This window comes from Rhodothermales bacterium, from assembly GCA_017643395.1.
In the GTDB taxonomy this organism is placed as follows: Bacteria; Bacteroidota; Rhodothermia; order Rhodothermales; family UBA10348; genus JABDJZ01.
This window is the reverse complement of sequence record JAEPNP010000001.1, coordinates 922743-980413: the sequence shown is the minus strand read 5'-3', so window position 1 is coordinate 980413 and position 57671 is coordinate 922743. Positions and strand designations below refer to the sequence as shown.

Annotated in this window: 49 protein-coding genes (2 of these 49 cut by a window edge); 19 read left to right on the top strand and 30 right to left on the bottom strand. The window is 63.5% G+C overall.

Features of this window, described 5'->3' with window-relative positions:
- Nucleotides 1-1212, bottom strand: the 5' portion of a protein-coding gene (accC, locus tag JJ896_03830; GenBank protein MBO6778765.1) for an acetyl-CoA carboxylase biotin carboxylase subunit. 279 nt of this gene lie to the left of the window's left edge; the window shows 1212 of its 1491 coding nt (coding positions 1-1212); the start codon lies at nucleotides 1210-1212; its stop codon lies off the left edge, out of view.
- Nucleotides 1213-1350: 138 nt separating this feature from the next.
- Here accC and JJ896_03825 point away from each other — a divergent pair, with 138 nt between their 5' ends.
- Together JJ896_03825 and JJ896_03820 are read left to right on the top strand one after the other, a co-directional pair.
- The gene (locus tag JJ896_03825) at nucleotides 1351-2256 is read left to right on the top strand and encodes a J domain-containing protein (protein ID MBO6778764.1); all 906 of its coding nucleotides are present in this window, start codon (nucleotides 1351-1353) and stop codon (nucleotides 2254-2256) included.
- A gap of 375 nt (nucleotides 2257-2631) precedes the next feature.
- Nucleotides 2632-4725: a T9SS type A sorting domain-containing protein gene (locus tag JJ896_03820; protein MBO6778763.1), complete on the top strand. Its 2094-nt coding sequence runs from the start codon at nucleotides 2632-2634 to the stop codon at nucleotides 4723-4725.
- Nucleotides 4726-4741: 16 nt separating this feature from the next.
- Here the strand turns inward: JJ896_03820 and typA are convergent, their stop codons facing one another.
- The 4 genes from typA to JJ896_03800 all read right to left on the bottom strand — a co-directional run bounded on the left by typA (nucleotide 4742) and on the right by JJ896_03800 (nucleotide 10697).
- Nucleotides 4742-6565, bottom strand: coding sequence for a translational GTPase TypA (typA, locus tag JJ896_03815; protein MBO6778762.1), 1824 nt, complete (start codon nucleotides 6563-6565; stop codon nucleotides 4742-4744).
- 97 nt (nucleotides 6566-6662) lie between these two features.
- Nucleotides 6663-8303, bottom strand: a complete 1641-nt coding sequence (locus tag JJ896_03810; GenBank protein MBO6778761.1) for a hypothetical protein — start codon at nucleotides 8301-8303, stop codon at nucleotides 6663-6665.
- A 140-nt stretch (nucleotides 8304-8443) separates the two neighbouring features.
- Nucleotides 8444-9034, bottom strand: a complete 591-nt coding sequence (gene ruvA, locus JJ896_03805) for a Holliday junction branch migration protein RuvA (GenBank protein MBO6778760.1) — start codon at nucleotides 9032-9034, stop codon at nucleotides 8444-8446.
- On the bottom strand, nucleotides 9027-10697 hold the full coding sequence (locus JJ896_03800) for an NAD+ synthase (GenBank protein ID MBO6778759.1): 1671 nt from the start codon (nucleotides 10695-10697) through the stop codon (nucleotides 9027-9029). The genes ruvA and JJ896_03800 overlap by 8 nt, the downstream gene beginning before the upstream one ends.
- Nucleotides 10698-10751: 54 nt before the next feature.
- Between JJ896_03800 and JJ896_03795 the strand changes: the two genes are divergently transcribed.
- Nucleotides 10752-12857, top strand: coding sequence for an acylase (locus JJ896_03795; protein ID MBO6778758.1), 2106 nt, complete (start codon nucleotides 10752-10754; stop codon nucleotides 12855-12857).
- A gap of 52 nt (nucleotides 12858-12909) precedes the next feature.
- On the opposite strand, the gene JJ896_03790 is transcribed toward JJ896_03795, so the two are convergent.
- Together JJ896_03790 and JJ896_03785 are read right to left on the bottom strand one after the other, a co-directional pair.
- On the bottom strand, nucleotides 12910-14022 hold the full coding sequence (locus tag JJ896_03790; protein ID MBO6778757.1) for a Rieske 2Fe-2S domain-containing protein: 1113 nt from the start codon (nucleotides 14020-14022) through the stop codon (nucleotides 12910-12912).
- Nucleotides 14019-14852 carry a shikimate dehydrogenase gene (locus JJ896_03785; GenBank protein MBO6778756.1) on the bottom strand — a complete coding sequence of 278 codons (834 nt, stop codon included), beginning with the start codon at nucleotides 14850-14852 and terminating at the stop codon, nucleotides 14019-14021. The genes JJ896_03790 and JJ896_03785 overlap by 4 nt, the downstream gene beginning before the upstream one ends.
- 90 nt (nucleotides 14853-14942) lie before the next feature.
- On the opposite strand from JJ896_03785, the gene JJ896_03780 reads away from it, so the two are divergent.
- Nucleotides 14943-16349, top strand: a complete 1407-nt coding sequence (locus tag JJ896_03780) for a Glu/Leu/Phe/Val dehydrogenase (GenBank protein MBO6778755.1) — start codon at nucleotides 14943-14945, stop codon at nucleotides 16347-16349.
- A 3-nt stretch (nucleotides 16350-16352) separates the two neighbouring features.
- Here the strand turns inward: JJ896_03780 and JJ896_03775 are convergent, their stop codons facing one another.
- Together JJ896_03775 and JJ896_03770 are read right to left on the bottom strand one after the other, a co-directional pair.
- Entirely contained in the window at nucleotides 16353-17327 is a 975-nt protein-coding gene (locus tag JJ896_03775; protein ID MBO6778754.1) for a hypothetical protein, read from the bottom strand.
- A 213-nt stretch (nucleotides 17328-17540) separates the two neighbouring features.
- Nucleotides 17541-20585: a vitamin B12-dependent ribonucleotide reductase gene (locus tag JJ896_03770; protein MBO6778753.1), complete on the bottom strand. Its 3045-nt coding sequence runs from the start codon at nucleotides 20583-20585 to the stop codon at nucleotides 17541-17543.
- Nucleotides 20586-21121: 536 nt separating this feature from the next.
- Between JJ896_03770 and JJ896_03765 the strand changes: the two genes are divergently transcribed.
- Nucleotides 21122-21520 carry a hypothetical protein gene (locus JJ896_03765; GenBank protein MBO6778752.1) on the top strand — a complete coding sequence of 133 codons (399 nt, stop codon included), beginning with the start codon at nucleotides 21122-21124 and terminating at the stop codon, nucleotides 21518-21520.
- A 10-nt stretch (nucleotides 21521-21530) separates the two neighbouring features.
- Here JJ896_03765 and JJ896_03760 read toward each other — a convergent pair whose 3' ends face one another.
- The 5 genes from JJ896_03760 to JJ896_03740 are packed head-to-tail and all read right to left on the bottom strand — an operon-like array spanning nucleotide 21531 to nucleotide 27099.
- Nucleotides 21531-22091 (bottom strand): hypothetical protein, encoded by a 561-nt coding sequence (locus JJ896_03760; GenBank protein ID MBO6778751.1) that lies wholly within the window; start codon nucleotides 22089-22091, stop codon nucleotides 21531-21533.
- Nucleotides 22043-23653 (bottom strand): HD domain-containing protein, encoded by a 1611-nt coding sequence (locus JJ896_03755; GenBank protein MBO6778750.1) that lies wholly within the window; start codon nucleotides 23651-23653, stop codon nucleotides 22043-22045. Before JJ896_03755 ends, JJ896_03760 begins: the two co-directional genes overlap by 49 nt.
- Before the next feature lie 6 nt (nucleotides 23654-23659).
- Nucleotides 23660-24283, bottom strand: coding sequence for a hypothetical protein (locus tag JJ896_03750; GenBank protein ID MBO6778749.1), 624 nt, complete (start codon nucleotides 24281-24283; stop codon nucleotides 23660-23662).
- Nucleotides 24270-26006, bottom strand: coding sequence for a gamma-glutamyltransferase (ggt, locus tag JJ896_03745; protein ID MBO6778748.1), 1737 nt, complete (start codon nucleotides 26004-26006; stop codon nucleotides 24270-24272). The genes JJ896_03750 and ggt overlap by 14 nt, the downstream gene beginning before the upstream one ends.
- Before the next feature lie 13 nt (nucleotides 26007-26019).
- Complete coding sequence (locus tag JJ896_03740) at nucleotides 26020-27099, bottom strand: hypothetical protein (protein MBO6778747.1); 1080 nt, start codon at nucleotides 27097-27099, stop codon at nucleotides 26020-26022.
- Between the two features lie 77 nt (nucleotides 27100-27176).
- On the opposite strand from JJ896_03740, the gene JJ896_03735 reads away from it, so the two are divergent.
- A complete protein-coding gene (locus JJ896_03735) occupies nucleotides 27177-27665 on the top strand; it encodes a DUF411 domain-containing protein (protein MBO6778746.1) in 489 nt (162 codons plus the stop codon).
- Here the strand turns inward: JJ896_03735 and JJ896_03730 are convergent, their stop codons facing one another.
- Nucleotides 27666-28238: a gluconate 2-dehydrogenase subunit 3 family protein gene (locus tag JJ896_03730; GenBank protein MBO6778745.1), complete on the bottom strand. Its 573-nt coding sequence runs from the start codon at nucleotides 28236-28238 to the stop codon at nucleotides 27666-27668.
- A complete protein-coding gene (locus tag JJ896_03725) occupies nucleotides 28238-29950 on the bottom strand; it encodes a GMC family oxidoreductase (GenBank protein MBO6778744.1) in 1713 nt (570 codons plus the stop codon). Before JJ896_03725 ends, JJ896_03730 begins: the two co-directional genes overlap by 1 nt.
- 75 nt (nucleotides 29951-30025) lie before the next feature.
- Between JJ896_03725 and JJ896_03720 the strand changes: the two genes are divergently transcribed.
- Complete coding sequence (locus JJ896_03720; GenBank protein ID MBO6778743.1) at nucleotides 30026-31039, top strand: SMP-30/gluconolactonase/LRE family protein; 1014 nt, start codon at nucleotides 30026-30028, stop codon at nucleotides 31037-31039.
- A gap of 2 nt (nucleotides 31040-31041) precedes the next feature.
- Nucleotides 31042-31590 (top strand): gluconokinase, encoded by a 549-nt coding sequence (locus JJ896_03715; GenBank protein MBO6778742.1) that lies wholly within the window; start codon nucleotides 31042-31044, stop codon nucleotides 31588-31590.
- A gap of 728 nt (nucleotides 31591-32318) precedes the next feature.
- Here the strand turns inward: JJ896_03715 and JJ896_03710 are convergent.
- The 5 genes from JJ896_03710 to JJ896_03690 are packed head-to-tail and all read right to left on the bottom strand — an operon-like array spanning nucleotide 32319 to nucleotide 37490.
- Nucleotides 32319-33641, bottom strand: coding sequence for a hypothetical protein (locus tag JJ896_03710; GenBank protein MBO6778741.1), 1323 nt, complete (start codon nucleotides 33639-33641; stop codon nucleotides 32319-32321).
- Nucleotides 33638-34516 carry a decarboxylating 6-phosphogluconate dehydrogenase gene (gene gnd, locus JJ896_03705; protein ID MBO6778740.1) on the bottom strand — a complete coding sequence of 293 codons (879 nt, stop codon included), beginning with the start codon at nucleotides 34514-34516 and terminating at the stop codon, nucleotides 33638-33640. The genes JJ896_03710 and gnd overlap by 4 nt, the downstream gene beginning before the upstream one ends.
- A 3-nt stretch (nucleotides 34517-34519) precedes the next feature.
- A complete protein-coding gene (locus JJ896_03700) occupies nucleotides 34520-35266 on the bottom strand; it encodes a DUF1080 domain-containing protein (GenBank protein ID MBO6778739.1) in 747 nt (248 codons plus the stop codon).
- On the bottom strand, nucleotides 35263-36264 hold the full coding sequence (locus tag JJ896_03695) for a sugar phosphate isomerase/epimerase (protein ID MBO6778738.1): 1002 nt from the start codon (nucleotides 36262-36264) through the stop codon (nucleotides 35263-35265). Before JJ896_03695 ends, JJ896_03700 begins: the two co-directional genes overlap by 4 nt.
- Entirely contained in the window at nucleotides 36261-37490 is a 1230-nt protein-coding gene (locus JJ896_03690; protein MBO6778737.1) for an MFS transporter, read from the bottom strand. Before JJ896_03690 ends, JJ896_03695 begins: the two co-directional genes overlap by 4 nt.
- A 213-nt stretch (nucleotides 37491-37703) precedes the next feature.
- On the opposite strand from JJ896_03690, the gene JJ896_03685 reads away from it, so the two are divergent.
- Both JJ896_03685 and JJ896_03680 read left to right on the top strand, forming a co-directional pair.
- Nucleotides 37704-38483 carry an energy transducer TonB gene (locus JJ896_03685; GenBank protein MBO6778736.1) on the top strand — a complete coding sequence of 260 codons (780 nt, stop codon included), beginning with the start codon at nucleotides 37704-37706 and terminating at the stop codon, nucleotides 38481-38483.
- 184 nt (nucleotides 38484-38667) lie between these two features.
- Nucleotides 38668-39129 (top strand): hypothetical protein, encoded by a 462-nt coding sequence (locus tag JJ896_03680; GenBank protein ID MBO6778735.1) that lies wholly within the window; start codon nucleotides 38668-38670, stop codon nucleotides 39127-39129.
- A gap of 140 nt (nucleotides 39130-39269) precedes the next feature.
- On the opposite strand, the gene JJ896_03675 is transcribed toward JJ896_03680, so the two are convergent.
- From JJ896_03675 to JJ896_03660, 4 genes are all read right to left on the bottom strand, one after another.
- Nucleotides 39270-40562 carry an amidohydrolase gene (locus JJ896_03675; protein MBO6778734.1) on the bottom strand — a complete coding sequence of 431 codons (1293 nt, stop codon included), beginning with the start codon at nucleotides 40560-40562 and terminating at the stop codon, nucleotides 39270-39272.
- Nucleotides 40563-40606: 44 nt separating this feature from the next.
- Nucleotides 40607-41806 carry an alginate export family protein gene (locus tag JJ896_03670; protein MBO6778733.1) on the bottom strand — a complete coding sequence of 400 codons (1200 nt, stop codon included), beginning with the start codon at nucleotides 41804-41806 and terminating at the stop codon, nucleotides 40607-40609.
- A gap of 243 nt (nucleotides 41807-42049) precedes the next feature.
- Entirely contained in the window at nucleotides 42050-42844 is a 795-nt protein-coding gene (locus tag JJ896_03665) for an SRPBCC domain-containing protein (protein ID MBO6778732.1), read from the bottom strand.
- 60 nt (nucleotides 42845-42904) lie between these two features.
- Nucleotides 42905-43393, bottom strand: coding sequence for a hypothetical protein (locus JJ896_03660; GenBank protein ID MBO6778731.1), 489 nt, complete (start codon nucleotides 43391-43393; stop codon nucleotides 42905-42907).
- A gap of 137 nt (nucleotides 43394-43530) precedes the next feature.
- Between JJ896_03660 and JJ896_03655 the strand changes: the two genes are divergently transcribed.
- Nucleotides 43531-45471 (top strand): tetratricopeptide repeat protein, encoded by a 1941-nt coding sequence (locus JJ896_03655; protein ID MBO6778730.1) that lies wholly within the window; start codon nucleotides 43531-43533, stop codon nucleotides 45469-45471.
- 18 nt (nucleotides 45472-45489) lie between these two features.
- Here JJ896_03655 and JJ896_03650 read toward each other — a convergent pair whose 3' ends face one another.
- Nucleotides 45490-46860: a tryptophanase gene (locus JJ896_03650; protein MBO6778729.1), complete on the bottom strand. Its 1371-nt coding sequence runs from the start codon at nucleotides 46858-46860 to the stop codon at nucleotides 45490-45492.
- Between the two features lie 89 nt (nucleotides 46861-46949).
- Here JJ896_03650 and JJ896_03645 point away from each other — a divergent pair, with 89 nt between their 5' ends.
- The 8 genes from JJ896_03645 to JJ896_03610 all read left to right on the top strand — a co-directional run bounded on the left by JJ896_03645 (nucleotide 46950) and on the right by JJ896_03610 (nucleotide 53485).
- Complete coding sequence (locus JJ896_03645) at nucleotides 46950-48011, top strand: bifunctional transcriptional activator/DNA repair protein Ada (GenBank protein ID MBO6778728.1); 1062 nt, start codon at nucleotides 46950-46952, stop codon at nucleotides 48009-48011.
- 46 nt (nucleotides 48012-48057) lie between these two features.
- Nucleotides 48058-48927 carry a hypothetical protein gene (locus JJ896_03640; GenBank protein MBO6778727.1) on the top strand — a complete coding sequence of 290 codons (870 nt, stop codon included), beginning with the start codon at nucleotides 48058-48060 and terminating at the stop codon, nucleotides 48925-48927.
- A gap of 92 nt (nucleotides 48928-49019) precedes the next feature.
- The gene (locus JJ896_03635; GenBank protein MBO6778726.1) at nucleotides 49020-50180 is read left to right on the top strand and encodes a HAMP domain-containing histidine kinase; all 1161 of its coding nucleotides are present in this window, start codon (nucleotides 49020-49022) and stop codon (nucleotides 50178-50180) included.
- Nucleotides 50181-50251: 71 nt separating this feature from the next.
- Nucleotides 50252-51007 (top strand): TIGR02206 family membrane protein, encoded by a 756-nt coding sequence (locus tag JJ896_03630; GenBank protein ID MBO6778725.1) that lies wholly within the window; start codon nucleotides 50252-50254, stop codon nucleotides 51005-51007.
- 66 nt (nucleotides 51008-51073) lie between these two features.
- Entirely contained in the window at nucleotides 51074-51475 is a 402-nt protein-coding gene (locus tag JJ896_03625; GenBank protein MBO6778724.1) for a hypothetical protein, read from the top strand.
- Nucleotides 51476-52015 carry a YceI family protein gene (locus tag JJ896_03620; GenBank protein MBO6778723.1) on the top strand — a complete coding sequence of 180 codons (540 nt, stop codon included), beginning with the start codon at nucleotides 51476-51478 and terminating at the stop codon, nucleotides 52013-52015.
- A 1-nt stretch (nucleotide 52016) separates the two neighbouring features.
- Entirely contained in the window at nucleotides 52017-52874 is an 858-nt protein-coding gene (locus tag JJ896_03615) for a hypothetical protein (GenBank protein ID MBO6778722.1), read from the top strand.
- Between the two features lie 17 nt (nucleotides 52875-52891).
- Nucleotides 52892-53485: a DUF2911 domain-containing protein gene (locus JJ896_03610; protein MBO6778721.1), complete on the top strand. Its 594-nt coding sequence runs from the start codon at nucleotides 52892-52894 to the stop codon at nucleotides 53483-53485.
- 26 nt (nucleotides 53486-53511) lie between these two features.
- Here the strand turns inward: JJ896_03610 and JJ896_03605 are convergent, their stop codons facing one another.
- The 4 genes in view from JJ896_03605 to hemG are tightly spaced (at most 2 nt apart) and all read right to left on the bottom strand, a layout consistent with a single transcriptional unit that may run on beyond the window.
- Nucleotides 53512-54207 (bottom strand): uroporphyrinogen-III synthase, encoded by a 696-nt coding sequence (locus JJ896_03605; GenBank protein MBO6778720.1) that lies wholly within the window; start codon nucleotides 54205-54207, stop codon nucleotides 53512-53514.
- Complete coding sequence (gene hemH, locus JJ896_03600) at nucleotides 54204-55268, bottom strand: ferrochelatase (protein ID MBO6778719.1); 1065 nt, start codon at nucleotides 55266-55268, stop codon at nucleotides 54204-54206. Before hemH ends, JJ896_03605 begins: the two co-directional genes overlap by 4 nt.
- Nucleotides 55269-55270: 2 nt before the next feature.
- Nucleotides 55271-56557 (bottom strand): glutamate-1-semialdehyde 2,1-aminomutase, encoded by a 1287-nt coding sequence (gene hemL / locus JJ896_03595; GenBank protein ID MBO6778718.1) that lies wholly within the window; start codon nucleotides 56555-56557, stop codon nucleotides 55271-55273.
- Nucleotides 56554-57671, bottom strand: partial view of a protoporphyrinogen oxidase gene (gene hemG, locus JJ896_03590; GenBank protein MBO6778717.1) — the 3' portion only. The gene runs 214 nt beyond the window's last position; only the last 1118 of its 1332 coding nucleotides appear in the window; the start codon falls outside the window, past its right edge — the gene reads right to left on this strand; its stop codon occupies nucleotides 56554-56556. The genes hemL and hemG overlap by 4 nt, the downstream gene beginning before the upstream one ends.

Below are 57671 nucleotides of genomic sequence, written 5' to 3'. Positions count from 1 at the left end.
TCGGGCGATCGCTTCGCGTCGGGTCGGCGCCCACGCGGTGAGCTTGGAGATCATGGGGTCATAGTGGATCTGGACCTCATCGCCCTCTTCTACGCCTGCATCTACGCGCACGCCGGGTCCCGAGGCGGGCCGGTGCACCTTGAGACGGCCAGGGTCCGGTAGAAAGCCCGTCGCCGGGTTCTCGGCGTACACCCTGCACTCGACCGCGTGCCCGTGAATCTGCAGGTCCTCCTGTTTCAGCGAGAGCGCACGTCCTTCCGCGATCCGGATTTGCTCGGCCACCAGGTCCGTGCCGGTGATCCACTCCGTAACCGGATGCTCCACCTGTAGCCGCGTGTTCATTTCCATGAAGTAGAACGAACCGTCCGTGTCCAGGAGAAACTCCACCGTTCCGGCGCCGACGTATCCGCAGCTTCGGGCCGCGCTGACCGCAGCCTGCGCCATCGCCTCCCGGAGCTCTGGCCGCATGCCGGCCGCCGGTGCCTCCTCCACCACTTTCTGGTGGCGCCTCTGGATGGTGCATTCCCGCTCGAACAGGTGCAGGCAGGTGCCGTGCATGTCGGCAAGCACCTGAAACTCGATGTGTTTTGGCTCCTGGATAAACTTCTCGATGAACACCCGGCCGTCACCAAAGGCGGAAGTCGCCTCGCGGGCTGCGGCGTCCATGGACCGCACGAAATCACCCTCCTCATGCACGATGCGCATGCCCTTGCCACCGCCACCGGCGGCGGCCTTGATGAGCACGGGGAAGCCGATATCGCGCGCAATCTCCAGGGCCTGTTCCGAGTCGGAGACCGCATCGACCGTACCCGGAGCCATGGGTACGCCGGCTTTCTCCATCAGGGCTCGTGCCGCGGTCTTGTCTCCCATCGCCCTGATGGCAGCGGGAGGCGGACCGATGAAGCGTACCCCTGCCTCCTGACAGGCCTCGGCGAATTCGGCATTCTCGCTCAGAAATCCGTACCCCGGGTGGATGGCATCGGTGCCCGTCATGAGTGCAACATCCAGAATGCGCTGCATGCGCAGGTAGGACTGCGCAGAGGGCGCGGGTCCCACGCAATACGCCTCGTCGGCAAAGCGCACGTGCATGGCCGCCTGATCCGGCTCGCTATAGACGGCAACGGTCCTGATGCCCAGTTCGCGACAGGTGCGCATCACACGCACGGCAATCTCTCCGCGATTGGCGACGAGAACCTTCTGGATGGGGGTCACGGATGGCACGCTTTATGCCCGGTCTTGGATGGAGACTTCCGACTGACAGGAATGCAGGGATTGACAGGATTCCTGGACGCGCAACGCGTGCTGGTCGGCAGTTTTGTCAGATAATACCACAGGCGACGCGCGCATCGAATGCCGGCACTGAAAGACTACTACAAGATTCTCGGAGTGGGGGAGACCGCTTCCGCCGATGAGATCAAGAAGGCTTTTCGCTCGCTGGCGCGGAAGTACCACCCGGATCGCAACCAGAGCGACTCCTCCTCCGAGGAGCGGTTCAAGGAGGTCCAGGAGGCGTACGAAACCCTGTCGGATTCGGCCAAGCGGGCCCAGTATGATCGAGCCCGCAAGCATCCGTTTGGATCCGCGTTCGGCGACGCGTTCACCACCGGGAACGGCGGGCGATTCTACCGCTCGCCGGACGGTACGTACGTGCGCATGGAGCGCGAGGGACCTGGTTCCGGCAGCGGCGAGCAGGATCCGCTTGGTGGATTCGGCGATCTCTTCGGACGGTTCTTTGGTGGCGATGGCGCAGCTGGTGCCCGCCGTGTGGAGCCTGAGACAGAGGTGGTTCTGACGTTCGATGAGTCGCTGGAAGGCGGCAAGGTCGAGCTGACGCTTCCGGACGGCTCCAAGGTGCGTGTGCCGTTTCCGAAAGGGGTGGCAGACGGCTATAAGGTGCGGCTGAAGCGCAAGGTGGCCGGCCAGCAGCGGGAGCTCTATGTGCGGTTCAAGGTCCGCCCGGACGGCAACTTTCGGCGAGACGGCAACGACCTGCACACCAAGGTCGAAGTGACTGTGTTCGAGGCGATGCTGGGAGGATCGCGCGCGTTGAGCACGCCGTATGGGCGAAAGCTGAAGCTCAACATCCCCAAGGGCACGCAGCCCGGGGAGCGACTGCGACTGCGCGAGCAAGGGGTGGAGACCGAGTCAGCTACAGGTGACCTGTTTGTGGAGATCGTCGTCAAGATCCCCAGCGGGCTTACCCGTTTTGAGGAAGAGGAGCTGCGAAAGGCTGCGGAGAAGGCCAATCTGATTTAGGCGGTGGGCCGGGCTGGCGAGGCTGGCGGGCTGGCGAGTGCGGCGGGCTCCTTTTCGGCCGTCAAACCCTCGAAGTGGACTATCGGGGCCCGATTCCACAAGCGCCAGCCGCGCGCGGCCGTCGGAGTGGAGAATCGGGGCTTATTCCATATCTCCCCGGATCTTGCTGAGACGCACATGGAAACGGGCGGGTTGATTCCACCTTGGCTGCCGCAGCCCACCGCGCGCCCACAGCGCGCCCGCCGGCGCCCGCCCGCCCCCGCAGCCGCGGCGCCCGCCGGAGTCCACTGCCGCCCGCCCGCCCCCCCGGGATTTAATCCGCGCTTCGACGGTCGATACTGAATGCGGCTAGTCACGCCCTTTCGGAGCGAATCCATGCGCAAAACCCTGCTTTTTCTATCAGTTCTGCTCGCCGGCACGGCGACGGCGCAGGACTACTGGCGGCCGGCGACAGGTCCGTTCGGCGGCACGATCGTGCATGGCATCGCGGCGACGCCCGAAGGGTTCTATGCGGCGACGGTAAGCGGCCTTTTCTACTCGGATGACGCCGGCGCGACCTGGGCGCTGGAAAACGACGGGATCACCGCCTCAGGCATCGATTCCCGCGAGGTTCTTCGCCTCGCCGACGGGTCCGCTTTGCTCGCCACCTACGGCGGCGGTGTGTTCAAACGCTGGCAAGGCGCGAACGGTTGGCAGCAGATGAGCACGCCGGACCCATGGGTGCAGGCCATTACGCAGGCGGAGGACGGCACCGTGTATGCGGGCACGATTCGGGGCGTGCTTCGCTCGGAAAACTCCGGATCGTCCTGGCAGATATTCAGCGTCGACGATCGCACACTCAACATCCGGGACGTCGCCGTTGACCACAACGGGGTCCTGTATGCCGCAACCTCCGAAGGCGTCTACAAGTCGCCCGACCGGGGTGTCAGTTGGGACTGGGCATCGGGCGGTATGACTACCTGGGATACGGACGTGCTGTTCGTCACCTCGACCGGAGATGTGTACGCCGGCACCAGCCCCATCCGTGGAGGCTGCACGCTGTTCCGCACGCGGAATGCCGGCAGGATATGGACGTGTGTGCAGCCTCAGACAGATCCGATCCGCGCGGGCGGCATGGCCGAGGATGAGCAAGGCCGCCTGTACTTCGGCGGGTTTCGGTACGTCTACCGCTCTGACGACGAAGGCTCCACCTGGAGTCCCATCGCCCAAACAAGCACCACCGTGCACGGCATCGCCGCATCCGGTTCCACGGTTATCGCCGGCACGTACGGCCGAGGCGTATTGCGCACGGGAAATCGCGGCACGACGTGGGAAGCATCCAATACGGGCCTGCAGAGCGCCATCCGGGATATCGCAATCGGCCCGAACGATGGGCTCTTCGCCGCGACACTCGGCGGCGTCTTCCTGTCACGGGACCAGGGTTCTACCTGGACATTGCTGGATGACCTGGCGGAGTCGGTCAAGCCGGCCCAGAGTCTGGCGTTCGATACGGATGGTCGGCTCCTCGACGGCACCTTGAACGGGCTGTTCCGGTACGATCTGGTGGAGGAGACCTGGGAAGCACTGGGCCCCCCCGGGTCCCCGCCCGTTCGCGACGTGCTGCCGGGCCCCAATGGTGAGCTCTTTGTAGGCTACCACGAAGGGGTGTACCACCTGCGCGGTCAGAACTGGACGTCGTATCCGCTGATCGGACCCGATCAGGCCGCACGTGACGTGATTGCGATTGGTGTGGATCAGGCGGGCACCATTTTCGCAGGAGGCACCTACGACTCGTTCATGCGGCCAGGTGGCCAAACCGGGTGGGTTCGTCTCACCAGCCCGGCTACGCCCTATTTCGAGGCGCAGGTCTTCGCCCGTTCCCCGGATGATCGGCTGTACGCGGGCACCCGCTACTTCGGCGTCATGCGGTCTTCAGACGGCGGCCAGACGTGGAGCCCGATGACGAATGGTCTCTCGGGCAGCGAGGACATCCGCGCGATCGCCTTCGATCCGGACGGCACCATGTTCATGGGCTCATTCGGAAACGGTGTGTACCGACTTGGTCGCAACGGTGCGTGGCAGCCTGTGACGGGCGGTATGGAGAACGCCCGACGGGTCACGTCGCTGGCCTTCGACGCCAGCGGCAACGCCTATGCGGGCACGTACGGCTCAGGAATATGGGTGCACGACGCCGGCGTCACCAACACGGAATCGCCGGACGTCCCAGTTGCCTCGGTGACGCTGGACGTCTATCCCAATCCCTCTTCCGGGGTGGCACGTGCCCGGGTCGAGCTTGCCCATCCGGGCGATGTGCTCGTGGAAGTCTTTGACGTGATGGGCCGCCAGGTGGCAATGCAGCGGGAATACCTCGCCACGGGAAGCCATCCCGGACTGGGTCTTCCGGTCGATGGACTCGCGGCCGGCCTGTATGCGGTGCGCATCACCACGGCCGAACATTCGGCCACGCGCACTCTGGTGCTGGCCGACTAGGCTCTGCGCGGAACACTCAGGACAGCGCGGCCTGGGTGCGGAGCTGATCCGCCTTCTTGCGCTCGTGCGGATCCAGATAGCGCTTGCGCAGACGCACGCTTTCCGGCGTGATCTCCAGCAGTTCGTCATCACGGATGAACTCGATGCTGGCCTCCAGGGACATTTTGCGGGCCGGGATCAGCTTCTCGAAGGCATCGGCCGAGGCCGCCCGCATGTTCGTCAGCTTCTTCTCCTTGGTGATGTTCACCTCGAGGTCCACGTCGCGCGCATTCTCGCCGACAATCAGCCCCGCATATACCGGATCGCCGGGACTGACAAACAGCTCACCACGCTCCTGCAGGTTCAGGGCAGCGTAGCCGGTGACCTTGCCGTTGCGGTCCGAAATCAGGGCACCTGTCGCGCGATGGGCTATTTCGCCCGCCCACGGCCGGAATTTGTCAAACAGGTGGGTCAGAATGCCCGTGCCCTTGGTGTCCGTCATGAATTCGGTTCGGTAACCAATCAGTCCGCGACTTGGAATCTCGAACTCGAGCCGCACGCGTCCCGAGCCGTGATTGACCATCTTCGTCATGACGCCGCGCCGCGTGCCCAGCTTCTGCACGACCGTGCCCATGTAGTCCTCGGCCACATCGATCAGGGCGAGTTCGTAGGGCTCGCAGCGCTTGCCGTCGATCTCCTTGGTGATCACCCGAGGCATGCCGACCGAGAACTCAAAACCCTCACGCCGCATCTGCTCGATGAGAATCGCCATCTGCAGCTCACCGCGACCGTAGACCAGGTAGCTGTCCGGCGTGTCGGTCTCCTCGATGCGCATCGCCAGGTTGGTTTCCGCCTCCTTGAACAGGCGGTCGCGCAGGTTGCGGCTGGTGACGTACTTGCCCTCGCGGCCGGAGAACGGCGAGTCGTTGATGCGAAACTCCATGGACATCGTCGGCTCGTCCACGTGCAGCGGCGGCAGCGGCTGCGGCTCTTCGGCGTCGGCGATGCTCTCGCCCAGACCGATGCCCGACATGCCGGCGATCGCTACGATGTCGCCCGGTCCGGCGCTGTCGATCTCGACGCGCTGCAGCCCCTGGTAGCCGAACAGCGCGGTCACCGACGCCTGGGTGAACGTGCCGTCTCGATGACACATGCTGACGCGCTGCCGATTCTTGAGCGTGCCCTGCATGACGCGGGCAATCGCCACCGGACCGCGGTAGTTGTCCGGCTGCACGTTGGTGACCAGCACCTGGAGTGACCCTTCAGCATCTCCGACCGGTGCGGGCACGGCGTCGATGATGGTATCGAAGAGCGGGCGCAGGTCAGTCAGTTCCTCGCCAAGATTGACGGTGCACTTTCCGTCGCGTGCCACGGCAAAGACCACCGGAAACTCGATCTGCGAGTCGTCCGCGTCCAGGTCGATAAACAGGTCATAGACCTCGTTCAGTACCTCTTCGGGCCGGGCGTCCCCGCGATCAATCTTGTTGATCACCACGATGGCGGGCAGACCCAACTCCAGCGCCTTGGAGAGCACGAACCGCGTCTGCGGCAGGGGACCCTCAGCCGCATCGACCAGGAGCATGATGCCGTCCACCATGCGCAGGGTGCGCTCGACCTCACCACCAAAGTCCGCGTGACCAGGCGTGTCCACAATATTGATGTGCGTGCCCTCATACACCACGGCCGTGTTCTTGGCCATGATGGTGATGCCCTTCTCCCGCTCCAGATCCATGGAGTCCATGACGCGCTCCTGCACATCCTGGCCCTGCCGGAACGTGCCGCTCTGCCAGAGCATGGCATCCACGAGCGTGGTCTTGCCGTGGTCCACATGGGCCACAATGGCGATGTTTCGGAGGTTCATTCGGACGATGGGCTGGGAGTTGGTCGCCGCCCAAACGCCTGTGCCTCAAGCGGTTCCCCGAGTGCCCGCGGTCGCCTCGGGATTCACCGCACCACCATCAACGAGCCACCACAAACGTCCCTGAGGTGCTAAATCGGCCGGCGCGAAGCTGCCAGGCCCACACACCGTTGGTCAGTTCCGACGCATCGACACGTAGCCGATGTTCGCCGGCTTCGAACGTGCGGAAAACGGGTACCGCCACACGCCGGCCAAGCATGTCTACCACATCGAGCGTGACGGGCAGGGCCTCAGGCAGGGACAGCGTAACAAATGCCTCGGTGGTGACAGGATTTGGAAAGATGCCTGACGCCGCCAAGGGAAAAGTCTCGGGCACGGACCGGTCTTCTCCGGGGCCCAGCGGGGTGAGAATCACGGCGGCTCGGCTCTGCACGAAGCTCATGTCGTCGCGCAGCGCCCGTACCGAGTCGAAGTTGTCCCGGCCTCGGGCCGTAACGATGGCAAAAACTACTTCGCTCTCCTGGTCGGGCACGATCGTGAACGGGCCCGTCGCCACCACAATCTTCCGGTCACCTGGCGGCAGCGCCGAGCCATTTCCGTCCCAGTTGGCTTCACTCCAATACTCTGGCGGGCTGCCCGGATACATAAGGGGGGTAGGTTGCGACGGATGGCGAGAGTGGCCCAGTGTGACGGGCTCTCCCCACGGCCAGCGCCCACGCATCATGTTGTAGTAGCCGACCCCCCGACCATGTGGGTAGGTGGCATCGCACCCAGCGATCACCGAGGTCCGCATGCATTCCGAGCCGAACGTGAACATGGAGGTCATGCGTCGCGCGTCCAGGGAACGGGTATCCCCGCCGTCCGCTGCACCGTCCGGCCCGGAGCCCCGAAGGATGCCGATGCCTACCGCAGGCGGGGATTCCCCGAACACCGCGTCGTCGTTGTCGGCGTTGTAGAAGTAGCCCATGTTTGCCGTCGTGTCGGACCCCGCGTAATCGTCGAACACGTCCCCGAGGCCTCCATAGACGAACAGACCGACGTGGGCTTGATTGAACGGCAGTAAACCGCTGCGCTTGATGCGAAAGCGATAGAACGTGGTGCGGCCTAGAGCCCCTTCCCGGTCAAAGGAAAATGCGCTGCCCTCGACCTGTACCTGTAGGGGAGTGGCCTGGGAAGCCACATGGTCCCCGGCCCGGTCATTCATCACCCACCACAGCATCTGGTCGCCCAGCAGCGCGGGACGGTCGCCCGCCGCCACATCATAGTTGTGCGGATCGCCATCGCCATCAGTCACCGGGGCGCCGGCCCAGACAGGCCAGTCCCGAAGCCGTTCGGTCACTACACCAGTTCGCTCGAACTCCTGGATGTCCGATCGCCGGATCTCCCAGACCCGATCGTAGGGCGAGCAGTCAGCCGGCGGCAGGCCAAATTCGTCCAGAGGCCCCGGCCAGAACTCGTGCGGCCCGAGCATGGAGCCGGCCATGTACAGGAAGCCCTCAAATTGGGCAGCAACCCACAGGCTCGCAGCGAGGATCTGATTCCTCCCGGCGCCGTCGGTGTAGGTGTTGGGCGAACCCTGGTCACGCCAGAATAGGGAGCCGGTGTTGAACACGGGAGCGCGCACATCCCTGCCCTCCAGCCAGCCCACGGCCGTGCCGGTCGGGCAGGCGGCCGGTGGCGGAGGGATCTGGGCGAGGGCCGATCCTGCGAGCAGCATGGCCGGCGCCAGGATATAGGGCATGCGCCTGAGCATGCGGAAACGTAGCCATTACAGATCTTTTGGCCACGGCATGCGCGCCGAACGGATCCGGAATACGGCTGCCCCGCTCCGGAGCGGATCCCGTCGGGAAGCGGGGTCAGGACCCGCTGGATCCGGACTGCCTACTGGTCGCGCAAGGCCAGTCGAATCAACGCTTCCGCACTGGTTGCTTCCGGATTCGACTTGAGCACGCTGCGCACCGCCTTGTCGGCAGCCGAGCGGGAGAAGCCCAGCGCTTCCAGGGCCGCGAGCGCATCGTTCACACCCTCTGCCGCGTCGGTGTCGTCGGAGGTCCCATCGCCCAGATCTACTTTGGCCAGGCGATCACGCAACTCGATGACCAGCCGCTCCGCCGTCTTCTTGCCGACACCGGGAATCCGGGTCAGGAATCCGGCATCTCCCGCCAGCACGTGTCGACGGATCTCTCCGGGCCGCATGGCAGAAAGCGCGGCGAGGGCCAGCTTGGGACCCACTCCCGATACGGCGAGCATGATGCGGAATACAGTGCGTTCGTTGCGGGAGGCGAACCCGTACAGCTGGAGAATGTCTTCCCGAACATGCAGGTGTGTGAACACTTCCGTGTCGGAGCCGATCTTGGAGAGCGCCTCGAACGTCGACGTGGGAATCAGCAGTCCGTAGCCCACGCCCCGCACATCGATTACGATCTCGGTGGGCCGTTTTTCGACCAGCCGGCCGGCGAGGCGCTCAATCATGGACGGGCGCGGATCTGTAGGAGGGTTTCATGACGATGGGCAGGCGGCGTCCCATCCCGAAGGCTTTCGCAGAGACCCGCAGACCTGGCGGTGCCTGTCTGCGTTTGTACTCATTGCGGTCCACCATGCGCAGGATACGCTCTATGAGTGCACGGTCGAAGCCGGTCTCCGCTTCGATGCGATCCACGTCCTGGAGACCCTCGACATAGCGTTCGAGGATCGCGTCCAGGACGTCATATTCGGGAAGTGAGTCCGAGTCCTTTTGATCGGGTCGAAGCTCCGCGGACGGTGGCTTGGTGATTGTGCTTTCGGGAATAAGCTCGCGGCCTGCGCGCTGATTGATGTACCTGGCGAGTGCGTATACGTCCATTTTGAAGACATCTGCCAGCACAGCCAGCCCACCGCTCATGTCACCGTAAAGCGTGGCGTAACCCACCGACAATTCGCTCTTGTTGCCCGTAGTCAGCAGGAGGTGTCCGAACTTGTTGGAGATGGCCATCAGCGTGACGCCGCGAGAGCGCGCCTGGATGTTTTCCTCCGCAACGCCGAATTCGGTGCCGTCGAACAGGGGCTCCAGCATGGATTCGAACGCGTCAACGGCGCGGGCGATGGCAATCTCGTGGAAGCGCATGCCGAGGTTCTCCGCCAGCACCCGGGAATCCTCCACCGAGCCGCCTGAAGAGAATCGGGACGGCATCGTTATGCCATCTACCGCATCGCCCCCAAGGGCCTCCACCGCAAGCGCGGCAGTCACGGCGGAGTCGATCCCACCGGACAGGCCAATCAATGCGCGTTCGAATGCCCCCGTCTTGCGCACGTAGTCCCGAATACCCATGACGAGCGCATCATGCATGTCTGCAATGCGGTCATGTGGCATGCTGCACGGCACGCTGGGGGCTTCGGAGTCCCAGATGACCATGGACTCTTCGAACGAGGGAGCGCAAGCAGCGAGCGATCCGTCGGCGTGGTGCACCCGACTGTCCCCGTCAAAGAGCACCTCGGTGTTCGCACCGACCTGGTTGACCAGCACGAAGGGCTTGCCGTGCTCCTGGCAGATCTCCTCAAGCACCTCGCAGCGACGGGCGTGTTTGCCGTGCGAGAAGGGGGAGGCAGAGATGTTCACGAAAACGTCGACCCCCCGTTCGGCGAGTTCGTCAATCGGGTTGGCCGCGTAGAGATGGTAATCCGCCTGCTCCTCGTTATTCCACATGTCCTCGCAGACGTGCAGGCCCAGGCGCACACCTCGGAATTCGATGGGATCGGCAGTCCGGCCGGGTTCGAAGTAGCGATACTCATCGAAGACGTCATAGGTCGGAAGTAGCACCTTTACGGCGCGCCCCAATTCCCGTCCGTCTTCAAACAGAACCGCTACGTTCTGCAACCGCTTGCCGACGGGCGACGGATTCCGGACCGGACCGCCCAGCACCAGACCGAGTCCCGGGGGTGCGTCCGCGGCGATGCGCTGCATGGTCTCCTGAGCGCGGTCCAGGAAGGCCTCGTTTTCCAGAAGATCCAGCGGGGGATACCCCGTTACGCACAACTCCGGGAATACCGCCAGGTCGGCACCCTGCTCTGCGGCCCGGCGCGCAAATGTCAGAATGCGCTCCGCGTTGCCGATGAGGTCGCCAACGGTCGGATTGATCTGGGCGAGGGCTATCTTCATGCTCTTTGGTACGCGTCTGGACACGGGCGGTGCCGTCCCCAAGCCGCACTCGTCATGAGTATTCGCCGCCGGTGGCTGTACATCCTGATCGCGTTCCTGATTGCGTACTTCATGGCGCATCAGATTCGCAGTCAGGGAAAAGTGCCTTCAGAACTGGCCGAGCGCGCGGACCTGTATGACGTGGAAATCATGCGGGACGAATGGGGCGTACCGCACATCCTCGGAGAAACAGACGCCGACGCGGCGTTCGGACTGGCCTACGCGCACGCAGAGGACGACTTCACCACCATTCAGGGCTCCCTTGTGGCGGCGCGTGGCCGACTGGCGAGCATGCTGGGTTCTGAAGGCGGTCCGAATGACTACATGGTGGCCTTGCTTCGGGTTGAGCAGATCACCGAGGAGGGCTACGCTGCCATGGACTCGGCGACCAAGGCGCTGTGTGATGCCTATGCCGACGGGCTCAACGTGTACGCCGCCCAACATGCCGACGAAGCCTTGCGGGGGATCTGGCCGATGACGGGTAGGGATGTCGTGGCGGGCTTTGTGCACAAGACACCTCTTTTCTTCGGATTGGAACGTGTTCTCGCAACCCTGTTTGAGGAGGCCGACCTGGGGGCAGATCCGCCGGACTCCACCGAAGCGACCGGCTCCAACGCCTTTGCCGTCGCTCCTTCCCGCACCGCGGATGGTCGGACCTATCTGGCCGTGAACTCCCATCAGCCCTGGACAGGACCCGTTGCGTGGTACGAGGCTCACCTCATGAGTCGCGAAGGTCTGAACATGCTGGGAGGCACGTTTCCCGGGTCTCCCGTAATCCTTCACGGACACAACCAGCACCTGGGATGGGCCCACACGGTCAACAACCCGGATGTCGTGGATCTCTACACCCTCACGGTTCATCCCGAGAATCCGGACCTCTATCTGCAGGACGGCGAATGGGTGCCTTTCCTGAAAGAACAGGCCAACATCCCGGTTCGCCTGGTCGGCATGCTGGAGTGGACCTTCGATCGCGACCTGACCTGGTCTGCGCACGGGCCGGTGGTGCGGTCTGACACAGGCGCCGTCGCCGTTCGATTCAGCGGATGGGGCGATGCGGGACAGGTAGCCCAGTGGTACGCGATGAATCGGGCCACGACCATGGAGGAATGGCAAGCGGCTATGTCCCGCCAGGCCATCCCGGTATTCAACACGGTCTATGCAGACCGCGAGGGGCAAATACAGTATCTGTACAACGCTCGCATCCCCATCCGTGAACCGGGGTTTGACTGGTCCGGCAGGGCGCGTGGAGATTCAAGCGTGGCCATCTGGCAGGAGTATCTCCCTTTCGAGGATCTGCCGCGGGTCGTGAACCCGGAGGTGGGCTTTGTGCAGAATGCCAACAGCACGCCCTTCCTGGCCACCGGGACGGAAGCGGATCCGTCTGTGCTGGACTTCCCGACCTCGGCCGGCATTGAGACGCATCAGACCAACCGCGCCATGCGCGCGCTGGAGCTCTTCTCGGCGGACACGGACGTGACCTGGGAGGAGTTCAAGGCCTACAAGTACGACATGCGCTATGCCGTCGAGTCGCGCGCGGCGCGCCTTGTGCGGCAACTGCGCTTTGCGTCTCCGGGCGATTCGCTGGCCCGGGAGGCGGTAGCCGTGCTGGCGGGTTGGGACCTCGGCACCGATCCCGACAACCGGGAGGCCGCTCTGGCCGTTGGCACGCTGCGACCCTTCCTGGACCAGTACGGTGAGGCGATATCCACCACGGCGCTGATGACTCGGTTGCGGGAAACGGCTGCCTGGCTGCTCGAGCACCACGGCACGTTGACCCCCACGTGGGCGGAGGTAAACCGACTGCGTCGCGGTGACGTGGACCTTGGTCTTGGGGGTGCACCGGACGTGCTGCATGCGGTCTATGGCAACCGGTCCGAGGACGGGCGTCTTGTCGGCTTTCAGGGTGATTCGTACGTCCTTCTGGCCGCCTTCGACCAGGATGGACCCGTGCGCTCGGAGAGCATCAACGTGTTCGGCAGCGCCATTTCGAGGCCTGAGAGTCCGCACTATGCCGATCAGGCCGAGCTCTTTGTGCAGCGGCAGCTGAAAGAAACGCCGTTCACGGAGGAGGAGGTGAGGGCGGCGGCCGTGCGCACCTACCGGCCGGGCAGGGATCGATAGGCGGCACTTGGCTCCAAACGACCAGGGCGGGCACTCCGCGCCCCCCGACGCGCTACGCGGGCACTCCGCGCTCCCGCTCCATCGCTCGCTTGTAGGCCCCCTTCAGAATGCTTTGGAAGTGGTAGACCCCAGGCTCCGCATCCGCCGAGAAGCGGCCCTTGTCGTAGGCGCTGGAGGCCAGCCCGCGCTGTACGAACTCGCAGATCTCGACGTCTTCGGCCTGCACCTTGTCACTGAACGACACGTCTTCGTCAATCACGGTCTGCGGCGTGCCCTCCCGGAAGTAGTAGTCGAAGATGACCTGGCACCTATCGTGAGAAACCGGCACCACGCTGTTCACCTGCACTCGCCCGGGCAGGATGTTCAGCATGAAGTTGGGAAACAGGCAGTAGTAGAAGGCCTCCCCCTCTGTGCTGCCGTACGGGTTCTCGCCTTCCTGTAACGGGCTGTACTGCAACGAGTAAGAGGGATAGGTCTCGGTCACGTAGTTGCGGTAGTCAAGCACGTCACAGAGCTCCGGATGGACCAGGGGGAGGTGGTAGCCCTCGAGATAGTTGTCCACATACACCTTCCAGTTGCAGGCCACATCGTAGACCTGGCGCTGCTCAAACCGGAGTTCGGAAAGTCGGATGGGATGGATGCGCTCCGCTATTCCGCTGACGTAATCCTCAAATCCGACATCGGGCTCTTCCTGCAGGCACACGAACACCATGCCCTGCCAGGCCACTATCCGGGCCTCCCGCAGGCCGAAGTCCCGCTTGTCGAACAGCTCGGTTCTGTCGAATCGCGGCACGCCGCGCAGGGAGCCGTCCAGCCGATACGTCCACCCGTGGTACTTGCACTGCAACATGCGCGTGTGCCCACAGGCATCGGTAACCAGCGGTCCACCCCGGTGTTTGCACACATTGAACCAGGCCCTCAGCCTGCCCTGGTCGTCCCGCACCAAAACGATGGGCTCGCCCGCGATGATCTCGGATACATACTGGCCCGGCTCGGTCAATTGTGTCTCTGCACACACGTATTGCCATCCGCGGGCCAGCACGTGCTGCTGGTCAAAACGGTGAAAACCAGGGTGCACGTACCACGAGCTGGGAATGGTGTCTGCCCTGGCGAGGGGCTGTACCTGGAGCGACTTTTCGTCGAGATCCGGAAGCGGAAGGGTCACTTCGTTGAGGGACTGAGAGCCGCCTCGACTGCATGGCGTACCGCGGGCAGGGGCATCGCATGTCCCGTCCAGAGACGGAAAGCCGCGTCCGCCTGGCCAATCAGCATGGCCAGGCCATCAATGATGGTGGCACCGCATGAAGCGGCCTGCGTCAAGAGTCGAGTGGGTCGAGGGGTATAGATCAGATCGTACACCGTTTGCTCGGCACGCCAGTTCACAGCCTCCAGCGGGCTGGAGTCCGCGTGGGGCGCCATGCCCACCGGTGTAGTGTTGACCACGAGATCCGCGAGCGGTGCCAGCTCGGTTCGTTTTTCCCAGGGCGCAACGGATGCAGTAACGCACATGGAGTCCATCGAGTCAATGAGCAGTCTTGATCTTTGTGTCTTGCGGGAACACACCACGACATGTCGTGCATCCGTGTGCTGGCAGAGCGCGTAAAGAACAGCTCTGGCCGATCCTCCGGCACCGAGTATCAGGACCTTCTCGTGGGACTCGGTCAGGGGCTGAAGGAAGCCCGCAAAGTCGGTGTTGTGTCCGATCCTCTGGTCACCGGAAACAACGATCGTGTTAACAGCTCCGATCTGGCTCGCAGCTGGAGAGAGCTCGGTCAGAAACGGAATCACAGCCTGTTTGTGCGGCACCGTGACGTTGGCACCGGCCACCGCACTCCCGCGCCAATCCCGGAGCACGCTCCCCACTTCCTGCGGGCTCACGTCCCATGCTTCGTACCGCCCGGCCAGCCCGATTTCGGCCAGTGCCGTGTTATGAATTGCCGGAGACAGGGAATGTGCCACCGGGTGCCCCAGCAGCACATAGAGGGGAGACTGCATGGCCGGAAGATAAAGCGACGAGCCCTTGCCCGGATGCGGGGACCGGCAGTACCGTTTGTGCTCTCCGTCACGCGCAAGTCAGCACCAACGATGAGCAACGTCAGCTTCCTGGATCAGGTCTATCGCATGTACGAGAAGGCCGGCGCGCACACCCGGCACTCCCCGGGTCTCCTGGCGCAGATCCGAATCTGCAACTCCGTGTACGCCATGGAATTCCCTCTCAAGAGGGACGATGGCTCCATCGGCGTGGTGAAAGCCTGGAGGGCTGAGCACAGCCATCACAAGCTGCCGGTCAAGGGTGGAATTCGCTACGCACCCAGCGTCAACGAGGATGAGGTGATCGCCCTGGCTACGCTCATGACCTTCAAGTGCGCGATTGTCGACGTGCCGTTCGGGGGAGCCAAGGGTGGTGTCAAAATTGATCGGCGGGACTATTCGACCACCGAGATCGAGCGCATCACGAGGCGGCTGACCTACGAGATGCTGAAAAAGAACCTGATCGGTCCCGGCGTGGATGTGCCTGCGCCTGACTATGGTACTTCAGGCAAGGAGATGGCCTGGATACTGGATACCTACAACTCATTTACGGATGATCCCCTCGACGCGCTGGCGTGTGTGACTGGAAAGCCCATCGGACAGGGGGGCATCCATGGGCGTACCGAGGCCACCGGCCGGGGCGTCTTCTTCGGGATTCGCGAAGCGTGTCGGGACAAGGAGGCCATGGACGCTCTGGGCCTCAGCACCGGCCTTGACGACAAAACTGCGGTCGTGCAGGGCCTCGGCAATGTGGGGTATCACGCCGCCCTCTATCTGCAGGAAGGAGGTGCAAAAATCGTCGCCCTGGCCGAGTACGAGGGCGCGATCCACAACCCGGCGGGGCTCGACGTCAAGGCGGTAGTTGCGCACCGTAAGTCGACCGGGTCGATCCTGGGATTCCCGGGTGCAACAGATCTGAAGGCGTCATCGGATGCGCTTGAGTTGCCCTGTGACATCCTTGTGCCGGCCGCCCTTGAGGGTCAGATAACCACCGACAACGCAAGCCGCATCAAGGCGAAAATCATTGGTGAGGGCGCGAATGGGCCGGTAACGGCGGATGGAGACGCCATCCTGCTGGAAAAGGGCGTTCTGATCCTTCCGGATGTGTATCTGAACGCCGGCGGTGTCACCGTCTCCTACTTTGAATGGCTTCGCAACCTCAGCCATGTTCGCTTCGGACGTATGAACAAGCGGTTCGCGCAATCAAGCAGCGAGCGCGTCCTCCGGGCCATCGAGAAAGCCACCGGCGTCAAGCTGGACGATAAGCTCGTTGAGGAGGCGGTTTCCGGCGGAGACGAGGTGGATCTCGTAAACAGCGGTCTGGAAGAGACCATGATCTCGGCCTACCACCAGATCGCCCGCACGGCGCGAGCTGAAAAGACCGACCTGCGCACCGCCGCCTTCGTCGTGGCAATCAACAAGATTGCCGTCGCCTACGAAGAGATGGGAATCTTCCCGTAGACCCTAGTTCGACGATTGCGCGTTTGCTCGCGATGCGGTCGACGTGCGACCGGAGGTTCCGGTGCCTCTGCTCTCCAGGCGCAACTGACCGTCCTGCCCGACGGAAAGACTGAAAGCACCGCCACCGATCCTTGATTTGAGTTGGCCCTCGAGATCGACCGCAAGGGATTCCATCTCCGGGCCAAACATGAAGCCCCGTGACTCCAGGCTGCGCATGGTTGCGAGCTTCTCCAACTGCGCGGCCTCCTGAATCATGCTGTCCTTGACCGCTGCCCAAAGCTGGCCCAGTTCCTGAGCCATCACGGCTTTGCGTTCCGCCTCCGCCTCGACACTCTCGGCCAGCCGTGACTGCCAGGCAACCAGCGATTCCTGCCGCGCACGGTCAAAGCGCTCAGCCCGTTCTACCTCTCCCCGGAGTCGCTCATCGACCACGGCACGCAATCCCCGGTCTGAGTAGAATCGCACCGGCGGTGCATCCCGAAATGTGCTGTCCTGACCACTCCACCCCTTGACTTCCGTCAGCACGTTAAACATCTCGGAAACACGCCCTGCTGACTCCAGGAGGTCCTTTTTCCTGGACTTCTGTACAGGGGTACTTGGTGGCCTGGGAGGCGCCTGACGGCTGACAGCGGGCTCCGGCAGAAGCGGCGAATCGTTGAGAGCAAGGGATACCATCATCTCAGCCTCCTCAGAGGCGAGAGAGGAGCCCGAACTGGACAGGTTCAGAACGCTGGCAGCCAACCATTCGATCTGTTCCGGGGGCACCTCGCCCTCCGCCGCGCGGCGCTCGAACTCCTCCAGGGAGGCCAGGGTCCTGTCGCGATCCTGCTCCGGCACCAGTGCCAACAGATGATCGGAGACGGTCTCCAGCGCGCGGGCCATCAGATCCTCTTCCGAACGCGACAGGAAGAGGTACCCGCCGATGGCAACTACGAGCAGTACCGCGATGGCACCATATTCGCGCCAGACGTTACTCAACACACTACTTGTGGGTGGTGGATGGAGGCGAGGTTCAACCCCGCCCGGCCTACATGTTTCCAGGTAACGCCGCGGAGGAGTCGACTATTGCCCGGGGTGAGCACGCCGCGCATCGCCCAAAAAAAGGCGCCCGGTCCTCCCACCTAGGACCGGGCGCTCCCCGTGAAGCGGGCACCCGACAGAAGCAGGTACCCTGAGGTGTTTCGTTGCGGCTTATCCGCAGCCGCTCGTGTTGCCGCAGTTCGGGCACGAGTAGCAGGACCCAGCCCGAACTGTGATGGAACCGCAATTGGAGCAGGGCGGAGCGTCTTCCTGATTCTGGAAGCCGCCTCCCGAAGAAGAGACAGCGGCCAGGGCAGGCTGTGCCGCCGTTTCGGGTTCGCCGAGGAAGGCCTCGACGGTGGCGCCTACCAGGGGCTTGTCCGATGCGCCGTCAAACATGTCGGCCTGCGCAATGTCCGAGGCGGGTCCGGCGGCCTGAACCTGGCTGGCTACCGGATCAGCTACGGGCTTCTGCTCTTCCTGACCCAGAAACTTGAGCTCCAGATAGCGGAAGATGTAGTCCATGATGGACTTGGCGATGGGGATCTGCCGGTTGTTCGTAAAGCCGCTCGGCTCGAAGCGCATGTGGCTGAACTTGTTGCAGAGATCCTCCAGCGGCACACCGTATTGCAGCGCCAGGGAGATGGACGTGGCAAACGCGTCCATCAGACCGGAGATGGTCGAGCCCTGCTTGGCCATGGTGATGAAGATCTCACCGGGCATCCGGGTGTCCGGGTACTGGCCGATGTGCAGGTAGCCCTCGTGACCGGCTATCGAGAACTTGTGCGTGATGCTCGGGCGTTCATCGGGAAGACGGCGGCGCTCTGCCGTATGAATCACGCGCTCCACGATTCGCTCGATGACCTGCGGCTCATCCGTCGCCATACCGTCACCGGAGGGCTCGGCGGCACCCTTGGTATTGCCGCCCTTTGAAGTCGAAAGCGGCTGGCTGCGCTTGGAGTTCTCGCGATAGATGGCCACAGCCTTCAGGCCCAGCTTCCATCCCATGGAGTAGGCCTCTGCAATCTCCTCGGCCGTCGACTCCTCCGGCATATTCACCGTCTTGGAGATGGCGCCGGAGATGAACGGCTGGCAAGCCGCCATCATCTTGAGGTGTGCGCTGTGATGAATGGAGCGCGTACCCTTGAACGGCTTGAAGGCGCAGTCAAAGACGGAGAGGTGCTCATCCTTGAGACCTGGCGCGCCTTCGATGGTGTCGTTCTCCTCGACGAAGGCCATGATCGCGTCGGTGGCCTCCTGGTCGTAGCCGAGCTCCTGCAGCGCCAGCGGCACGGTCCGGTTGACGATCTTTAGCATGCCGTCACCCTTGCCGGCGAGCAGCTTGTACTTCACAAGTGCGATGTCCGGCTCAATACCCGTGGTATCGCAGTCCATCATGAACGCGATGGTGCCAGTCGGGGCGAGCACCGTGGCCTGAGCGTTGCGGTATCCGTGCTGCTCACCAAGCTGCAGCATGCGCTCGGCGCTCTCATGCGCTGCGTTCAGCAGGTACATGGGGCATGACGAGTCGATATCCGCGACCGCATCGCGGTGCATGCGCATGACCTCCATGAACGGCTCGCGGTTGCGATCGAACCCTTCGAACGTGCCGATGGCGTCGATGCCGGCGATCTCCGCGCTGCGGGCGTACGCTTCGCAGTGTTCGATGGCCATGATTGCTCCGGCCACGGCCCGGCCTGCGTCCGAGTCGTAGGGCAGGCCCATCGACATCAGCAGCGCGCCCAGGTTGGCGAATCCGAGCCCAAGCGGCCGATACGCATGGCTGTTCCGGGCGATGCGCGCCGAGGGATAGCCAGCGTTGTCCACCAGAATTTCCATCGCCGTGATGTACAGGCGGCTGGCTGCTCTGAAGCGCTCCACGTTGAAGGAACCGTCCTCATCCTGGAACTTGCGCAGATTCAGACTGGCCAGATTGCAGGCGGAGTCATCCAAGAACATGTACTCCGAGCACGGATTGCTGGAGTTGATCGGCCCCGAGTTCTTGCAGGTATGCCAGCGCTGGATGGTGTCCTCATACTGCATACCCGGGTCGCCACATACCCAGGTGCCCTGGGCGATGCGGCCGAGGGCGTCCGTCGCATCGATCTGATCTACGGTGCTGCCGTCGGTGACCGCATTCAGCGAGAAGGCCGTGCCGTCCTCCGCAGCCTGCATGAACGTATCGGTCACACGAACCGACTGGTTCACGTTCTGGAACGCCACGCTCCCGTAGGCCGGTCCATTGAAGGATCCGTCGTAGCCTTCCTCGATGAGGGCCCAGGCTTTCTTTTCCTCCTCCTGCTTGGCGTCCACGAACTCGAGGATGTCCGGGTGCCAGACCTTCAGGGTCTGCATGATCGCCGCGCGTCGCGTCTTGCCGCCCGACTTGATGGTGCCGCCTGTGGCGTCCTGCACCTTCATGAAGGACACCGGTCCGGACGGCACGCCTCCGCCGGAGAGCATCTCGTGTGAAGAACGCAGCTTGGACCAGTCGGCGCCGACGCCGGAACCGAACTTGAACAGGCGGGCGCTCTCCGACATCAGCTGCCAGATGTCGTCGATGGAGTCCTCGACCGAGATGATGAAGCAGGCCGAAGCCTGTGGCCGCTGGTACGGGTCTACGGCTTTGACACGTTTGGTGCGGCCGTCCCAACCATGAAGGGTCTTGCCCCCGGTGTCCTTGATACCGTACTGGTGGCTCAGGCCGACATTGAACCAGACGGGGCTGTTGAATGCGCCGTGCTGATTGACGCACAGCCACGTGAGCTCATCGTAGAAGGTCTGGCCGTCTTCCTCACTGGCGAAGTAGCCCTGCTCCGTGCCCCAGTCCGCGATGGTGCGCGTGACCCGGTGGATGAGCTGGCGCAGCGAGGACTCACGACCTCCTTTGGCCGGATCCTGACCGCTGAAAGCGACATCGCCGTAGAAGTACTTGCTGGCGACGACGTTTGTCGACAACTGACTCCATGACGTCGGGAATTCGACATCCTTCTGCTCGAAGATGGCCTGCCCGTGCTGGTTGCGTATCGCTGCTTCCCGCGACTCCCACGTTACGCTTTCAAACGGATCCTGACCCTCGGTCGAAAACACGCGGCCGATACGCAGACCGCTACTGACGCCCTGTTCCTCCTTCTTCTCGGTGGCGGGCTCCGGCCCGGCGCGCTCAGTTGTTAACAGTTCTCCGTGGAATAGTTGTGCGTCCTGGTTCTCCGGCATGTTGTCGACGATGCGTCCCGCGCGGGCACAGGCAGAGAGGGGCCATGCGCGCGGCGGTGGGTACTAACGGGGGGCGTGATTGGGAGTAGGCCCGGCCTTCGGGAGCGCCCCTGCTTGTCGGGGGCCACGAGACACCTGCATAACGGCTATACCGGAACCTGGAGCCGAAAATTGTTCAGGGGCCTGCTGGGCTTGATCCTAAAATCGCAGTACAAATCCCCATTCGCAACCTCATATTGTCCACAGTTTCTCACAACCCAAACCCACAAAAAAATGCGCGTTGTGTGGAAACACACGCCCGCCCCATCGGAAATCGCCTCTCTGAATCGCTTCCGGTATCCTTCCGAAGAAGACTACGCACGAGCACGTAGTCCACACCGAGCCCAATAACGGCTCTTTCATGTGCCCAATAACGGCAGTCAGGTTAGGGCCCCTTGGTTGCCTCCAAAATGTGCTCCAAGTTGAACCGGTCCGGGACTCCGTCGTTTTACGCGGCCGACAAAATCAGAACCGGTCTAACCCACTTTCCGAGCCCGATGGACTTCAACGAACGCAGTGCCTATCCCCACCCTGACGAATTCAAGGTGATGCGCCCCGAGTACGTCGAGCAGGAAGACGGCGACTTCCAGGCCACCATTACCATTGCTCCATTCAAGGTGACCGGCCAGAGCGTGTCCATGCCGGGAGCACGGCGTGCCGCCATCTATGAAGCAGCCAAGACCTACCGGAACTACCACCCCTCCTACCGCATCGAGAACCCGTACCCGGAAGCCTTCATGGACACCGAAGGTACCAAGTGGAAGGCCCTTTCCGGCATGATGAAGGAGCGGAACGGGGACTACGCCTTCTACGACGCGGACGGCGAGGAGGACTTCGCGGACATCGAGCAGATGCTCATGTGGGACGTGCGTCCCGCGCCGGTGGAAGTCGGCTAAGCCTTCCCGGTCAGAACAGCAGGGCGAGCAGCAGCATGATTACGGCGATGGGCAGCATCGCCACGATGGCGACAACGGCTCCCAGGACCGAGAGCAGCACGACCGGGCTGGCCAGACGAACCACGGCGCCAGCGGCCACGAGTTCATCCTTCATGGACCACAGGCGGCCGCGCACGTCCAGCAGATAGCGGGCGGCCCGCCATACGGAACGGAACGCGCCCCCTTTTAGACTGAGCTCAGGTAGAGACGCCGCTCCGGAGGCCTGCGTCATGAGGGTCTGGGGGAGTCTAACGACCCCGGCAACGGCTCGAGCCAGGAGAAAGACCACCGTGCCCGGCATGGCCAGCACCGCGGCCACGAGGCCAAGCAAGACCAGGCCGAGGGTCGAGACCGGCCAGACGAGGCTCAGCCAGGAGCCCACAATCACGGCCGCCGCCGCGAATCCGGTCAGGGCGGTGCTATCACAGGCCCGCACTATGGTATCCGAGGCCCGACGGATCGGCGCGAGTACGCTGCGGCTTGCTACGCGGGGTTCAGAACCCGGTCCTTGATCTGCATCAGATACTTCCATGCTTCGTCGTCGTTGTCAGGCAAATCAGCGTCTAGAACCGCTTCCTTGATGGCTCCCACTGCCCGCTTCTCGGGTCCGCGCAGCGCATCAATGCCGCGTTTGAAGAGCTCTCCGCGTCGGATTGCATCGTCCTTGTGCGCCATCATCAGGGCGTACGCGGGGTCATGGTCGTTCGGGATTTCTCCCTCCAGAATGGCCTCGGTGATGCGCTCTTTCAGAATTCCGATGGCAAGCCCCTCGCCGATGCCCAGCGCTTCCATGATCTCGAGTCCGTCCACCGGCGGCCGGAAGTTGCGCAGGTTGTCTGCCTCCTCGACATCGATCAGCTTTTGATCGACGCGGTCAAACGCACGCAGGTAGCGCCGCACTCGGGCCGGATTCTTGGACGTGATGTCCGCGCGCACAAGCGTCATCAGGTCCTCGACGTCGTCCCCGGCGTCAAACAGCAGGCGCCGAACGGCCGAGTCTGTCACCTGGTCATCCACCAGCGCGACGGGTCGATGGTGCAATCGCACCAGCTTCTCCACGTAGTCTGACCGGTCGTCCAGAGGGAGCTTCAGGCGGCGAAACAGCTTGGGCACCATCCTGCTTCCGCGGTCCTCATGTCCATGAAACGTCCAGCCGGTGCCCTCCCGGAAGCGCTTCGTGGACGGCTTCCCTATGTCGTGGAGCAGCGCCGCCCAGCGCAGCCAAAGCGTTTCTTCCGCCGGCCGCTCGGACGTGGCCTCCACCAGGTTGTCGACCACCTGCAGCGTGTGATAGAAGTTGTCCTTGTGCCGGTGTCCGTCCACCTGCTCCACGCCTCGCAGTGCAGAAAGCTCGGGCAGGAAATGCGTCAGGATGCCCGTCTCCTCGAGGATCTTGAAGCCGGAGGACGGCTTCGGAGAACTCATTAGCTTCTGAAGCTCCTCCGCGATCCGCTCCATCGAAACGATTTCGATACGGGCCGCCTCAGCCCGCATCGCACTCCAGGTCTCGTCGTCGAGTCGGAATCCAAGCTGGGCCGCGAACCGGGCCGCACGCACCATACGCAGCGGGTCGTCCGAAAACGTCGTGTACGGGTCCACTGGAGTGCGCAGCACACCGGCATCGAGATCTTTCAGCCCGCTGAACCGGTCCACGAGTTCTCCCGTGCCGTCTGCACCAATGGGAGCAGCCAGTGCGTTGACGGTAAAGTCCCGACGCTTCAGATCATCCTCGAGCGTGCCGTCCTCGACGCGGGGCTTGCGCGAGTTGCGGTCGTAACTCTCGCGCCGGGCCCCGACGAACTCCAGGACGATCGTCTCTTCGCCACGGGGAATGCGGATCGCAGCAGTACCGAACTGCCGGTAGACGTGCACCGACGCGCCGCCCAGCCGGGAGGCCGCCTCCTCGGCGAGCGCAATACCGGATCCCTTGCCGACACTGACAAAATCGATGTCGGTCGTGGGCCGGCCTATCAGGGCATCGCGCACGAACCCTCCTACCACCCACGCCGGCACATTCGTTTCGGAAGCCGCCGCACCGACCTCGGCCAGGACCTCAGCAAGGTCCTCCGGTATGAGCGTTTCAAGCAGTCCCATATGCCGCTAACGCACGCGGCGATGTACCCGTTCTAATACGGCCACGAGGTCAACCGAATCCTCAAGGAGCACGGACTGATCATCGCCTTCGGCAAAGCGAATGATCTCATCGGCGATGCCGCGATCCGGCTCCCACTCGATCGAAGTCAGCAACGGTTCGTCGGGGCCTCCGGAGGCCCAGATGCGAACTTCCTCCTGAAGCTCGGATGTTTGAATGCTCATCAACTCGCCTCCATGCCCACGCAGACTGATGCCCCTCACAGGACCGGCAACCTGCACTTCCATGCGCTGCACGCCCGGGCTGCCGGACATCCACAGTGCCAGGTCCACGAGGTCGGAGAGGCGACAGTTTGCGCCGCCGACGACGTTCATCAGCGTGTGGTGTCGCCCCGAAGGAAGTGCGCGCCGCAACCACCGCGGCAGACCCACCCGGGCTTCGGCCTCCTCCGCCAGGCGAACCAGATCCACAGCCTCCCGACGCGACTTCGGGACCTCCAGCAGGAGCACATCGAATCCGTTCCGGACCGCCGTATCCGCACTCAGCGATGTCACGACCGCACCGGAGTTGGCAGGCGCTTCGAATCCCTCCGGAGCGCCGATGATGGCCAACGGCTTCTCAGTAACCAACAACGATTCCGTCCTTGCGCATTTCGGTAGCTCCGAAGTAGACCTTGCGCACGGGGTCCCATCGGATGGCCTGGTAACCGCCAAAGGAGTCCTGCATGGGGGCGTGTCGCACCCGGTGTCCGCGGGCCTCGAGCTCGCGCACTACCTCGAGCGCAATCCCCGACTCCAGAGAGAGCAGTCCGGTATCGTCTGCCATGCTTCCTGTAGGCTGGCTGGAGCCTGTATGCCGGTAGCGAGCCGCATCGCCCGCCTCCTGCACGTTCATACCGAAGTCGATCATGTTCACCAGGATCTGCACGTGTCCCTGGGGCTGCATGGCACCGCCCATGACCCCGAAACTCAGCCAGGGCTCGCCGTCCTTGGTCACAAACGCCGGAATGATGGTGTGGAAGGGACGCTTGCCGGGTTCGTACACGTTGGCATGGCCCGGCGTGAGGCTGAACTGCGCGCCGCGATTCTGGAATACGAAACCGAGGCCGTCCGGCACCAGGCCGCTGCCCATTCCGGCGTAGTTGCTCTGGATGAAAGAGACCATCATCCCGTTTCGGTCAGCCACCGTCAGATAGATCGTGTCACCCGTCTCCAGCACAGGGTCTCCGGCCTCTACAGAGGGCATCGCCCGACTCATGTCAATCAGGCCCCTGCGCATGACGCCGTATTCGTCGGACAGGAGGCGATCCACCGGAGCCTCGACGAAATCCGGATCCGCGTAGTAGCGGGCGCGGTCCTCGAAGGCGAGTCGCTTGGCCTCGGTAGACACATGCAGGTAGTCCGCCGAGCCGAAACCCATGGCAGCCAGATCATAGCCCTTAATGATCTGGAGCATCTGCAGCGCAGCGATCCCCTGACCGTTTGGCGGCAATTCCCAGACATCGTATCCCCTGTAGTTGACGCTGACCGGATCCACCCATTCTGAGCGATGGGCAGCCAGATCCTCTGCGCGCAGCGGTCCGCCGATGCGCTTCATGTATCGATCGATGGTCTCCGCGATTTCCCCGCGGTAGAAGGCGTCTCGTCCACCGGCCGCAATCTGGCGGTAGGTCGCTCCCAGATCCGGATTACGAAAGACGTCCCCGTATTCCGGCACCGAGCCGTCCGGCGCAAAGGTTGACCTCAGGTTATCCAGTTCCTCGATGTCGTCCGCATTGCGGTCGAAGCGGCGGAAGTTCATCGCCCAACCGTCTGCGATAACCGGAGACAGGGGAAAGCCACCTTCTGCGTAGGCGATGGCCGGCGCGAGGATCTGATCCATGGGCAACGACCCGAATCGGTCGTGCAGCTCAAACCAGCCATCGACGGCTCCGGGCACGCTGACGGCCAGACTTCCGAACAGCGGAATGCCGTCGCGATCTCCCAACCGGGTCTGCAGCTGTTCCAGCGTCTGTCCTCCGGGTGCGCGACCGGAGGCGTTCAGGCCGTGAAGCCGACGCTCGGAGGGATCCCATACAATGGCAAACAGGTCGCCGCCGATGCCGCAGCCGGTTGGTTCGCTGAGTCCCAGCACCGCGTTGGCAGCGATCGCTGCATCCACGGCTGTGCCGCCGGCTTTCAGGATGTCGATGGCGACCGCAGAAGCCAGGGGCTGGCTCGTGGCTGCGATACCATTCATGGCCGCCACCGGGCTTCGCCCTGCAAAGTTGGCGCCGACGAACCGGTCTCCCTTGTGGTGTTGGGCCTCGGCACTCATGGCCAGGGCAAACGAAGCGAACAGGACAAAGACACGCATGGCATGATCAGGTCTACATGGCCGCGCCGGCCGTCAGGCGAGCAATTCGGCCACCCGGTCCGACGGCAAACACGTTGCCTCCCGGGGCTGCACCGACTGCCCAGTAGCTCTCGGCATCAATGCGCTCCCAGGTTACTCCGCCGTCCGTGCTCCAGACGGACCCGGTCGGAGCCACGGCGACGGCAGTCGGAGTCGGCGCGCCCGGCACGAACGTAGCACCGAACACGGCACCGCCGAGGCCCGTCGCTCCGGTCTGCATCCAGGTGGCACCGCCGTCGGAGGTCACGGCCACATGGCCGTAGGTGGAGTCGGGACGGGAGTATTCGCCGCCCAGTGCGAGACCAAAGGTGTCGTCCAGGAACGCGAGTGTGAAAATGCCCGAGGAGCCGGAATTGGAAGGGATGGGTGAAACGACTGCGTTCCACGTGGTGCCGAAGTCTGCCGAGCGATACACGCGGGTATCGACGCCGGAGGCACCCGTTCCGAACCAGACCCGCCCATCGGACCCGGTAACAAGACAGGTGCCGCTGGCGGCAAAAGCGCCCTCGCCCTCGTGGGCGTCCTCGAGCGCTTCCGGATCCACACGATTCCAGGTGTCGCCGCCGTCTTCGGTTAGCAACAGCATGAAGTCGGAGTCCGGCGCATCGGAGAAGACAATGCCCCGTTGCGCATCCCAGAAGGACATGCAGTCAAAGAACCCATCGGGTTCGGTGTTGCGGTACACGGTTTCCCAGGAGGCACCCCCGTTGGTGGTACGCAGGATCCGCGACTGCTCGCCGGGTCCGGCACTCATCAGGAACGCGAGGTCCTGATCGATCCCGTGCACATCGCGGAATTCGAGCGACTCGGCGCCTGTGACGGTACCCGATTGCCAGATACGTCCCCCGTCCACAGTGCGGCCGAACACGCCCTGTGCCCCGCTGACCCAAACCACGTCATTCGAAACGGCGCTCACGGCCTGCAGACGGGTATCGGTATTGACCGACTGCTGGACCCAGAATGCGTGTGCCCACGGCTCCGGTTCGGAGGTGCCCCCGCAGCCGACAACCGGCAAAACGAAAGCAGCGAGAAAGAGCGCGCGAATCAACAACATCCCCGGGGGTGCGGCGTTTGGACAGCACGCCAAGCTACCATGCTGGCGAGACCTCCGCAGAGAAAAACGTCCCCGCCATGTCTGCTCGTTCGATTGTTATCGGTGCCATAGTCCTGCTGGCCGGCGCCGCTTACCTGTTCCTCGGAGTCGAGTCTGAGGCTGTCGCCGCGAATACCGTTGTCGTCTACAAGTCGCCCACGTGCGGTTGCTGCGCCGCGTGGATAGACCACATGGAGGACTCCGGATATGAGGTCGAGGTGCACGACCTGAATGACGTTTCCCCGGTCAAGGACCGCGAGGGCGTATACCCGCAACTGCGCTCCTGCCACACGGCGACTGTGGGAGGCTACGTGCTGGAGGGCCATGTCCCCGCAGAGCACGTTACGCGGCTGCTTGCGGAGCAGCCGGCCATTCGCGGGCTGGCCGTGCCGGGCATGCCCATCGGATCGCCGGGCATGGAGCAGGGAGACCCCGCGGACTACGACACCTATGACGTGGTGGCGTTCACCAACGAAGGCGAGCTTTCGGTCTTCGCGCGGGTGCAGGGCGGCGAAAACTCCGACTGATCAGCGCGCGATGTGGTGTACGGCCCAGGCACCCTCGCCATTGTAGGGCAGCGCCCCATCGTAGTTCGGAAACGTCATCTGAAGGCGGTGCACCTGCGTGGCACCGATTTCTGAGGAGAAGTAGCCGGCCAGTGTGAGGTCGCGCAGCACATTGAAGAAGGTGCCTCCTCCCTGGGATCGTTCCGGACCCGGATTGTCCAGCAGGTCCTGCATCACGGCGGCCTGCTCATCGCCCGAGAGCGCCGCGAAGGATCCACCTGCCCGGCCGTCCGCATCGGTCAGGCCGGCCTTGAAGAAGGCTGCATCCTCCGGGCTCATGACGTGGGTCAGGGCGTCGTCGAGGAAGGCGGAGACGCCTGCCTCTGCAGCGCCCGGCGTGTCCGTAGTGGGGATAATGGTCTCCACCAACGCGTCCAGGAGGCGCGCTTCATCCCCGCTGAGGCTCGCATAGTCGGAGGTCTGCCTCGGGGTGCAGCCAGACAGGATGGCGGACGCCGACGTAGCGCACAGCGTGCCGCCGGCAAGCATCGTAATGCGCCGGAGCGCCTCGCGTCTGTCCATGGTGTCCTTCATCACAGATTGCGTCGTTTGAGTTCGTCCGCGGCATGGTCGACGGCCCGCGCTGTCAGAGCCATGTAGGTGAGCGATGGGTTCTGGCATGCCGCGGATGTCATGCACGCACCGTCGGTTACCAGCAGGTTTGGCACGTCGTGGGCTTGATTCCAGCCATTGAGCACGCTGGTGCGGGGATCCCGGCCCATGCGGGCAGTGCCCATTTCGTGAATGCCGAGCCCAAGTTCCGCGCCGTAGCCACCGGGTGTGTGATTGTCCCACGTGTGCACGTCCACGGCGCCGGCCGCGTCCAGCATTTCGGCGGCGTCGTTGGCCATGTCCTTGCGCATTTCGAGCTCGTTCGGGCCCAGTTTCGCATCCGTCACGAGTTGAGGGATTCCCCAGGGGTCGGTTCTGTCCGGGTGCAGATAGACGCGATTGCCCTCCTGCGGCAACACCTCGCCGAAAGCGGTCATGCCGATCGTCCAGTGACCCGGGTGCGTCATTTCCTCCTTGAGCGCGGCCCCGAAAGCAGCTTCCGCTGGGCGGAAGAGGCCCGCACGGCTCGCACCGCCCTGGTAGCCAAACCCGCGCACGTAACTCCGACGCGATCCGGCCAGATTTCGGAATCGCGGGATATAAAACCCGTTGGGCCGCCCGCCCGCATGATAGACGTCCAGGTGCCCCGGGAATCGCCCGCTTGCGCCGACCTGGAAATGATGGTCCATCAGATAGCGCCCCAGCGCGCCACTGGAATTCGCAATGCCCTCCGGAAACGTGGGCGAGGTGGAGTTCAGCATGATCTGCGTCGAGCCCAGCGCGGATGCGCAGAGGAATATGAGGCGGGCCTCAAACTCCATGGTCTCCCTGCTCTCCTTGTCGATCACCCGGACTCCGGACGCGCGACCGGTCTCCCGGTTGTAGATCACCGAGTGCACAATCGAGTTGGGTCGCAGTGTCATCAACCCGGTGGCCTCGGCCGCGGGCAGGGTGGAGCTGAGGCTCGAGAAGTACGCCCCCGGAGAACAGCCCCGGTCACAGGCGTTGCAATAGTGACAGGGTGCCCGGCCCGGCAGAGGTTGCGTGAGCACGGCTGATCGGCCGATGGTCATGCGACGATCGGGGAAAACCCGCTCGATACCACCCTTCGCAATGCGCTCCACATGATTGAGCGGCATGGGGGGCTGAAACACACTGTCGGGAAGCTGCGGCAGACCCTCGGACTGCCCGCTGATGCCTGCAAAGCGCTCCACGTGCTCGTACCAAGGGGCCAGGTCGTCGTAGCGGATGGGCCAGTCTACACCTGCCCCGTCCTCCGCATTCGCCGTGAAGTCCTGTGGACCCCATCGGTAGCTCTGGCGCCCCCAGATCAGGCTCTTGCCGCCTACCCGGCCACCCCGGATCCAGGTGAACGGTTTGTCCTCTACGTACGGCTGGTCGGGGTCCTTGATATAGAAGTGCTTGTTCGCACCGGACACCCAACTGCGTGCCTGCACACGGTAGGTGTCCTGTCGTTCCTGCAACGTCAGGCGCCCGCGCAGTGGCAATCGGTGAGCCGGAACGTGCTCCGTGATGTAGTCATCGGAGTGTACGGTCGGTGCGCCACGCTCCAGAACAAGGGTGCGCAGGCCGCGCTCCGTCAGTTCCTTTGCGGCCCAGCCGCCGGAAATGCCCGAGCCGACGACGATGGCATCGTAGGGCTCCTGTTTGCGGGCTATGAAGGGTGCTTCCATGTGGGTGCGCAAGGTTGCAATCGACGGAGGTGCGGCTGATCATGGGCCGTTGCAGAGTATATCCGAGTTGGTCACGTGGTGCAATCCGTTCGTCTTTCCCTGGTCGTGATTCTGTTGCTTTCTGCCTGCGCGTCGCCGGAGGCGGATGATGCGCTGTACATCGGCAGCGTCGAGGTCGTATCGCCGGACATGGAGGACGTGGTAGACCCCGGCGCACGCCCGGAAGTGCTCTCCGAGGGGTACGGCTGGAGTGAAGGGCCTGTGTTCGTGAGCGATGAGGTCGGGGTGCTCTTCTCCGATGTGCGGGGCAATACCTTGCATAGGTGGCACCCGGACACCGGCACTACGGCGTGGCTCAACCCGTCCGGGTACACCGGGGAGGAGGAGCGTGGCGGCGGGTTGGGCTCGAATGGGCTGACTCTGGACAATGCAGGCCAACTGGTGCTCGCGCAGCATGGTGACCGCCGTATCGCGCGCCTGGAATCGGGCTGGGCTTCCCCGGCGCCCGACTTTGCGACCATTGTCGACCGCTTCGACGGCAAGCGGTTCAACAGTCCCAACGATGTGGTGCAGGGTCCGGACGGCGGGTGGTATTTCACCGACCCCACGTACGGCCTGGCCTCGCCGGATCTGGCGGAGCTGGATTTCGCGGGTCTCTTTCGAGTGTCGGGGGACGGGGAGGTGACCGTGCTCGATTCGACCCTTACCCGGCCCAACGGACTCGCGTTTTCGCCCGATGGCGGCACGCTCTACGTTGGCAATTCGGACCCCGCCCGTGCGATCTGGATGGCCTACGACATTGAGAATGGAGCGGTGACCTCCAGCCGTGTGTTTTACGATGCCACCGCCCATGTGGCGGAAGACATGCCCGGACTACCCGACGGATTGAAGGTGGATACCGACGGACGCATTTGGGCCACAGGTCCGGGCGGAGTCTGGGTGTTTACACCGGATGGTGAGCACCTTGGCACCGTTCGAACCGATGTGCAAACCGCCAATCTGGCATTCGGCCCCGACGGCACCCTGTACCTCACGAGCCATATGTACTTCGCGCGCATCCCGACCCAGGTAACGGGCATGGGATTCTGACGATGGGCAGCGCGCCACGACGGATCGTGGTCATGGGGGTGTCCGGGTGCGGAAAAACCACCGTGGGGCGCCTGCTCGCGCGGGAGTTGGGGGTGCCGTTTCGAGACGCGGATGATCTGCACAGCGCTCAGGCCAGGGCGAAAATGGCGGCCGGCATTCCTCTGACTGATGCCGATCGCGCACCCTGGCTCGAGCGGGTCCGGGAGGTCCTGCACGAAAGCCCCGACGGCAGGGTCGTCGCCTGCTCGGCGCTCAAGGAGCGGTACCGACAGACCTTGCGCCGGGATTCGGGCGATGTGCTCTTTGTGCACCTGACCGCCCCGGCGGAGGTGATCCGGCGGCGACTGGAAGAGCGGAGGGGGCACTACATGCCTGCCGGGCTGCTGGAGAGCCAGTTGGCGGACCTGGAGCGCCCTGCCGCGGCGGTGGAGGTGGATGTGTCTGCCGCGCCTTCGGTGGTTGTGGCTGAGGTAGTGCGCCGGCTGGGCGATGGCCGGCTGGGCGAGGGCCGGGTGGGCGACAGAAACGGAGGTCTGGCCGGGGCAAGCTGAATCGTCGGTCGAGTCGGGGGACCGGTGCTGCGCGCTCGGGTACCTCGCAGTTGTGGCCTTGACCCAGGGCGGGAGGTTGGCTCCGGGCCCCGTTTTCAACCTTTGAAGCCTCATTTCGGGTGAAGAGGTTCCATTGCGGCCTGTTTTCAACCTTTGGGGCCGCTTTTTGGGTGAAGAGGTTCCATTCGGCTCTGTTTTGAACCTTCCGGGCCTCTTTTGGGGTGAAGAGGTTCCATTCGGCCCTGTTTTCAACCTTTGGGGCCCCTTTTCGGCTCAAGAGGTTCCATTCGGCCCCGTTTTGAACCTTCGAGGCCTCTTTTTGGGTGAATAGGTTCCATTCGGCCCTGTTTTAAACCTTCGAGGCCTCTTTTTGGGTGAATAGGTTCCATTCGGCCCTGTTTTGAACCTTCGGGGCCGCTTTTCGGGTGAAGAGGTTCCATTCGGCCCTGTTTTGAACCTTCGAGGCCGCTTTTCGGGTGGAGAGGTTCCATTCGGCTCTGTTTTGAACCTTCGGGGCCTCTGATGTTGGCGGCATCAACCCGGGTCAAGGGGCTGAAGGCGGCGGATTGCACGCCGCCACGCCGACGCTTGGGCCGAGTTGCGCCCGGAGCCCCAGCCCAGGGCCTCGGGTCGTGAGAGACAGACCCGTGCCTCGATGCGACGAGGCGCTGGCCGCCTACACTGCGGGTACCGCCCGCCTCCACGAGCAGGACGCGGCCGCAAACTGCTCAGAGCAGCGCGGCCAGCAGCAGAACCACCGCAAAACCGCTCACTCCGATCAGTGTCGACGCTACCGTCCAAACCCAGAAGTTCTGGCGTTCCGACAGACCAGTGTAGCGGCCTACGAGCCAGAAGCCGGAGTCATTGACGTGAGACACGACCGTTGCGCCGCAGGCAATCGCGATGGTCGCCAGCGCTGCGGTGACGCCCGACGCGCCCAGGAGCAGCGGCGACACCAATCCCGCCGCGGTGATCATGGCCACGGTGGCTGAGCCCTGCACGACGCGAACCGCGGCGGCAACGAGGAAGGCGAGTACCAACGTCGGCGCTCCCGCCCCACTCGACGCGCCGGCGATCACGTCGCTCGCGCCCGCGGCCACGAGCACCTTGCCCAATGCACCACCGGCGCCGGTAACCAGAATTATCAGCCCGACGGGCTCAAGCGCTTTCGTACAGATGCGCGACACCTCGGCCATGGGAATACCCGCCCGAAGGCCGAACGCCCACAGGGACAGCAAAACTGCCATAATCAGAGCGGAGAACGGGTGGGACAGCAAGACCAGCCAGCCGGGTGCGATATCCATCACGGCTTTCGCGATCGATCCGGATACGATGAGCACCAGCGGAAGCGCGAGCACGGAGGCTGCGGTCAGGGCAGACACGGGACGCACGCCGGAGGGCGGGTCTCCCAGTGAGGGGAGTTCGAGCTCTGGCGTGATTCGTGGCGTGATCCACCGTGCGAACAGAATGCCACCAACGGCCATCGCCGGAAAACCAGCCACCAGGCCGAAGAGCAGTACAAGACCGAGGTCTGCCCCCAGGAGCGCAGCCACGGCGACGGGGCCGGGCGTGGGCGGTATGAACGCATGGGCGACTCCGATCCCCGCGATCATGGGCACGGCGAAGAAGAGCAGTGGTCGCCTTGCGTCCCTCGAGACCGCGTAGGCCAGCGGCATCAGAAGCACGACCGCCACGTCAAAGAACACTGGCGTGGCAATGACGATGCCCGAGATGGCGAGGGCCCACGGTGCACGTTCGGGGCCGAATCGGTCGAGCAGCGCATCTGCCATGGCATGCGCCCCTCCGGACCGTTCCAGAAGCCCGCCGAACATGGCGCCAAGCCCGATGACGACGGCGATGTAGCCCAACGCGGACCCCATGCCGTCCTGCACCACCTGTGCCACGTCCGCAGCGGGGATGCCGGCAAGCAGAGCAACACCGATCGTTGCCACCATCAGCGCTACGAACGCAGGAATGCGCAGCAGGCTGACCTGCACCAGAATCAGGACGATGGCCAACGCGGCCAGGACGAGCAGGAAGCCCGCAGTCATGAGGCATCCGGCACATGGTGGCCGCCGAACCCACCACGCATCGCCGCCAGCAGCCGGTCAGCAAACCGGGCCTCATCCCGCGATCGCAGCCGCTCCAGAAGCGCCTGCGTGATCACAGGAGCCGCCACATCCCGCTCGATTGCCGCAGCCACCGCCCACCGCCCCTCCCCGGAGTCCGCCACTTCGTGGCCGACTCCGGAGAGCGCCGGATTCGCGCCCAGTATCTCCTCCGTAAGGTCCAGCAGCATCGAGGATACGATGCTGCCGGACCGCCATGCGTGCAAGGCGGCGGGCACATCGACGCGCGGTTCGCCATCGGCCTGCATGACCGCCACGCCCTCGGCGATAGCCTGCATCATGCCGTACTCGATCCCATTGTGGATCATCTTGGCAAAGTGCCCGGCACCGCTTGCCCCCACGTGCGCCCACCCCTTTTCAGGCGACGGTGCCAGCGCCTCAAGGACCGGCCTCCAGGCCGCCACGCCCTGCTCGGATCCGCCGACCATGAGGGAGTAGCCGTGCTCTTCGCCGAGCACCCCGCCGGAGGTGCCCACGTCCAGCATATCAACGCCCTGTTCCGCCAGACGGGCCGCGCGCGGGGCGGCTTCGACGTAATGGCTGTTCCCGCCGTCAACAAGATGGTCGCCGGATCCGAGCAGCCGGGCCAGTTCGTCGAGCGATTCCCGGGTGGGGGCTCCGGCCGGCACCATCACCCAGATGTGTCGGGGAGCAGGCAGCGCATCAACCAGGGCCGCGAGTGAGGCCACGGAGGCCTCACTCGAGGGATCGTATCCGGTCACCTGGTGGCCGGCCCGGCGGAGGCGCCGGGCCATGCCGGCACCCATCCTGCCCAGTCCGACCAACCCCATGTGCATCGGTCAGAGCGGCTTGACGCGGATGTTGCGGTAGTAGACCGGGTCGTCGTGGTCCTGAAAGGCAATCACGCCGGACATACGGCGGCCGTACTCCGGGAAATCCGTCCATTTGCTGTTCGCCAGCCGCTCGTTCCAGTCGTCGGAGTAGAGCTCATAGGAGACCACCATCTCGCCGTTCAGCCAGTGTTCAACATTGTTGCCCCGCGCCACGATGCGCGTGGTGTTCCACTCGCCGACTTCGGCAACGGCATCCGGATTCGCGGGATGCATGTCGTAGTTGGCCCCGGCCTTTCGGTCGTCCCCGAAGTTCGCGTCCGGGTGTGCGGTATTGTCCAGGATCTGATATTCCGGGCCCGTCATCCAGGGAGCATCGAACTCCTCGGAGGCGCGATAGATGATGCCTGAGTTGCCGGCCGGGGAGATCTTCCACTCGAGCTCCAGTTCAAAGTCCCCGAAGGTGTCGCGGGTCACCAGGTCGCCGCGGTCGTCGGACACGGCAAAGGTGAGCGCGCCATCGTCATCGATGGTCCAGGACTCCGGTACGGTGTCGCGCTTGAAGCCTCGGAAGTTGTCCAGAGAGGTGCCGTCAAACAGCACGATCCACTCGCCGGTAGGGTTGTCCTCCGGGTGGTCCTCGGCATGCTCCTCGGCGTTCTCTTCGGCATGGTCCTCGGCGCCCTCGGCGTGCGAGCCTTCTCCCTGGCAGGCGACCAGGAACAGCGAGAGCAGAAAAAGGGAAAGCAGTCTCATGAGTAGTCGCTTTTGAGCGTTTCGTGCAGATGCTCGAGGATAGCCTTCGAGCGCTTGATCCCGGTAATCTCGTCTACATCCGAGCCTTCATACTCGATGCCCACCCAGTCGCGATAACCAGCGTCCAGAGTCAGTCGCATGAGACGGTCAAAGTCCACCGGGAAGTACTCCTGCGTGGCGTAGTTGTAGCGGAAATGCGGCCCGCCGGGGTCCTCTGCCAGTCGGTGCGTCTTGAAGCTGACGGCCTTGGCAAACGGCATCAGCTCCTCGGTGCCTTCGTAGGGGTCGTATTCGCCACCGAGCGCATCGCCCATATGCCAGTTGCCGAAGTCCGGCAACGTGCCACATCGCGGGTGATCCACCGCCTGCATCACTTCAGCCAACCACTGACCGTTGGAGGAGATGCCGCCGTGATTTTCGACGATGACGTTGAGGTTTTGCTCGGCCGCCACCTCGGTCAGGCGGCGCAGTCCGTCCGCGGCCAGGGCTTTCTGGGTCTCCCAGTCACCTTCACTCGAGGCGTTTACCCGAATGGAATGGCAGCCCAGGAAGGATGCCGCGTCAAGCCAGCGACGGTGATTGTCGATGGTCTGGGTGCGCGCATTTTCATCCGGGTCGCCGATGCGACCTTCGCCATCGCACATGATGAGCAGACTTTGCACACCAGCGCCGTCGCAGCGGTTTCGCAGCTCGGTGAGGTACTCCTCATCGGTGCGGCGGTCGGTGAACAGGCCGTTCACGTATTCGATGCCGTCTATAGCGAACTCATCGCGGGAGATGACGGGAAAGTCCAGCGGGTCGAGCTCGCCCGCAAAGATGGCCTTGTGCAGGGACCACTGAGCCAGGGAGATGGTGTAGAGCACATCGCGCGCATCCCCGTCGGCCGCGGCGCGCCCGGCATCGTACCCCTCCTTGAGGTCGCGGCGAGCTTCCGCGCACCCGGCCAGCACAGCGGCCGAGCCCAGCAGCCCCGTCTTGATAAACTGTCGTCTTCTCATGTCGTGGACCGGTCGACCTCATCCTTGAATGTGAACACGAAGAACAGCAGGATAGCCCCGGCAAACAAGGCGGGCAGATACCAGAACTCCTGCCATTGCGTAGCGCTGAGGGCTTCGGCCCCTCCCAGTAAGGCATTGAAGACGTTGCCGGCCACCTGGGCGCCGATAAACATGCCGGCCCCGTAGGTGATCAAGACCAGCATACCCTGCGCCTGACCGCGGATTTCCGGGGTGGACTTCTTGTCCACGTAGATCTGGCCGGTGACGAAGAAGAAGTCGTAGCAGATGCCGTGCAGCAGGATGCCGATGACAATCATCCAGAACACCCCTGCCGGCGCCGCGAGGGCAAACAGCACATAACGGAGCACCCATGCGCCCATGCCGACGACCAGCATCCACTTCACCCCCAATCGACGGAAGAAGAACGGCATGAGCAGCATGAAGACCACCTCCGACATTTGACCCAGCGTCTGCGTGGCGGCGATGCGCTCTACGCCGCTGGCTTCCAGGAAGAGCTGCGTGAAGTTGTAGTAGGCGGCCAGCGGGATGCAGAGCAGGAAAGAGGCAGCCAGGAAGACGTAGAACGCACGGCTGCCCAGCTGGCGGAAGGCATCCACACCGACGATGCTGGAGATCGAGACGGGCTTGCCCTTGGCGGCGGGAGGCGTGTTCGGCAGGCTGAAGCTGTAGAAACCCAGCACGATGCTGGCGCCGGCCGCCATGTAAAGCGGAAGCGCTGTGGCTTCAGCCGCACCGGAGACCATGCCGCTGAGGACAAAGCTGATGGCCAGCCCGGCCACGATCCAGCCGATGGTGCCGAAGACACGAATAAGCGGGAACTGCTTCTCCTGGTCCGTGATGTGGTGGAACGCGAGGGAGTTCGAAAGGCCCAGCGTGGGCATGTAGCACAGGTTATAGGCCGCCAGCAGTACAATGAAGAGCACCGGGTTGGCCGACACCTGTGGCACGAGAAACATGAACGCGCCGCCCAGCAGGTGGAGCACGCCGAGCACCTTTTCGGTAGCGAAGTAGCGGTCCGCGATCAGCCCCAGGAAGAACGGGGCGACGATGGCGGCCAGCGGGTTCACCGTATAGGGCCAGTGAGTGAGCGTCTGCATGTCATGGTTGGACATGTAGACGGCAATCGTGGTGTACCACGCCCCCCAGATAAAAAACTGGAGGAACATCATCACGCTGAGGCGCGCGGAGAGATTGGAAGTGCTCATCCCGGAGGGGGTTTGGAGAGGCAGTATTTATGCACGTGGGTCCGATAGAGGCAACCTGCATCCGGGGTGGAAGCGGTTCCAGTCAGCCGGAGGGCGGAGCGCTCGACGGTGGGCACACGCCGCGACCGCCGTCTTCCGCCGGCCGACGGCAACCAACCGTAACCGCGCGGTTCCACTTTACGTAACGGCCCTCAAAGCCAGCGTTCGAGAACCATGCGTCGCAACTTCCTCAAGGGCAATTTCCTTCCTGCATACGGCCAGAGCCTGGGCCGCCTCAGAACACCGCCCCCCGAGTCCGGTGACATTCCGGCCGAGCAACTGAAGCGCAGTTTTCAGCAGCGAGCCTTCCGGTATCGCGTGCGTCGAGACTCGTATCTCAGCGGATTCCAGGCAGGGTTGATTGCGTCGCTGCTGCTGGTGGTCGGTGCGTTCAACCTGCGCGTGGATCTGGACCGAGCCCCGGATTACGTGCTTGAGTCCACGGATCTCGTTCAGTTTGAGGAGATCCTGCAGACCACACACTTCGAGAAGCCCCCTCCACCGCCGCGCCCGCCGGTACCCGTCGAGGTGCCCAATGATGACCTGCTGGAGGACATTGAGCTGGATCTGGATATGACGCTGGATCTGGACGAGGCGATCACGACGCTGCCGCCTCCTCCACCGGCACCCGTCGTCGAGGCGGCGCCCGAGCCGGACGTCTTTGTGGTCGTCGAACAGATGCCGGAGATGATTGGCGGTCTTGCCGCGCTCCTCTCCGATCTGGCGTACCCGGAACTGGCCCGCAAAGCCGGTCTGGAAGGCATTGTCGTGGTTCAGATCATCATTGACGAGCAGGGGAATCCCTCCCAGCCCACGGTCATGAAGTCCGTGCACAAGCTGCTCGATGAGGAGGCCGTGCGCGCCGTCATGAAGCAGCGCTACACGCCGGGCAAACAGCGGGGCCGCGCCGTCAAGGTGTCCATGAACATCCCGGTGACGTTTCGGCTCAACTAGGCCCCTCGAGGCGAAAAGCACGTAGGAACGGGCCTACAAGCTGATTCGAACCGTTCCGACGTCTGTATGCGGGGCCCGCCGACTGCGGTCGGCTACGGGATGGGATCATATTGGCATCGCCCTCGGGATCAATGATTACAACTCCTCCCGGGGTGATGAATTGTACAACCCACCATGTTTACCCATGCGTACGCCTCGGTCCAAAATTCTATCGTTTGCACTGGGCCTGATCTTTCTTCTTTCGGTTGGTTCTACGGAAGTCAAGGCGCAGTCGACCACCTGGATCGGTGGTGAACTCGGAGATCCCTCCGGCCTGGTTCTGCGGCCCGACTACGATGGTCGCGGCTCACTCGAATTCCTGGCCGCGTGGGATCTCGACGAGTTCTTTTTCCTGAACGTGCACCGGATGATCGAGACGCCGATCGAGCCCAATCGTCCACTCTACTTCATGTTCGGCCCCGGAGCCTTTGTCGGCTTCGAGGACAATGGAGACGATGAGGCCATCCTCGGCATCAGCGGCCGCTTCGGCGTTGGATACGGCGGGCGCGACTACCGCATTTATCTCTCGGTGACACCGCGCCTGTCCCTGACTCCAGACACGGACGGTCAGGTCGGCGGCGGCCTTGGTGTCCTGTTCAGACTCTGACCCGGATTGACATAGATCGCTATCGAGCGACACCCGATTTCGTGGGCGCACTTTGATAGCCACAGTGCAAAAAGGCCCGACCGTCACACACGGTCGGGCCTTTTTCCGTGCGATGGAGTCTGTGCCCGATCCGGCGCCGCCTACTGGCCGCTGAGGTAGTCCAGCGTCAGGTTGACCATTGTGCGTACGCCCAGTTTCATGCCCGCCTCGTCAATGTGGAAGTCCGGGGTATGATGTGACGGCGTGTCCTCTGCGGCCTGGTCCAGCGACTTTCCGCCCAGGAAGAAGTACAGGCCCGGCACCTCGCGCGCAAAGAAGGAGAAGTCCTCAGCACCCGTGACCGCATCGACCAATTCCACGTGGTCCTCGCCTGCAGTGCGGATCAGTGTCGGCACCATGCGCGCGGTCAGTTCCGGGTCATTGTACGTGACCGGATAGCTGGTGGTGTGGGGTATCTGCACGTCCACACGGGCACCCATCGCATCGGCCACCCCACCCGCGACCTCACGGATCCGCCGATGCACCAAATCCCTGTGCTCGTCAGAGAACGTGCGGATAGTGCCCGTCATCTCCAGGTTCTCCGGGATGATGTTGGAGCGAACGCCGCCATGGATGCTGCCGACCGTGACGACGGCGGCGTCCGCGGTCAACTCCAAGGAGCGAGATACAATGGTCTGAAGACCGTTCACGATTTGCGCAGCCGTGACGATGGGGTCGATGCCGAGCCAGGGCGCTGAGCCATGGGCCTGCACACCATGCACCTCCATGCGGAAGTCCTGCACGCCTGCCATGATGCCGCGCGGCCGGTAGCCAATCGTGCCGATGTCGCGCGCAGCCCAGATGTGCAGGCCGAAGACCACATCGACATCCGGGTTCTTGAGAGCACCTTCTTTGACCATGAGTTCGGCGCCGCCCTCTTCGCCTTCGGGCGGACCTTCCTCGGCCGGCTGGAAGAGAAACTTGACCGTGCCCTGCAGCTCCTCCCGGTTCTCGGCGAGGATCTCGGCGACGCCCATGAGGATGGCCATGTGCGTGTCATGACCGCACGCGTGCATCACGCCGACCTCCTGGCCGCGGTAGGTGGTGGTCACCTCCGACTTGAAGGGCAGGTCAACGCGCTCGACCACAGGCAGTCCATCCATGTCGGCCCGCAGCCCGACGACCGGACCATCGCCACCCCCGCGCAACACGCCCACCACGCCGGTGTGGGCAACCCCCGTCTGGACCTCGATCCCCAGCCGCTCGAGATGCGCAGCGATAACACCGGCCGTGCGGAACTCCCGGTTGCCCAGTTCAGGGTTCTGGTGGAAGTCGCGTCGCCATTCGATCACGCTGGATTCGATGGCATCGGCGGCTGCATCGACGTCGAAGGTCTGGGCGGCAATCGGGAGGGCAACCGCGCATGTGAGCACCAGGCAAAGGGAGCGGGGCATGGACATGTTGTGTGGTGAGCCCGCAAAGGTAATCAGTGCCTGGTTCAGAGGCCGATGACGGTCCAGATCCAGAGTTTTGTAGTGTCGGCCCCGCCCTCATCGGCCACATAATGCGCCACCTTTGCGCCCAGCTTAAGCCCGGCCGCCGTTGCGTACGCGGCCGAGAAGTCAAGCTCCCGTCCGTAGTGAAGGCCGCCCTCGTCCGACGAGAAGTCGTGGAGGATGAGCGCCATGCGCGCTCCCCTGAGCTCGGTTGCAAAACCCACCTCGAGGTCCACCAGACCCCGGGGAGGGGTGGCCAGGAAGGCATCGGCCCAGCCGTTGAACTTGTGCAGGGTGGCCAGCGGCGTCACGAAGGCACCGTCTGCCTCACTGCCGCCGAGCCGCTCCCATCGCAGGTGCAAGGCAGAGGAGCCCCGGCCTACGCGACCGCCGAACAGCATGTAGTCCGTCGTGATGTCTTCGGGATTGTCGAACGCGTCGGACTGGAGAGCATAGCCCACCTCGATGCGCCCCAGGAAGTCGTCGCCCAGCGCGCGCGAGCCCTCAAAGCGTCCGCCGAACGTGCTGCGTGACAGTCCGACCGCATCATCGTAGTCCAGCAGCGTGGCGTACGCGATGGCCGATCCGAAATCCGCTATGCGCACCCGTGCCTCGGCGAGATGAGACTGCATGGCGGCGTCCTGGCCAGTGATCCGGTGGGCCTCGCGCACCAGCGCGTAGCTCATGGAGAGCCCATCGTCCGGGGAAATGTCTATGCGGGCAGCGTCGAAGCTCTGGTGGTTCTGGCGCCAGCCGACGTTGCCCACCAGGCGCGAGTCGGAAAAGATGATCTCCTGACGGCCCAGGGTCACCGTGGCCTTCTCCGCGGCGTAGCGCAGGTAGGCCTGGTTGACTTCGGTGGCAACAGGATCGGCGATTACCGGCCGGTCGGTCACGCGGTTGTTGAGCGCTCCCGCGCCGGCGTTTGCGTATCCGTCATCATCCGGCAAAGCGGTCACGGCCTCCGCTTCGATGAAGGCCGTGAGGCCCTGATACGAGCCGCTACGGTACCCGAATGCGGAGCGCAGCGTGAGGGCGCGAGCCGGATCATCGATCCCGTCCCGGGTGACGTGCTCTCCTCGCAAGCGGAGATTAACTACGGGCGTTCCCTGGCGGAATGCCGTGAGGATGTCACGGGTGGTCTGGGCCTTCGTCGCGGAAGGGATCAGGAGGAGTGCGAGAACGAGAAAGATACTGCGCATGACGGGCGATGGGATTCAGGTCCCCCAAGCTTGGGCGCTCTACGCTCCCGGGGCGCGGCGTAACCCTGCGTCGTGCTGTAGGGCCGGACCCTACGTGGCGACCCTGTCGCAGCAATCATGATGGGTGCCTGTGCTCCCAGTCAAACCCCAAAAAAACGGACCGGGGCGACCACGCCTGTAGCGCAGCCGCCCCGATCTGACACGACCCTCCCTAAGTCGCATCGTACTAACGCCAGGCAGGCGTCAGTTCGTATGCGCGGGTTGGGGAATTTCGAGCGCGCGACCCGTCTCGAGGAACGTCTTCATGCCGCTGAGGATGGGGTTCCACCCGGGCCCGACTTCCTGATAGGTCTTGGTTTCGGAGTCGAACTCGTCATGCACCAACGTGAGCTTCGACACGCCACCGAGGTCCTCGATGTCGTAGGTGACCCTGGAAGGGCCGTCTCCGTTGCCGAAGTCGAAGGTGTGTACGAGTCGCGTTGGCGGGTTGGCCTCCAGGACCTCTCCCGTGATGACGGGACCGTCTCCCGGCTTTCCACTCACGTACTGCAGCGAGGCGCCCTCTTCAAAAGAGCTGTCGATGCGCATGTTGTAGTAGAACTGCTGGGTGAAGTCAGGGTCCGTGATGGCGCGCCAGACCTGGTCCGCCGAGGCGCGGATGTACACCTCGTAACGGTGTTGCAGTGGGTTCATGAGCTCCCCCTCCAGTGTGTACTTGAGACCGGTCAGGGCAGAAGCCCATCGCCCCGAGTATTCGGAGAGCCACCGGTCATAGATGAACTGAATCGCAACCGGATTGAGGTGGTGCCGCTTGGCTGTGCCGTCCGGCTCTACCGAGAGCAGGGTGGCATCCAGAAGCATCTGAAGATGCTTGCGGATGGCAAACCGGGAAACGTCAAAGGACGCCGCAATCTCGCCCAGAGTAACGCCCGGTTCCCTGCGAACGATGTCCAGGATCCGTCGACGCAGGGGGTTGGCCAGCGCTCGATAGATCAGGTCCTCATTCGGCTGCGGGTTGATATGTGACTTTTTGGTCACGTAGCAACAATAGGAGCTTCCCCAGGGGGAGTCAATACCTAATGTGACTTTTTTGTCACATTAAGACTCCCCTCGCGTCCAGATCCAGGTTTCTCCAGTCAGCCATCCGTCCAGGTCGGCCTCCAGCGCCGCTCGCACCTGCTCCGAAGAACTGGCATCCTCGACCTCTTCGTAGAAGTCGTCGGACACCCACTGGACGGAGAGGGTGCGGTCATCAGCGATCACCAAACCAAACATGTAGCCTTCGTCGGGGTCGCAGTTGAGACAACGCACATTCGCTATGTCCACGCCTCCTACGGGGCTCTCAAAGACGCGCACCAACATGGACTCATCGTCTTCATCGCCGGACATGTAGCCGACATATTCGGCGTCGTTGAAGGCATACAGTTCGAGCGTGACTTCTTCTCCGTCCTCGTCTACCATGAACCAGTATCCGGGCACATCGGCCCGGACGGGCACTTCTCCGGCTTTGGAAACGGGATAAGGTGCGCCCTCGCATGCGGCGAGAAACAGAACGACAGGAACGAGAAGAAGAAGGTGCTTTCGCATACCGGAAACCGGTGGGTGATACAACTACTCGGCGGGGGAAGCCGCGCGTTGCCCCTGCCGCAGTAACATCCTGGCTGTCGAATTCACGGGCGATGGGCGGGCGAAACCTCGACACCCATCGCGCTTTCAGCGGTCCCATGCGCCTGATCCCCATCGCCCTTCTACTGATCTCAACTGCTGCCTGTACCCCTGCAGGCGAACCGGCGGAGGAGCTCCCCGAAGGTGCCTACCTCAATTGGTCGCCGGACGCCCACTATGTCGGCAAGGCCACCTGCGCCACGTGTCATCAGGAGCAGGCCACCACGTTTGCCACCGCCCAGATGGGGCGCTCCTTCCGTCCGGCCGTCTTCTCTGAGTCAGACGCTCGGTGGGACGGTATCGCCCCGATCCGCGATTCGGAGCGTAATCTCTACTACCAGCCCTTCCGCCGGGGGGAGGACCTGTTTGTCCGCGAGTTCCGGCTCAGCGGCCGGGACACCACATACAAACGCGAGGAGCAGATTGACTGGATCGTAGGCTCCGGGCAGCACACCAACAGCCACATCCGGGAGGAAAACGGGTACCTCTACCAGATCCCGGTCACGTGGTACGCCCAGGATGCCAAGTGGTCGCTGCCACCCGGATTCGATGGTGGCGATTCCTTCCGATTTGACCGGCCCATCACCGACCAGTGCATGGCCTGCCATGACGGCCCGTCGGACTTCGCGCCGGCCTCGGAAAATCGTTTTTCGAACATCCCGCATGGCATTGAATGCGAGAACTGTCACGGACCGGGCTCGGTGCACGTAGAGGCGGTTCGCACCGGCCAACTGGACGATCTGGAGCGCACCATCGTCAACCCGGCCAAGCTTGAGATCCCGCGCCTGGACGATGTCTGCCAGAAGTGTCACATGCAGGGGGCGGCGGTCATGAAGGAGGGCGTTTCGCCGTTCGACTTCAGACCGGGACAGAAGCTCACGGACCACATGGACGTGTTCTGGCCGCGCTTCCCGGACTCTACCAGCCAGTTCCTGATGGCCAGCCACCCGGACCGGCTGCAAATGAGTGAATGCTTTGAGGCATCCCGCGCCCCGGATTCGGGCATGGCTCCGATCACGTGCATCACCTGCCATGACCCTCACGAGCCGGTTCAATCCAAGGGGCTAGACGCGTACAACGCAACGTGCACCACGTGCCACGAGGCGCAGCAGGTCACCGAATGCACGGAGAGCCTGGACGCGCGCGGGGCCGTGAACGACAATTGCTTCTCATGTCACATGCCGGAATCCGGTACGATCGACATTCCGAATGTGCGCATCACGGATCACTACATCCGGGTGGTGGAGCCCGAGCGCAGCGAGTCGGGCCGTCAGGCGGCGGCTCGTACGGACCTCGTGCGTATGGCGAGTTTGCTCAGCGACAGCGTCGACGCGCCGACCATGGCCGCGGCCTACCTCACCTTCTATGAGGAATTTGCCCATCGCCCGTTCTATCTGGACTCCGCGCAGGCCGTTCTGGGTCGCCTGCCGTCCGATGAGGCCATTCGCGAGCGGGTCCGGTTGGCCTTCCTCCAGGAAGACTGGGATGCCCTGGTGGGCCTCGGCACGGTGCGCACCCCCGGGTTCACGGGCGATGCGTGGACTGCCTACCGCATCGGAGAGGCGTTTCTGACCCGGGGTGATGTGCCCAAAGCCGTTTCCTGGCTGGAGCATGCCGTGGATCTGGCACCGGACCACCTGCGATTTCGGGACAAGCTCGGCACGGCGTATTTGGCCTACGGACAACTCGACCTGGCCGAGAACGCCTTCCGCGAGGTGTTGGACCGGGATTCGACGTTCGCCTTCACCTGGAACAACCGAGGCTTCCTGCGCCTGAATCAGGGTGACCTGGAGGGCGGGGAGGCAGATTTCCTGCAGGCATTGGCACTGGACCCGGACATGCCCGAGGCACTGGGCAACATGGCGAGTCTGCTGTTGAACACCGGCCGTGTGCAGGAATCCCTTCCGTATGCCAGCAGGCTTCTGTTCCTGGATCCGCAGAATGCCGAGTACCGGCAGTTCTATCAAGCGGTATCGGCGGCGGTTCAGGGCACGGACTGAGGCAAGAACGCCTGGCGTTTACCCTGCGGGCGCGAACTTCGCGCTGAAGTGCCGAAGCCGCTTGGGCTGCTCCACAATGCGCACCCCACGAATCCCGTCGGACCGCTCCTTCAGCTCGCGAAACACGTCTACCACGTAGTCGATCTGGCTCTTGGTATAGGTGCGCCGCGGGATCGCCAGCCGCACCAGCTCGAACCGGGCGGGCTTTTCGCTGCCGGTCTCCGGATCCACCGCGCCGAACATTACCGACCCGATCTCCACCGTGCGGATTCCGCCCTGGCGATAGAGCTCAACCACAAGCGCCTGGCCCGGGTACTGTGACGCCGGGATGTGGGGCAGCATGGAGCCCGCATCGACATAAATGGCGTGGCCGCCCGGCGGCTGCAGAACGGGAATGCCTTCGGCGGCAATGTGATTGCCCAGGTATTCCGTGGACGAGAACCGATAGCGCTGGTAGTCCAGGCGCACAGCCTCATAAAGCCCGACCGCGACAGCCTCGAGGTCCCTGCCGGCCAACCCCCCGTAGGTTGGAAATCCCTCCGTCAGGATGAGCAGTTCCTCCTCCTGCTTGGCCAGGCGCTCATCGTTCGTGCACAGGATGCCGCCGATGTTCACCATGCCGTCCTTCTTGGCGCTCATGGTGCATCCATCGGCGTAGGAGAACATCTCCCGGGCGATGTCGATCAGTTCGTGTTCACCGTAGCCGGCTTCCCGTTCCCGAATAAAGAAGGCGTTCTCAGCAAAGCGGCACGCATCGATGTAGAACGGAATGCCTGCTTCGCGAGCTATTTCGGAGGCCGCACGAATGTTGGCCATGGATACCGGCTGACCACCGCCTCCGTTGTTTGTCACGGTGATCATCACGAACGGAATGCGCTCCCGATGCTCCGCAACCGTGCGCTGCAGGGCATCCAGGTCGATGTTGCCCTTGAAGTCCGCAGGTCGGAACAGGTCCGCGGACTCGGCGCAGGGCAAGTCCAGCGCAGTTGCGCCAACGGCTTCGATGTTGGCGCGTGTGGTGTCGAAGTGCGTGTTGTTGGGCACCACATCCCCCGCCTTGACCAGCGTCGCCGCGAGGATGCGTTCTGCAGCCCGCCCCTGGTGGGTGGGGATGACGTGCCTGAACCCGAAAATGTCCTTGACGGCTGCCTCGAACCGGTCAAAGCTCGGACTTCCTGCGTACGCTTCGTCTCCGCGCATGATGGCGGCCCACTGCTCGGCGCTCATCGCGCCGGTTCCGGAGTCCGTCAGCAGATCTATGATCACTGACCGGGAGGGCACCTTGAAGAGGTTGAACCCGGCCTTCTCCAGCACGGTCTCTCGCTCCTCCCGCGTGGTGAAGTGGATTGGCTCGACGACCTTGATGCGAAATGGCTCGATGATGCGCATGACCCATACCCGAAAATTCGACGCCTGAAAATCGGTAGCGCTGCCCTGGCGCGTTGGGCATCTTCTGCGAAACTGAAACCGCTTCCAGCATGATCACGCAGACGCTGCCCGAACGCGATGAGATGATTCGGGCGTTCATGGGCCGTGATGCCTCCTTTGACGGACTGTTTTACACGGCCGTGCGCACTACCGGGATTTTCTGTCTGCCCTCATGCCCGGCGCGCAAACCGAAGCCGGAGAACGTGGAATTCTTTCCCACCCAGCGCGACGCGCTGTTCAGCGGCTACCGGCCCTGCAAAAGGTGCCGGCCCATGGAGGGCGAGACAACGGTACCTGAGTGGCTTCGGCCGCTGCTCCGCGCCGTGGATCAGGACCCGGACAAACGGTGGCGGGACCGGGACCTGCGCGCCATGAACCTCAGCCCGGAGCGCGTTCGCCGGTGGTTCCAGTCGGTGCACGGCATGACCTTTCACGCCTACGCCCGGGCGCGCCGTCTACAGCAGGCGCTGGGGCAGATCCGGGAGGGCGCATCCGTCACGGCGGCGGCGTATGATTCCGGCTATGAATCCCTCTCCGGCTTTGGCTCTGCCGTGCGCAAGATGACCGGCACCACGCCCACTGACACACCGGCCGTCATCGTCAGCCAGCGTATCGAGACGCCGGTCGGACCGATGATCGCCGCCGCAGACGACGAGGCTCTGCTGCTTCTTGAGTTCGCCGATCGACGCATGCTGGAGACCCAGGTCTCACGCATCCAGAAACGACTGGGCGCCCCCATGGCGCCGGGTACAAACGCCATCCTCGAACAGCTCCAGAGGGAACTGGACGCCTATTTCGAAGGCACCCTCCAGCGCTTCGAGGTCCCGCTCAAGATGACCGGAACCGAGTTTCAGGAGAAGGTCTGGCACGCGCTCCTGGAGATCCCTTTCGGAACCACCACGCACTACGGGGCCATCGCAGAAGGCATCGGCATGCCGACCGGGATGCGCGCTGTGGCGCGGGCGAACGGCGACAACCGCATTGCCATCATCATTCCCTGCCATCGGGTCATTGGCAAGGACGGCAAGCTCACCGGGTACGGTGGCGGGCTCTGGCGCAAGCGCAAGCTGCTGGATCACGAGCAGGGCCTTTTTGTGCTTGGATCCGCCTGATTTGGCCACCCGGGTCATTTTCAACGCAAGAGCCCGCGGGGGCCGGGTGCGCCGACTGCGGCGCACGATTCGGGCGATGGTGTCTGAGGCGATTCCGGACGTGCAATGGATCGAAACACATACAGCCGAAGAGGCACGCGTTGCTGCCGCCGAGGCGGGCGCAGGCGATACCGTTGTGGCGGCCGGAGGTGACGGAACCGTGCACGTCACCCTGATGGGGCTGGCACGATCGGGATTTCGGGCAGGACTGGGCATCATTCCGGTGGGTACGGGCAATGACTTCGCCCATGCCATGGGGTTGCCCGCGGGCCCGCAGCCTGCCATCCAGTCCATTGCCCGCGGGGAGAGCACACAGGTGGACCTCGGCTGGGTGCGTATCGACGATGGGCAGGAGGAGCCCTTCCTGAATGCCGTCGGCGCCGGATTTGATGCGGCCGCGTCCATTCGTTCCCGGACCTGGCGCTTCCTTCCGGGTCTTGCACGATATCTCGTGGCTACCATGCACACGCTTGCCGTTTGGAGGTCTCCCGAAGCCACAGTGAACGGACAGGCATGGTCCGGGTCCATGATGTTCGGCACAATCGGAAACGGGGCCCGATCCGGTGGGGCCTTCCTGATCACCCCCGATGCCGACCCCTGCGACGGGGTGTTCCAGGCGTGCCTGGTGGACCACCTGCCGGCACTGACGGCAATGCGGGTGATTCCGCGTGTGATTGAAGGCAGCCACCGCTCGATTCCGGCCGTCACGCTGGCGGAGGGGACCGAATTCCTCATCGGCTGTCCGGCCGGCCTGCCGGTGCATGCCGACGGTGAGATTCTGGCGCGATCGGCCACCCGTGTCGCCTGTCGCATCGAGCCCGGCCGCCTGCGGTTTGTCGGCTCGCGTAGGACGAATCCTACGAGCTTATCAGACTGAGCCTACACCGAGGCAGGTGATTGCCCCGATAGACAGCGGATTTGAAGGTTTGTACGATTCTCGTTCAGGCACTACGACGATTATCGGCTTTAATGGCCTCGTTTCCGGCAGAAACCACGCTAAGCAGGGTTTTTCCCCAGAACGGCTCAAGGTTGGGTCGTGACGAGGGATCGCCGTATGAGGCTGTGTTCCAGTTGTCCGGCCACGGAATGGCGATACTCGAGCGCAGGACTGACGGCACGTTCCGCATCAAGGACTACAACCGCGCCGCAGAGCGCGCCATAGGCTCGGGCTCGGCGGGGTCACGAGCAGCTGCCGGGTGCAGCCTTGAGGAAGTGCTGCCTGGCATCTCTGCCATGGGCCTGAACGGCCGGCTGAATGAATCGCTGGACACAAACAGCAAGGTTCATCTGGGCGCCATCGAGTACAGGCCGCCCTCCGGACCGCAGACTGTGTTCACGGGCGATGTCGTTCCGCTCGAAGACAACCTCCTGCTCATCTCCTTTGAGAACATTACAGGCCACGTCGAGCAACTTCCCGGGGAGGGGACAGGCGGGGATGGCGCACAGCTGGACAGTCTTGCCGTGCGGGTTGCCCAGGAGCTTCGCGAGCCGGTGGGCAGCATCAAGCTGGCCGCCGATCTGCTCTTCAAGGACGAGTCCCAGAAACTGCCGCACCCAGCCGGAGAGTACATCGCCCATATCCGCGCGTCGGTCGGCTCCATGAAAGAGCGTATCGACGACGTGACGACGCTCGCACGTGTGCGGGGCCAGGAAATGGTCTTCCGCGACGTTAATCTGACCGGGCTCGTGCGCGCAGTCGTGGCGGAACGTCGCCTGGAAATCGATGCGCTTGAGGCGACCGTCGAGGTAGGCCGCCTTGCCACGGTACCCGGAGATCCGACCCTGTTGCGCCAGCTGTTCAGCAACCTGATGGCGAACGCGCTGAAATTCAGACGGGACAGCGTAAAGCCCGTGATCAGAATTGCCTCCGAGCCCATGCCCAGCCAGCCGGGGCTTGAGGACAACAAGGTCAGGGTCAGCGTCGCTGACAACGGCGTCGGCTTTTCCCGGGATATGGCGCGACACATCTTCCATATGTTCGAGACCACGCAGGCCCGCCCGTCCGGATCGACCCCTGGCCTGAGTCTGGGGCTTTGCCGACTGATTGTGGAACGCCACAACGGGCTGATCTGGGCCACGGGCACGCCGGGTGTCGGTGCGCGATTCACCATCGAACTGCCCAAGGCCTGACTGCTGGAGGCCCCGCAAGCCCAGCGCCCCTAGTGATGCCGCGTTGACCCGCCCCGTCCCGCAAACGATACTTGCGAACGATGGGGCGGTACTTCGAATTCGACTACAGCGGCGCGCCGTTTGAACTCTTCGGTCCAGCGCATCTCTGGACCGTTCTGGGCATGGCGCTCGCGATCTGGCTCATTGTGCGGGCCGGTCGCGGGATGACGGAGACGGGACGCCGTACCGCGCGCTGGACGATGGCCGCGTCCATGGCGGTCATGGAGATCGCCTCACACAGTTTTTGGGCGATGGGGGGCGCGTGGTCTGCCCAAACGCTTCTGCCACTGCACATGTGTGGCATCATGACCTACGTGAGCATGGCGGCCCTGGTCTTCGACCTGCGTCGGCTGTATCCGCTGGTCTACTTCCTGGGAATCGGCGGTGCCATTCAGGCCATCATCACGCCAGACGCCGCCGAGTACGGGTATCCGCACTTCCGCTATTGGGAGGCCATGTTTTCTCACGGAGTGCTCGTGCTGGCGGGATTCTGGGTGGTGATCGTCGAGCGTGCCTTCCCGACGATGCGCGACCTGTGGGAGACCTTTGCCGGCCTCAACGTGTACGCGCTCTTTGTCTATTTCGTCAATGCGGGGTTGGGCTCGAATTACCTCTACGTAAACGGCAAGCCGGACATAGCGAGCGCGCTCGATCTGATGCCGGATTGGCCCTACTACATCCTGGTCCTCGAGGCCATCGCGCTGGGTCTCTTTCTGCTCATGTACCTGCCCTTTTGGTGGCGTCGGCAGTACGGCACAGCCGCAGAGCCCGACGTTTCAGTCGTTTGAGCGACCTGCGGCCGGAACCCATGACCCCAGCCGCCAATTACCGCCGGAACGGTTACAATTGCCTCCATGCAGCGATTATTCCCCCCGACGCTGGCCCTGCTTCTGCTTGCAGGCTGCCAAAGCAAACAGATCGACAACAGTATGATCGTGGACCCGGGGCCGTCGGTAGGCTTTGCGGCGGATGTGCAGCCGATATTCAATCGCGGTTGCGGCGGTTTCGGTTGTCATGTCGGTGAGACCACCAACGGGATCAACCTGAGCACGTATGCAGATGTGATGGCCAGCGTTGGTTTCCAGTACAGCGGTCCGACCGTGGTGGCCGGCGACGCGGACGCCAGTCCCCTGGTGGATAAGATCAGTCCCAATCCTTCACAGGGATCCCGGATGCCACTTGGCGCGGCGCCCCTGTCCGCATCCGACATTGCGCTCATTCGTCAGTGGATCGACGACGGCGCGGAGGACAACTAGATGCGCCTCATAACCCTCCTTGCTGCACTCGTTCTGGTCGCCCCCGTGGCGGCACAAAGCTTTCTGACGGAGACGGGGCACGCAGAATTTGAGTCAAGCGTGCCCTTGCATTCGTTCGTGGGGGAGAGCGATGCCCTTGTCGGGCGGATATCGCTGCCTGACTCCACGGTGGACTTCTACCTGGACCTGGAGACACTGGACACCGGCATCCGCAAGCGCGACAAGGACATGCGCAAAACGCTGAAAACGGACGAGTTTCCGTTTGCGGAGTTCTTCGGCAAACTGACTTCGGACTTCGATCCGGCGGGCGGCGTGCAGGACGTATCGGTAGAAGGCACCTTCACCATCCACGGCGTCTCCCGGCCGCTGACGGTGGAGGGTACCCTGGAGCCGACGGCCGACGGCATGGTGCTCAATGCCGCCTGGGTGCTGAATCTGGACGATTACGACATCAAGCCACCCAGCCTCTTGATTGTAAAGGTCGATCCCCAGCAGAAAATCCAGATTTCTGCTCTGCTTCCACCCGAACCTGGTACCTGACATGCGCGCTGCCGTCCTTTCCCTCCTGGCGGTTCTGACCGCCACAGACGCCATCGCCCAGATGTCCCGCGAGCGGGCAGACCCGAACAGGCCCGTGAAGGAGCTGTTCTGGGCACCCACGCTGATCGGACTTCAGTCGGTGACGCCTCTTGGATCGGGCAACCTGAACTACAGCATCAAGCATTCCTTCGGGCTGGTGTCATCCGGCGTCGAGAACCTGTGGGGCCTGGACGGAGCGGCCAATATTCGCTTCGGGCTGGACTACGGCCTGACGGATCGCATCACGCTCGGCATGGGCCGATCCCGCTACGACAAAGTCTACGACTTCCGCGTCAAGGCCAACCTGCTCCGGCAGACCGTCAGCGGCTCCAGTCCGGTTGAGCTGGCGGTGATGGGCGATGTGGGGATCACCACACTCGAGAATGGCTTCAGCTTCCAGGACCGGTTGAGCTACGCCGGCATGGTGATGCTGGCTCGGCGGCTGTCTGACAAGGTGAGTGTGCAGGTGTCACCGATGGTCAGCCATCTGAACACGGTGTACATCGAGCGGGACGCGCAGGGGCAGCGGGTGGTTGAGGAGAATACCCACCTCGGGCTTGGTCTTGCTGCTTCCTGGGAGCTCAACGAGCAGGTGGCGCTGATCGTGGAGTACATGCCGGTACTCGGCGAGCGCTCGGACGGCACCACCGATGCGTTCTCGATCGGCCTGGACCTCGAAACCGGGGGACATGTGTTCCAGTTGTTCTTCAGCTCGAGCGACTGGCTGATCGAGCAGCACATGCTCGCCCGCAACGACGACGACTTCTTCTCCGGCGACTTCCGCTGGGGATTCAACATCAACCGGGTGTTTGCCCTGTAAATCCTTCCCTCACTCCGATGCGACTCTCTTACGTAGCCGTCTTTTTTGCCCTCCTGCTCGGCTTTGCCGATGTAGCCCACGCCCAGTTACCGGCATCGCCGCGTGGACAGGCTCAGACCCAGATCGGAAGCCGGGAAGGCCCGTGGATCACTGTTGACTACGGTCGGCCGATCCTGCGCGGACGCACCAACATCTTCGGTTCTGGCGAGGAGTACGGAAAGAGCCTGTACGCGGGTGCGCCGGTCTGGCGTCTCGGGGCGAACCAGTCCACCAGCCTGATGACGGAGACGGACCTGATGATTGGCGGGCAGCATGTGCCGGCCGGCACGTACACCATGTTCGCCGAGCTGAACAGCCCGACCTCCTGGACGCTGATCATTTCAAACCACAAGGGCAAGGTCAACCCTAGGGACGAGAATGAAGAGGGCATCTGGGGCTCCTACGGATACTCCCCGGACATGGACGTGGCCCGGGCAACCATGCAAACCACTTCGGTGGACGCCTCCGTGGACCAGCTCTCCATTGTCTTCATGGACGTGAGCGCCAACGGCGGCCTGATGGGCGTCGTGTGGGGCAACACCATGGCCATGGTACCCTTCCAGGTACACTAGCTGACCGATCATCACCGCGCGGCGGCCTAGCGGGCCGCCGCGCGGGTGATGGTGTCGACGAGGCCGGACACGTCGTGGTAAGGGGCCGCCGCCTCGGCATGCGGCTCCAGCCGCATGGCCGAGTCGCCGACCACACCCGTGCGAATCGCGTGCCACGGCCAGTCCCAGAGGCGCCTCACGCCCATCGCTCGAGGACTGAAGAAGACCACCCAATCCGGCGGAGGTCCCTCGGGTGGCTCTGATTTCAGGTGTGATGCGTACACCGGGACCTCAACAAGCGGCACGCCTTCCCGCTCGAGAATCTCCGGCAATTCCGGGCGACGCGGATCGCCGCAGCAGAAAAGAAGCGGCTTCTCGGGGTTTCGGCTCACAATGTGCCGAGCCAGGTCTACCGCGCCCTGCCCAGGGTTCGCGTGCGTCGACAGACCCAGCTGGCGGGCCTCACGCTCCGTTCGCGGACCAACCACGTAGCTCGGCAGGTGTCGCCACTGCTGGAGCAGCAGGCGGGACGGCTCGTCCCTTCGCCACGCCTCCGTGGTTCGCGGAGAGAGCACTACCAGACCCGAGTACCGCTCAGGTTCGGCGAGGCGGCGTCGCACAGGCGCAGGATCCAGATACTCGAACTGCACCACGTCGAGCACATCGGCCCGGATTCCAGACGTTTCGAACGCTTCCAGATACGCTTCCGCGCCTTCCGGACTGCGTAGAAGCAGGACCCTCATGCCTGTGGTTGGTGCCGGGCGTGGTGGCAATCCACCTCGCGATGGCCGTTGGGGCAGAAGGAGCCGGGCGCACATCGGCATGCGTGCAGCCCTGCAGTCTCTGCAGGCGCTCCGACAAGAGCCGGCTCGATCAGGTCGGCAAGGATGCCCGCCAGGCGATCGTGATCCTGCGGAGTCGGCACACGGAAAACCTGCTTGCCAAGCGCATCGGCCTCGCTACGGAAATCGATATCCAACTCGGCAAGCGTCTCGGATTGCTCGTGGATGAAGCTGATGGGTTCTACCACAAGGCGTCGCTCGACGACCGTGGGCAGACGCGTTTCATTTGACGGCTCAGTCCAGGCGATGCCGCGATTGGAGTGGTTCTGATAGGCCAGCGTATAGTTCACGTCGCCCATCAGATGGGCAATGCGGGCGCAATGCTCCTCTACGTAGCCGTCGTACCGGCTCCCCAGCTCCAGATACTTGACAGGAGTGCCGTGGGCCGAGAAGTAGAGCAACGTATCCGGATCGCGCAGATCGAGGTCCTCCTGCGCACAAAACGCTCTCAGGTTATCTGCGCGATACCGTACGTAAGCATCATCATGGTGGAACGCGGTGACCGCCTGCACGGGCAGATCTCCCGCGGCAGCACGGACGGAGCGAATGGCAGCCACATTGGTCGAGAACCCGCACAGCGGGTAAACGGGCAGCGCGACCAACGCGGTCACTCCGTCCTCACGGGCTAGCCGGACCGATGCTTCAATCGACGGCTCCATGAACTGGAAAGCCACGTACACGTGGGCGTCCAGGTCGCGACGATCCAACTCGGCCTGCAGAGCCTCACCCTCGGCTCGGGCCTGGGCATTGAGAGGCGAGCCGCCAATGCGCTTGTAGTCCTCAATCAGCCCCGGCGCGCGCTTCCGGGCCAGGTCGAGGCAGCGCGCACGCCAGGCCTCCTCGGACGGGAAGCGCTCCAGGGGGGTATTGTTCAGGAAGATGCGCTCCAGAAATGGTAGCACCTCCTCCATGACGGGCTGCTCGGGCTCGCCGAAGTTCAGCATCAGGACGCCGATGGGCATGGTCAGGCTACCGCTCTGAAGGCGGCCAGGGCCGCGCGGTGAGTAGTTTCGATTTCCTTGTCTCCGTGCTCGCTCGATACGAAACAGGCCTCAAACTGCGAGGGCGGCAGATACACGCCCTCTTCCAGCAACCGCCGGAAGAACGCGGAGAAGCGCTGCAGGTCGCAGGCCTGAACGTCCCGGTAGGCACGTACTGGTCTGTCAGTGAAGTAGGTGCAGAACATGGTACCTACCCGGTTCTGGGTCACGGGCACGCCTGCCTGACTGGCCGCATCTGCAATCACGTTCTCGATTTGGATGGTGGCCTCCGCAATCTGCTGCCAGAGGCCGGCTTCCTGCAGTTTGCGTAGCGTGATGATGCCACCCGTCATCGCCAGCGGGTTGCCGGAAAGCGTGCCCGCCTGGTACACCGGTCCGGCCGGCGCCACCATCTCCATAATGCCGCGGCGGCCGCCATATGCGCCGACCGGCAGGCCTCCACCGATCACTTTGCCCAGGGCTGTCAGGTCCGGGGTGACACCATACAGTGTTTGTGCTCCTCCGGGGTGTACCCGCCAGCCGGTCATCACCTCGTCAAAGATGAGCAGGCTGCCGTGGTGCCGGGTCAAGGATCGAACGCCCTCCAGATAGCCCTCCACGGGAGGAATGACGCCCATGTTGCCGGCGACGGGCTCCATGATTACGGCGGCTACCTCACCCCGGTGGGCATCGAGGCAGCGCTCTACGGCCGCGAGGTCGTTGAATGGAAGAACCAGCGTGTTTGCGACCGTCGCTGCGGGCACGCCTGGAGAGTCGGGCAGTCCCAGGGTGGCCTGTCCGGAGCCGGCCTGGACCAGAAGCAGATCGGCGTGACCGTGGTAGTTGCCCTCGAACTTGATGACTTTGTCGCGGCCGGTGAACGCCCGGGCCACACGGATAGCGCTCATGGTCGCTTCCGTCCCCGAGTTCACAAAGCGGACCAACTCCAGCGACGGCATGAAGGCCTGCACCAGCCGGGCCAGTTCCAGCTCAAGCGGGCTGGGCGCGCCAAAAGAGGTCCCTTTGGCCGCCGCCTCGGCCAGCGCGGAAGTCAGAACTTCTGGAGCGTGGCCAAGAATCAGCGGTCCAAAGCTCAGCACGTAGTCCACAAAGCGGTTCCCATCCACATCGGTCATCCAGGCGCCCTTGCCGGAGGCCATGAAGTGTGGATTTCCCCCAACGCTGCGGAAGGCCCGTGCCGGGGAGTCCACGCCACCAGGAAGCAGACTCTGCGCCTCTGCAAACAGCGCGTCGGACAGTGATCGGTTCATAGGTAGGCCAGCACCCTGCGTGCGGTCTGATTGGCGTGGTGGATGACGTCCGGAATTCCGACACCCCGGTACGACGCCCCGGTCAGAAAGAGTCCGGGGCAATCGGCGAGATGCCCTTCAATCCGGTCGAGACGCTCGGGATGACCGAGGGTGTATAACGGCTGAGCATCGATCCAGCGGGTCACCCGCGCAAGGTCTGGCGATGCTGCATGACCTGTCACCCGCCTGACCTCCGCGTGAGCCCGCTCGATCAGTTTTCCGTCGGAAGCCGAGAGCCAGGGATCCTCGGGCCCGCGGCCGAAGAACACCCGCGCGAGCCCGCCACCTTTGGGAGCGCGGCCCAGGATCTTGGTGCTGGACCACGTGCATGCGCGAACGTCCCCCTCGGGAGCCAGAAATCCGTAGCCCTCGAGTTCGGGGCCCTCACGCCAGCCAAGCGTGACGGTGACCGTGCTGCCCGTCGTGAACTCGTTCAAGGTCCGGGAGACCGTTTCCGGAAGCATATCGGCTGCTGCACGGGCCGGGGTAGCAACGACAACCGCCTGAGCCACCAGGGTGGAATCAGCGGTCTCGATGCTCCATGCGCTCAGATCCTTCTCGACGGACTGCACCTGTACGCTGCACCGAATATCTGCCTCACAGCGCTCAAGCAAAGATTCCGGTAGCGCTCCCAGTCCTTCCGAAAGGGTCGCAAAGACCATCGCGCCTTTCACTCCCTTGCGTCGACGCGCGCGGGCACCTCGCACGAGACTGCCCGTCTCCTGCTCCATGCGCCTGAGTTGCGGGAATGTCGCCTCCAGGCTCAAGGCATCAGGATCGCCTCCATAGATGCCTGAGAGCAGCGGCCCGACAATGCGCTCAAAGGCCTCATTCCCCAGGCGCCGCCGCACGAACTGGCCGAGAGGCTCGTCCCCGTCGCCCTCGCGAGTGGGCGCCAGCGGCTCCAGGAGCAGGCGCAGCTTGCCCCGCGGCGAGAGCAGCCGAGATCTGAGAACCGGAATCCATCGCGTAGGCACCAGACCGCCAAAGCCCTCAGGCAACGGGTGGAGCTTCTCCTTCCAGCGAATGAAGCTGCCGCGGGACTCGGGGTTGGTGGGCTGCATGGCCAGCCCCA

Bases quoted from the DNA above. Each gene is read 5' to 3' on its own strand.
- JJ896_03820 (MBO6778763.1), top strand. From the start codon at position 2,632: ATGCGCAAAACCCTGCTTTTTCTATCAGTTCTGCTCGCCGGCACGGCG.
- JJ896_03755 (MBO6778750.1), bottom strand. From the start codon at position 23,653: ATGGGACTGCTTGAAACGCTCATACCGGAGGACCTTGCTGAGGTCCTG.
- JJ896_03795 (MBO6778758.1), top strand. From the start codon at position 10,752: ATGAGTATTCGCCGCCGGTGGCTGTACATCCTGATCGCGTTCCTGATT.
- JJ896_03780 (MBO6778755.1), top strand. From the start codon at position 14,943: ATGAGCAACGTCAGCTTCCTGGATCAGGTCTATCGCATGTACGAGAAG.
- JJ896_03825 (MBO6778764.1), top strand. From the start codon at position 1,351: ATGCCGGCACTGAAAGACTACTACAAGATTCTCGGAGTGGGGGAGACC.
- JJ896_03675 (MBO6778734.1), bottom strand. From the start codon at position 40,562: ATGCCCCGCTCCCTTTGCCTGGTGCTCACATGCGCGGTTGCCCTCCCG.
- hemH (MBO6778719.1), bottom strand. From the start codon at position 55,268: ATGCCCATCGGCGTCCTGATGCTGAACTTCGGCGAGCCCGAGCAGCCC.
- JJ896_03615 (MBO6778722.1), top strand. From the start codon at position 52,017: ATGCGCGCTGCCGTCCTTTCCCTCCTGGCGGTTCTGACCGCCACAGAC.
- JJ896_03760 (MBO6778751.1), bottom strand. From the start codon at position 22,091: ATGGAAGTATCTGATGCAGATCAAGGACCGGGTTCTGAACCCCGCGTA.
- JJ896_03645 (MBO6778728.1), top strand. From the start codon at position 46,950: ATGATCACGCAGACGCTGCCCGAACGCGATGAGATGATTCGGGCGTTC.
- JJ896_03740 (MBO6778747.1), bottom strand. From the start codon at position 27,099: ATGTTGTTGATTCGCGCGCTCTTTCTCGCTGCTTTCGTTTTGCCGGTT.
- JJ896_03610 (MBO6778721.1), top strand. From the start codon at position 52,892: ATGCGACTCTCTTACGTAGCCGTCTTTTTTGCCCTCCTGCTCGGCTTT.
- hemL (MBO6778718.1), bottom strand. From the start codon at position 56,557: ATGAACCGATCACTGTCCGACGCGCTGTTTGCAGAGGCGCAGAGTCTG.
- JJ896_03810 (MBO6778761.1), bottom strand. From the start codon at position 8,303: ATGCCCTATATCCTGGCGCCGGCCATGCTGCTCGCAGGATCGGCCCTC.
- JJ896_03650 (MBO6778729.1), bottom strand. From the start codon at position 46,860: ATGCGCATCATCGAGCCATTTCGCATCAAGGTCGTCGAGCCAATCCAC.
- JJ896_03670 (MBO6778733.1), bottom strand. From the start codon at position 41,806: ATGCGCAGTATCTTTCTCGTTCTCGCACTCCTCCTGATCCCTTCCGCG.
- JJ896_03785 (MBO6778756.1), bottom strand. From the start codon at position 14,852: ATGCAGTCTCCCCTCTATGTGCTGCTGGGGCACCCGGTGGCACATTCC.
- JJ896_03725 (MBO6778744.1), bottom strand. From the start codon at position 29,950: ATGGAAGCACCCTTCATAGCCCGCAAACAGGAGCCCTACGATGCCATC.
- JJ896_03700 (MBO6778739.1), bottom strand. From the start codon at position 35,266: ATGAGACTGCTTTCCCTTTTTCTGCTCTCGCTGTTCCTGGTCGCCTGC.
- JJ896_03735 (MBO6778746.1), top strand. From the start codon at position 27,177: ATGTCTGCTCGTTCGATTGTTATCGGTGCCATAGTCCTGCTGGCCGGC.
- JJ896_03620 (MBO6778723.1), top strand. From the start codon at position 51,476: ATGCGCCTCATAACCCTCCTTGCTGCACTCGTTCTGGTCGCCCCCGTG.
- JJ896_03770 (MBO6778753.1), bottom strand. From the start codon at position 20,585: ATGCCGGAGAACCAGGACGCACAACTATTCCACGGAGAACTGTTAACA.
- JJ896_03680 (MBO6778735.1), top strand. From the start codon at position 38,668: ATGCGTACGCCTCGGTCCAAAATTCTATCGTTTGCACTGGGCCTGATC.
- JJ896_03710 (MBO6778741.1), bottom strand. From the start codon at position 33,641: ATGACTGCGGGCTTCCTGCTCGTCCTGGCCGCGTTGGCCATCGTCCTG.
- gnd (MBO6778740.1), bottom strand. From the start codon at position 34,516: ATGCACATGGGGTTGGTCGGACTGGGCAGGATGGGTGCCGGCATGGCC.
- ggt (MBO6778748.1), bottom strand. From the start codon at position 26,006: ATGCGTGTCTTTGTCCTGTTCGCTTCGTTTGCCCTGGCCATGAGTGCC.
- JJ896_03730 (MBO6778745.1), bottom strand. From the start codon at position 28,238: ATGAAGGACACCATGGACAGACGCGAGGCGCTCCGGCGCATTACGATG.
- JJ896_03765 (MBO6778752.1), top strand. From the start codon at position 21,122: ATGGACTTCAACGAACGCAGTGCCTATCCCCACCCTGACGAATTCAAG.
- JJ896_03690 (MBO6778737.1), bottom strand. From the start codon at position 37,490: ATGAGCACTTCCAATCTCTCCGCGCGCCTCAGCGTGATGATGTTCCTC.
- JJ896_03695 (MBO6778738.1), bottom strand. From the start codon at position 36,264: ATGAGAAGACGACAGTTTATCAAGACGGGGCTGCTGGGCTCGGCCGCT.
- typA (MBO6778762.1), bottom strand. From the start codon at position 6,565: ATGAACCTCCGAAACATCGCCATTGTGGCCCATGTGGACCACGGCAAG.
- JJ896_03685 (MBO6778736.1), top strand. From the start codon at position 37,704: ATGCGTCGCAACTTCCTCAAGGGCAATTTCCTTCCTGCATACGGCCAG.
- JJ896_03800 (MBO6778759.1), bottom strand. From the start codon at position 10,697: ATGAAGATAGCCCTCGCCCAGATCAATCCGACCGTTGGCGACCTCATC.
- JJ896_03625 (MBO6778724.1), top strand. From the start codon at position 51,074: ATGCAGCGATTATTCCCCCCGACGCTGGCCCTGCTTCTGCTTGCAGGC.
- JJ896_03655 (MBO6778730.1), top strand. From the start codon at position 43,531: ATGCGCCTGATCCCCATCGCCCTTCTACTGATCTCAACTGCTGCCTGT.
- JJ896_03660 (MBO6778731.1), bottom strand. From the start codon at position 43,393: ATGCGAAAGCACCTTCTTCTTCTCGTTCCTGTCGTTCTGTTTCTCGCC.
- JJ896_03715 (MBO6778742.1), top strand. From the start codon at position 31,042: ATGGGCAGCGCGCCACGACGGATCGTGGTCATGGGGGTGTCCGGGTGC.
- JJ896_03605 (MBO6778720.1), bottom strand. From the start codon at position 54,207: ATGAGGGTCCTGCTTCTACGCAGTCCGGAAGGCGCGGAAGCGTATCTG.
- JJ896_03635 (MBO6778726.1), top strand. From the start codon at position 49,020: ATGGCCTCGTTTCCGGCAGAAACCACGCTAAGCAGGGTTTTTCCCCAG.
- ruvA (MBO6778760.1), bottom strand. From the start codon at position 9,034: ATGATTGAGCGCCTCGCCGGCCGGCTGGTCGAAAAACGGCCCACCGAG.